Below are 57279 nucleotides of genomic sequence, written 5' to 3'. Positions count from 1 at the left end.
CTCCCGCCATTACCTTATCCATATAATGCGTTAGAACCGTATATTTCTAAAGAAATTATGATGTTACATCATGATAAACATCATCGGAGTTACGTGGAAGGATTAAATAAAGCAGAGAAGATGATGGAAGAAGCGAGAAAAACAAATAAATTTGATTTAATTAAGCATTGGGAAAGGGAAGCGGCTTTTCATGGGTCAGGTCATTACTTACACACGATATTTTGGAATAACATGAAAAAAGACGGTGGTGGAAGTCCAAGAGGAACTTTTTCACAACAAATTGAACAAGATTTTGGGAGCTTTTTACGTTTCCAAAAACATTTTACAGAAGCAGCCTCTAAAGTAGAAGGTTCAGGCTGGGCAATTCTCGTTTGGGTACCCCGGTCTGGAAGGTTAGAAATTTTGCAAAGTACACTTCATCAATTATTTACACAATGGGATACGATACCGCTCCTTGTACTAGATGTCTGGGAACATGCGTATTATTTACAATACCAAAATCGAAAAGATGAATATATTAAAAACTGGTGGAATGTTGTAAATTGGCCTGATGTAGAAAAAAGGTTTGAAACTGCGAAACAAATTGAATGGACACCATATTAGACGCAAATTCTCTGCGTCTTTTTTAATGGAAGTAGAAGGAAGATTTCGTTCATATTTTAAAAGGCCAAGCATACACTTGTACAAAAAGTGCCAAAAGGACGTGGGGGGAAATATGAGACGAATTTGTGTAATCATTACGCTTCTTATGATGTATGCAAGCGTTATGCCGATTCCTACATATGCAAAGATGAACAGCAATGTTAGTGCTCGAAATGCTGTATTAATGGAGCAACAGTCTGGTCGTGTATTATACGGAAAGGCAGAACATGAGCCTCAAAAAATTGCTAGTATAACAAAAATTATGACCGCCTTATTAGCTGCTGAATCAGGGAAGATGAAAGAAATGGTATCAGTTAGTAATGAAGCGGTGAGGGTGGAAGGATCGGCAATCTATTTAAAGCCTGGACAAAAAGTGAAGTTAGAAGATTTAGTATACGGACTCATGCTTAGATCTGGTAATGACGCAGCGCAAGTAATTGCTGAAAGTGTGGGTGGGAGTATAGATGGATTCGTATATTTAATGAATCAAAAAGCGAAAGAAATTGGAATGAAAGATACGCACTTCTCAAACCCTCATGGCTTAGATGGAGATGGATCACATTATTCGTCGGCTTACGATATGGCATTATTAACGAAATATGCAATGGGAAACGAGACATTTAAGAAAATCTTTGGAACCAAAACATATAAATCAGATTCTTGGGATTACCCGTGGAAAAATAAACATAAGCTGGTAACGTCTTATTATGAATTTGCAACAGGGGGAAAAACAGGCTTTACGAAGAAAGCTGGGCGAACGCTTGTTACAACGGCATCAAAAGGTGGACTAGATTTAATTGTCGTAACTTTGAGTGCCTCTAGTGATTGGGATGATCATATGAATTTGTTTGATAAAGGTTTTGACCGTTTCAAACAAACGAAAGTTTTAGGACAAGGAGCAATTGCTGAAATAAATGAAAAGAAGTATGCCAACCATGTTTATACGAAAAATAGTTTTTCGGTACCGTTAACTGAAGAAGAAAAAAAGAACGTAGTATTAAAAGTTGAACTCGATAAAAGTACAAAACTTACGGATGGAGTAAAGGTTGGGAAGACAGACATTTATGTTGGTAATGAAAAAGTTGGAGAACGGAATTTATTTTATAGTAAACGAAAGTTAGTAGCTACAACGGGACTTTACTGGAATAATGTGAAAGAAATTTTTTCTTACATGATAGGTGTTGGGAACGATGGTTAATCTCGTATGGGTAGCGATGGCTGTCATTGGGATTGTATACGCCATGATAAATGGAACGATGGAAGAAGTGAATAAAGCTGTATTTGACGGAGCAAAAGATGCGGTAACGATTTGTATAGGACTTATTAGTGTTTTAGTATTTTGGCTCGGTTTAATGAAAATTGCAGAGGAAGCCGGATTGTTAAAAAAATTAGTTACACTTTTTATGCCGATAGTAAAAAGGTTGTTTCCAGAAATACCAAAGGATCATCCGTCTATGGGATTTATTCTATCAAATATGATGGCAAACTTTTTTGGTCTAGGTAATGCAGCGACCCCTCTTGGTATTAAAGCGATGGAACAACTGAAAGAGTTAAATGGAGGAAAGGATTCGGCGAGCCGTTCTATGGTGACGTTTCTAGCATTAAATACATCAGCTATTACATTAATTCCTACGACAGTCATTTCCATTCGAATGACGTATGAATCAGCGAATCCTACTGAAATTGTTGGGGTAACATTTATTGCACAAGTACTTTCTATGATTGGGGCAATTTGGATTGACCGCTATTTTTACCGAAGAAGGAGTAGAAAGGGGCGGAAAAAATGAGCATTGTAAATACAATTTCCTTATGGGTAATCCCTTGTGTAATTGGTTTTATCCTTTTATATGGCACAATAAAGAAAGTGCCGACGTATGAATCGTTCGTTGAGGGAGGAAAAGAAGGGATTCAAATTGCAATTTCCATCTTACCGTTTATGGTTGGAATGCTTGTGTCTATTTCTATATTCCGGTCTTCAGGTGCGTTAGATGCAATGATATCGGTAATGAAGCCAATGTTAGATTTGATCCATGTTCCAGCGGAAATTGTACCCTTAGCACTTATACGCCCTATTTCAGGCTCTGCTGGTTTAAGTATTACGACCGATTTAATTGCAACATATGGGCCAGATTCGTTTATTGGGAGATTGGCTTCTACGATGCAAGGGAGCACAGATACGACTTTCTATATTTTAACTGTATATTTTGGAGCGGTTGGGATTAGAAAAATGGGGGATGCACTAAAAGTAGGACTTTTTGCAGATTTAATCGGGATTATATGCTCAATTGTGTTCGTTTCTTTATTGTTTCAGTAATACTATTCATTTTTTACGCTATTTCGCTTATAATACGTATACGACCACTATTAAGGTGTAGCTTAATAGTGGTTTTTTTATGTGGTATTTTTGACAAAATGATGAACTTTTATTGTGAGAAATATGAAAAATATGGACAATAATAAAGGGTAAAAACATGATTTGACCTTTATATGTTTATTATCATCGCTATGTTGTTTAAGTAAGATGAAGCGAATAGCCGTAAAGCGTATGCGGTTGCCAAGTCTTTCTAATGTAAGGTAAGATAAATTCGAGGTGAAAAAAAGAAATGGAACGATTACAAAAAGTGATTGCGCAAGCAGGTATTGCATCGAGAAGAAAGGCTGAGGAATTAATTCAGCAAGGAAAAGTGAAAGTTAATGGAAAAATAGTGAAAGAGTTAGGGACAAAAGTAACTCCTCAAGATAAAGTAGAAGTAAACAATATCCCTCTTGAAAAAGAAGAACCTGTTTATTTTTTACTATATAAACCAACTGGCGTAATTTCAAGTGTATCAGACGATAAAGGAAGAAGTGTTGTAACGGACTTTTTCCCGGAAATTACACAACGTTTATTCCCAATCGGACGCTTAGATTATGATACGTCTGGCGTATTATTAATGACAAACGATGGGGACTTCGCAAACGTATTAATGCATCCTAGATATAAAGTTGAAAAAACATATGTTGCAAAAATAAAAGGGCCATTAACAGGTGAGAAAATTCGCATGTTAGAACGCGGTGTTACGTTAGAAGACGGTAAAACAGCACCAGCACGTGTGAAAATTATTTCTTGGGACAAGCGTAAAGAGATGGCTATTGTACAATTAACAATTCATGAAGGACGTAATCGTCAAGTACGTCGTATGTTTGAAGCGTTAGACTGTAAAGTAGTGAAATTAAAACGTGAACGTTATGCTTTCTTAGAAGTAGGAAGCCTGCGACCTGGTGATGCGAGAGAATTGACACCACATGAGGTGAAACAATTACGCGCGCTTGCTTCTACAAAGCCAAGATAAGCTATAGAGTTAAAAATTCACCAGTGGAGTGCTCTGCTGGTGATTTATTCAATACAACATTTACAGAAGATAATACATAACATTTACCGAGGAGAGGAGAGGTAATATGAAGAAAAATCGCTTATTATTTCGCGTTATTATTCTACTCATTTTATGTGGTGCTGTAGGATTTACCCTTTATCAAGGATTCTTTGCTAATAAAGAGAAAATGCAAATCGGAAAAGAAGCACCTAACTTTATTGTGACGGATTTAGAAGGAAAGAAAATTGAACTAAAAGATTTAAAGGGAAAAGGTGTATTTTTAAACTTTTGGGGCACGTGGTGTAAACCTTGTGAAAAAGAAATGCCTTATATGAATGAATTATATCCAAAGTATAAAGAAAAAGGCGTTGAAATCATAGCGTTAGATGCAGATGAAACGGATATTGCAGTAAAGAACTTTGTGAACCAATATGGTTTGAAATTCCCAGTTGCCATTGATAAAGGACAAAAGATTATAGGAACATATGGAGTAGGTCCTTTACCGACAAGCTTTTTGATTGATAAAGATGGAAAAGTAGTGGAGCAAATTATAGGGGAACAAACGAAAGAACAGTTAGAAGGGTATTTAAAGAAAATTACTCCGTAATAAAGAAAGCCTTTACATAAGGGGTGCGTGTTTATAGTGCCTCTGGTTTAAAAATTCTGAGTATTGCGGTAACTTGAGGTTAGAATATACAATAGTACATATAGATACAGGGGCGGTGAGAGTGTTGAAAGAAATTAAATGTGAATGTGGACATGTTAATCCGATAGGAACCGTTTTTTGTGAAGCTTGCGGGAAACCATTTGAAAGCAATGAAAATGCAAAACTATTGGATATGCGCTATGAGGGGAGTGCACGGAGATCTCTCACGCAGACAAAAACGATAGTCGATAAAATTTGGAGCTTTTTCTCTTCTGTAAAAGTAGGTGTATGGCTAATCGTAATAACTTTAGCTGCATCAGCGATAGGAACTATATTTCCGCAAGAAATGTACATAACTCCAGGTATTGCACCAGCTGAATATTATAAACAAGAATATGGATTTTTAGGACAATTATACTATCAATTAGGGTTTAATAATTTATACGGTTCATGGTGGTATATGATTTTGATTGCTTCTATCGGTATTTCACTTGTGATATGTAGTTTAGACCGCGTTATTCCACTTTATAAAGCTTTAAAAAAGCAAGGCGTAAAAAGACATCCTAGTTTTTTAAAGAGACAGAGATTATATGGGACTGGTACACCGCAAGAAGGTGACCTGGAAAGAGTGCAAGAGAATTTAAAGAAAAGAAACTATAACGTGAAAGTGGAAGACGGAAACGTTTTAGCAGAAAAGGGACGCTTCTCGCGTTGGGGTCCATATGTAAATCATATCGGTCTTATTATCTTTTTATTCGGTGCGATGCTTCGTTTTTTACCGAGTATGTACGTAGACGAAGCACTTTGGTTACGTGACGGTGAAACGAAAGAAATACCAGGGACGGATGGACAATACTACTTAAAAAACGAGAAATTTATAAAAGAAGTTTATGATAAAAGTAAGGACAAGGAAGTTTTTGATGAAGCGATTGATCGTGTAGGCGATAAAATGATTGCGAAAAACTTCCAAACGAATGCCGTATTATATAAAGCAGTAGGAGAAAATATAGCAGGACAAAAACCGAAATTAGAAAAAGTAAAAGAAGCGGAAATTCGAGTGAATGAACCACTGAAATTTGATCAATTTGCAGTGTATCAAGTTTCTTATAAAGAAAGTGAATTTAAAAGTATGTCCTTTAACTTGCAAAATAAAGAAAATAATCAAAAGTGGGGACCAATTAAAGTAGATTTAACGAATCCTAAGGAAAAATATGATTTAGGAAATGGTTATTCTCTAGAACTATTAAGCTATTTTCCTGATTTTTATTTTGATGAGAATGGAAAACCAAATACAAAAACGAAATTACCAAACAATCCTGCATTTGTATTTAAAATGTTTACACCTGAAACACCAGATGGTGAAGTGAGTTTTGTTGGTATTCAGCAAAATATAGAACCAGATGGAAACAACAAATATAAAATGTCGTTTGCAGGTGTTGAAATGCAAAATGCCACAGCACTTACTGTAAGAAAAGATTTAACGCTTTGGATTCTCGGCATTGGAGGATTTATATTTATGGTTGGTGTCATTCAAGGTATGTATTGGAATCATCGCCGTATTTGGATACAACGTGTTAATGATGAATGGTGGATTGCAGGGCATACAAATAAAAATTGGTTCGGTTTAAAGAAAGATATTGAAAGAGTACTAGAAGGTACAGCAATTCCACAGCCAAATGATAAAGTAATTGATAAAAAAATTAGTTAAGGTGGGGAAACGATATGGTGCAAATAAGTAGTAACTTTCTCTTTACCGCATTTATTTTATATTTAATTGCCACTCTATTTTTCGGGGGAGCAATTAAAGAAAAGGGTCATAAATGGGCAAATGTAGGAATAACGATTACAATTTTAGGGTTTATTGCACAAACAGTATATTTTGTTACAAGGTGGATTGCATCAGGACATGCGCCAGTTAGTAACTTTTTTGAATTCGGTACATTTTTCGGCATGATGCTTGTAGGAGCATTTATTGTCATGTATTTTATGTACCGTGTAAGCATAATCGGACTATTTGCATTACCAGTTGCGCTTTTATTAATTGCCTATGCAAGTATGTTTCCGAGGGAAATATCTCCGCTTATTCCATCTTTAAAAAGTAATTGGTTACATATTCACGTGACGACGGCAGCAGCAGGACAAGCCATTTTAGCGATTAGTTTTATTACAGGTGTTATGTATTTATTGAAAAATGTAGATCAATCGACGAGAAGTAAACGTACATTTTGGCTAGAGACGGTAGTATTTACACTTGTTTGTACAGTTGGATTTATTGGAGTAACAACGGTATTTTCTAGTATGAAATATGAAGCGAAGTTTCAATGGATTGATAAAAATGAACAACAAGTGGAAATGAAATACAATCTTCCGGCTTTAGTTGGACCGCACGAAGGGAAGTTACTGACAGAAAATAAATTAGAACCGGCAGTTGAAGTTCCAGCGATTGTAAATGCGAAAAAATTAAATACTGTTATTTGGTCAGTGTTAGTTGGAACATTACTGTATATTGTATTAAGACTTGTTTTACGGAAGCGAGTATCGGCGGCACTTCAGCCGTTAGTAAAGAATACGAATAGTGATTTACTAGATGAAATCGGATATCGATCTATTGCAATTGGATTCCCAGTGTTCACATTAGGTGCATTAATTTTTGCGATGATTTGGGCACAAATAGCGTGGACACGTTTTTGGGGCTGGGATCCAAAAGAGGTTTGGGCACTTATCACTTGGCTCTTTTATGCGGCAGTATTACATTTACGCCTATCAAAAGGATGGCATGGAGAGAAGTCAGCTTGGCTTGCAGTAATTGGTTTTGCAATCATTATGTTTAACTTTATTGTAGTAAACTTAATTATTGCCGGTTTACATTCATATGCATAGAGAAATAAAATAGGGGAGTGCATGTCACTTTCCTATTTTATTTTTGTCAACTTTTCTTCTTTTTTGAGAAAAACATGACAAAGTAGCGGTTGATTTTGTAAAATGATGTCGAGGACATTATATGCTGTTCAAAAAAAATACATAGTTTTGGAAAAAAATTGAACAAAATTTATTATTCTTGTGAAGCATAATATGGGAAGTGAAACATTTAGAAGATTGCTTAAATAAACGAGAATAGCGCAACATAATAGTTAAAGAAGGGTAGGTGTGAACCGCTGAGGTGAGAGTGCGCAGCGGGTAGAGATGGAAAATGAATCAAGAATTTTAATTGTAGATGATGAGGATCGTATTCGTCGTTTATTGAAAATGTACTTAGAAAGAGAACAATATACGATTGAAGAAGCAGATAATGGTGATACAGCTTTAGAAATGGCGTTGCAAAATGATTACGATTTAATCTTATTAGATCTTATGATGCCTGGTAAAGATGGCATTGAAGTATGTAAAGAGGTTCGTGAGAAGAAAGCGACACCAATTATTATGCTGACAGCAAAAGGTGAAGAAGTAAATAGAGTACAAGGATTTGAAGTTGGAACAGATGATTATATTGTAAAGCCATTTAGTCCACGTGAGGTCGTACTACGTGTGAAAGCGGTATTACGTCGTGCTGTACCAACAACATTCTTTACACAAGATACAACGACAAAAGATGTTACTGTATTCCCGCACTTAACAATTGATAACGATGCACACCGTGTTACTGCAGATGGTAATGAAGTAAACTTAACGCCGAAAGAATATGAGTTACTATTATTTTTAGCGAAAGCTCCTGATAAAGTATTCGATCGTGAGCAACTGTTAAAAGAAGTATGGCAATATGAATTCTTCGGAGATTTACGTACAGTTGATACACATGTAAAGCGTTTACGTGAGAAGTTAAGCAAAAAATCACCAGATGCAGCGAAAATGATCGTTACTGTTTGGGGTGTAGGTTACAAATTTGAGGTTGTGAACGACTGATGCTTTGGAGAAGTGTAGTAGGGAAGTTATGGATGACCATATTACTTCTCGTTTCGTTTGTTCTTGGATTTGTTGCGATTTTACTTTCACAGTTTTTTAGAACGTATTATGTTGATATGAGTGAAGCTAGGCTTCAAAAAGTTGCAACAAGTGTTTCAGAGTTAATTGAAGAAGGTGCCGATGTAAAAACGATTGAGAATATCGCTTACAAATTCTCTGACCCACTTTCAAGGATTATTATTGTAGAAGATGGTAAAGAAATCTCTTCTTCACCGAAACAAGAAGGGTTAGTCACTCTTACAATGGATGACTTAAAAGAAGATAAAGAATTAGCGGCTGTGTTTACAGACAAAAAAGAAATTAAGAATAATATTAGAAAAGCGTCTAATAGTAGGAAGAATAAAAACACCGAAAATGATATTATGATCGTCGGAAAACCAGTGCAATCAAAAAATCAAAGTGCAGTGTTCGTATATGAATCTTTACAAGTACCGATACAAGGTATGGAAAGAACAACTGATTTTATTTTCTTATCGGCTGGAATTGCGATTATATTAACAACTTTCTTTGCGTTCTTCTTATCTACTCGGATTACAGCACCGCTTCGTAAAATGCGTGAGGTTGCTTTTGAAGTGTCACGTGGGAAGTTTGATGCAAAGGCTCCTATGGTATCTCAGGATGAGATTGGTGAGCTTGCAACGGCCTTAAATCAAATGGGAAAACAGTTGAAGTTTAATATGAACGCCTTGCAACAAGAAAAAGAGCAGTTAGCAAGTATTTTGAGTAGTATGGCAGATGGGGTTATTACGTTAAATCAAGAAGGTGAAGTCGTTGTAATCAATCCGCCGGCCGAACATTTCTTACAAGTTTGGCAAGAAGAAAAAGAGATAGAGCTCAGTAAAAAACTACCTTCTGAACTTGTGGAATTATTCCATCTCGTTGTAGAAAGCGAACAACAACAAGTTGTTGAAATTAATTTACAAAAAGGAAACTATGTAGTTCTTATGACGCCGCTTTACAATCAAACGAAAATTCGTGGAGCTGTAGCAGTGCTGCGAGATATGACGGAAGAACGTCGTCTTGAAAAGATGCGTCAAGATTTTATTGCGAATGTATCACATGAACTTCGTACACCAATGGTCATGCTGCAAGGGTATAGTGAAGCGATTTTAGATGATATTGTGCAAACGAAAGAGGAAATAGATGAGTTTGTTCAAATTATTTATGATGAATCTGTTCGTTTAGGTAAACTTGTAAATGAATTGTTAGATTTAGCTCGTATGGAAAGCGGTCATGTAGAGTTACATATTGGTGAAGTGGATATACATCCGTTTGTTGAAAAAATTGGTCGTAAATTCCAAGGGATTGCAAAGGATAAAGAGGTCGCGTTAACGGTTGATTTCAAAGGTCCAATTGAACAATACCCGTTTGATGCAGATCGTATGGAACAAGTATTGACGAATTTAATTGATAACGCAATACGTCATACGAATGCAGGCGGACATGTAACGCTTGTAATTGATACGAAAAATAACGGTCTTATTTTTGAAGTACAAGATTCGGGTGCAGGCATTCCAGAAGAAGATATTCCATTTTTATTTGATCGTTTCTATAAAGCTGATAAAGCAAGAACACGTGGGAAAAAGGGTGGAACAGGACTCGGGCTTGCGATTGCGAAAAATATTGTTCAAGGCCATGATGGTAAAATTTCTGTATCAAGTGTTGTTGGAGAAGGAACTACATTCTCTGTATATTTACCGAATCGTATAATTTAGATATGCGTTTTTAAAGTTGATAATGAATAAAGTTCTGCTGTTTTTTATTTTTTTGTAAACTCAATTAAATAAAGAATGGTAGAACTTTTTTCTATGTTGCTCGAATAAAGAATAACAAGAGAGGTGCTGTGAAGAAATGAAATTATATACAAAAACAGGAGATAAAGGAACGACAAGTGTAATAGGTGGCAGGGTTGATAAAGATGATATCCGTGTGGAAGCGTATGGAACAATAGACGAGGCAAATTCTCATATTGGATATGCAATGACTAAGCTTCAAGGCGGGGCTTTTATAGATATTTACAATGAGCTCGAAAATATTCAACATGAACTATTTGATTGCGGAGGAGACTTGGCAATAGTGGAACAAAAAATTCCTTATAAAGTGACAATTGTGATGGTTGAAAGTTTAGAAAGAAAGATTGATTTATATATAGAAGAAGCCCCGCCACTAGAACGCTTTATTTTGCCAGGTGGTAGCGAGGCAGCGGCTACTATTCATATTGCACGTACTGTTGTAAGGAGAGCAGAACGCTCTATAGTATCATTGCAAAAAGAAGTGAAAATAAATGAAGTTGTATTAAAGTATGTAAATAGATTATCTGATTATTTGTTTGCGATAGCTCGAGTAATAAATGCCCGATTACAAGTGAAAGATGTGGAGTATAACCGTAGTGCAGTAGTTTTTCGTGATAAGAAAGAGAAGGAAGTGGAGTAATTCACTTTCTTTTTTTGTATACTTTTTTCTGTAATATACCAAAATAGAGAAGGTATGGTGGTAATTAGAAAACGGAGGATGTATATGAAAGTTTTAAAATGCGGTGTCATGTTATTGAGTATACTGTTTGTATCTCAATTACATGTTTATGCAGAAGAAAATCGATGGACCTGGCCTGTTGAAGGTCAGATAAGTGATTATTTTGGGACAAGGCATGGAAAACACTATGGTATTGATGTAGCTGCGCCGATTGGAACGCCTGTGGCAGCTATCCAAGATGGTAAGGTAACGAGGTCTTATTATTCAAGTAGTTATGGAAATGTTGTATTTATTAAACACGGAGAATATGAGGCTGTATATGCACATTTAAATAAGAGATATGTGGATCAAGGAGATTATATTTCCAAAGGAGAAAAAATTGGAGAAGTAGGGAACACGGGAGAATCGCGAGGTGCGCACTTACATCTAGAACTTCATCAAGGAAGATGGACGATGGCGAAAAAGAATGCGATGAACCCATTGCTTGTTTTAAGTGAACAAAGAAATGAAGTTGTTTCTTCGTCATTATATGTCGTACAAAAAGGGGATACTTTAGTTAGTATTGCACGGAAATTTAGTATGACACTTAAGGAAATTAAAGAAAAAAATGGATTGCAGCAAGAGCTAATTTATCCTAATCAACAATTATATGTTAAGTAAAGGAAACGCTTCAAAAATTAAACTTTGAACAAATTTATGTTCTTCTTAAATAAGATTCAATGTAAATGAAATTATATGGGCGCTTTTGCTAGAACTATTGAGTGAATCAGAGCATCTATATCTAAAAGAAAACCGTCCCAAAATTTATTTTGGGACGGCTTCTTTTACCAAAAAATAAAGACACATATAAATCCAGAAATAGCTAAATAGCTATATAAGTAAAAAACTTTTGTTCTTGTTTTCTCTTTTGTTCGAAACAGTACGATAGTCGGTTCAATTAAACCGATTGTCAAACAAAGTAGGCCAAGAAGCATACAACCAATCGAGATAGAATACAGGGCGATTTGTGGTGCTTGAAATGGAATCATCCATTTTAATAAAAATGCAATAAGTGCAGTGTAACAAATACTACCGATGTATTTATTCAGTGGTGTATTAGAACGAAAACCAGGAAGTTTTTTTAAGAAAGAGCGGGAAACAACTTCTGTTTGTAAAGATGTATGCTCTTCAATAATTTTTTGAGCTTCTTTTCCTTTTTGAAAAAGAGATAAGATCCAATTTCGCTCACCCTGAAAAATAAATTGAGAAGTTGTCAAATAGTGATCAATCTTCACTTTATTCCAACTCTTCCACGGATGACGCTCACACAATTTTAATTTACTTTCTGTTTTTTTATCATACTGATAAATACTGATGCCATCTTCATCGAAAGTAGCATAGTATGTCTCGTTTGAGAATGTGCCTAAATCAATTGGGCAGTAGAAAAGTAATTCTTTTTTTAAGTAAAAGTATTCTTTTCTTAAGTTTTTTTTCATTGCTTCTCGAATAGAATGTCTCTTGTCTTTTTTCATGACATTTCCTCCATAACTCAGAAAATGTTCTTATCTTAACAATTCAATATCTTATCACTTTTAATTATATATGACTAGGTAATTCAAAAGAGAAATGCCGAATAATAAAAAATATGGATTGTATTGTAAAATATCTCGCAATTTATTTGTTGTTACGAAAAATAAATAACTAATTTTAAATAAGTTACAATTTTTTAGTTCACAATGTTATGAGGTTGTTGTATAATGAAGGGGAAAATAGAATATCGGTCTATCTTCGGGGCAGGGTGAAAATCCCGACCGGCGGTGATGAACTATTTATGATTTTGTTCTAAGCCCGCGAGCCGTTAAGGCAGGATTTGGTGTGATTCCAAAGCCGACAGTATAGTCTGGATGGGAGAAGATGGAGGTTCAAGCGTTCAAAAAAGATATGGATTTGAACGTCTGTTTGATGTGCCTTAAATTCTCCCTTTGTGTAAAACACAAAGGGTTTTTTCGTTCTATGAAAAAATAGGCATAGCAGAACCTTTCCACTTTCCATGAGATGATCGATGGAAAAGGAGAGAGAAAGATGAAACAAAAAAACAGTGTAGTGCAGATGGTGAGTGTAGCGATGCTAAGTAGTATTGCATATTTACTAATGATGTTGGATTTCCCGTTCCCAGGGCTTCCGCCATTTTTGAAAATTGATTTTAGTGATGTACCAGCTCTAATTGCGGCAATTATCTTTGGACCAGTAGCAGGAGTGATTGTAGAGGCGATAAAGAACATTTTACATTACGGGATTCAAGGAAGTTTAACGGGAGTACCAGTTGGAGAAATTGCAAACTTTATTGCAGGATGTTTATTTATTGGGCCAGCAGCTTTCTTATTTAGAAAGTATCGTACTGTGAAGAGTTTAACTACAGGATTAATGCTAGGGACAATTACAATGGCACTTATTATGAGTGTATTAAACTACATCATCATATTCCCGGCGTACACTTGGTTTTTAAATTCACCAGCTATGTCTAGCGAAGCTATAAAAACAACGGTTGTAACGGCAATCTTACCATTTAATTTAATTAAAGGGATTGTTGTAACAATTGTATTTGTAGCATTATTCTCACGCCTGAAAGTATGGGTGTTTGCAAAAATGAAAAATGCATAATATATACTAAAACCATTAGTAGTGTGAAACTACTAATGGTTTTTTATTAAGGAAAATAAAATTTAGATACAAAAAACGCCCCTCATCAATAGGAGGGGCGTTTTTTGAAGTTAATAAAAGACTATTCGAATTTTAAAGCGTCTCCGTCGAATGATTCGTCAGCAACTTTAATTGAGTCAGTTGGACAGCCTTCGAATGCATCCATCATATCTTCAATTAATACATCTGGAATTTCAACGATACCTTGGTTATCATCTAATGTTACAAATGCAATACCTTCATCATCATAGTCATAAATGTCTGGTGCAGCAGCGCCACAAGCACCACATGCAATACAAGTATCTTTATCAACGATTGTATATTTTGCCATCTTTTTTCCCTCCTGATAATATGTATGTGAAAAGCTCGCCATAAAAATTATAACCTTATTGTAAAACGGTTTGTAAAACTTTTCAACATAAAATTATAATGATAATGCTTATCAATTAGAGTGTCAACTTATTTTTGAATTATGTCATAAGATTTTCAAAATACGTAAATATGATTTCGTTTGATACAATAGAATATATACAAGTATATAGTTCTTATATGATAAGTTTAATGAGCGACAGTAGATAGTGTAATTGTACTGAAAAGAATGAAGTTAAGATTGGAAGGTGGAAGCGGTCATGCAAATACAATATACTTTGTTGCATTGTTTAAAACAATTGAATGGTGAAAGAACCGTTTCTTCTATTTATTATTTACTAAAGGGCAAACGTTCTTCGCAAACTTTACAAGATGGAAATATGTTCCGAATTTCTTTTTTGTTCGGAATATATAAATCATTAAATAGAAATGACTATGATGGTGAAGTTGCAAAGTTGTTGCAAGCGGATTTTATTCAAGAAATACATGAAAATACATATGTGTTAACACCTACGGGTAAAATGCAGTTACATAAATGGGAGGAAGTTTATGCTTTTCCGGCGCATTTGCATGGTTTACATTATGGTGAATTAGGTGAAACATTTTGGAAAAGATTATCATTAATTATTCAAACCATATCAAATTTACAACAGAATAATACGAGATTTATTCCAATTCAGCAAGATACAGAAATAATGATGTGGGTGAAACGTTTTCTAACAGGAAGGCCATATAAGAGAAGTGAGTTGGCGAGAAAACTATGGACGGAAGTACATAATCTTTTAGAAAAGAGTAATGCGATAGAAGCGACGATTGTAACATATCGATTAACGGGTTATGAACGCATTGGTTGTACATTGCAACAATTAGCAGAAATTACGAAACAAGATATATTCAGGGTGTATTTTTTATTTTGGGGTACAATACATTTCTTTATACAAGAAGTTCGTGATAAAGAAAATGAATTTCCACTATTAGCTGAAATTATATCTTATCCAAATGAGAGAGCTGAATTATTTAGTTTATCCACGAAAAAAACATATAATTTTTGGAGACAAGGACGTTCTTTAGAAGAAATAGCGACGATTCGGAATTTAAAGGTTGCAACGATAGAAGATCATTTTGTTGAAATTGCTTTGCGAGAAAAAGATTTTTCTATTGAAATGTTTATGGAAAAAGAAAAGATAGACAAAGTAATAAAAGTAATTGAAGCATTGCAAACGCGGAAGTTACGTGTTTTGAAACAAGCGGTTGGAGAAGATATCTCTTATTTTGAAGTTCGTCTTGTATTAGCGCGGATGGAGGGTGTAAATGAAACTTGAAGAATATTTATATAAGTGGTTTGGATATTCTGAATTTCGTCCAGGTCAAAAAGGAGTAATTACAGATTTATTAGAAGGAAAAGATGTGATAGCAATGCTTCCGACTGGAAGAGGGAAATCTATGTGCTATCAGTTTCCGGGGCTTATGCGAGAAGGAACAGTGCTTGTTGTATCACCGTTATTATCTTTAATGGAAGATCAAGTGACACAATTAAAGTATGTTGTGAAAAACCGAGTGATAGCATTTAATAGTTTTCGGACATTAAATGAAAAAAGAGAAGCGATGAAAAAATTATCTTCATATAAATTTATTTTTGTTTCACCAGAGATGTTGCAGTCGGAGTTATTAATTAGGGAATTGAAGAAAATTCATATTTCATTATTTGTTGTTGATGAGGCTCATTGTATTTCTCAATGGGGTTATGATTTTAGACCGGACTATAAAAAACTAAATGTAGTTATTGAAAATATTGGTTCTCCTACAGTATTAGCATTGACAGCCACAGCGACAAAAGGGGTACTGCAGGATATCGCAGATAGTTTAAATTTAAAGGGTGCCGCGGAACATGTATACTCTATTGATCGTCCTAATATTGCAATGGATGTGCAATTTGTAGAGACGATAGAAGAAAAGAAAGAGGCGCTTTTAGAGCAGGTGATGTATTTACAAGGGCCGGGGATTGTATATTGCTCAAGTAGAGCGTGGACAGAAAGGTTAACGGAATACTTGAGAGGGAAAGGTGTTACTGGTGTAGCTTTTTATCATGGTGGTATGGAACATGAAGAGCGTATGTTAATTCAACAGCAGTTTATGAACGATCAATTGCAACTTGTAATATGCACAAGTGCATTTGGTATGGGGGTAAATAAGGCGAATACGCGATATATTATTCATTTTCATTATCCAACTAATATAGCCTCTTACTTACAAGAAATCGGAAGAGCTGGAAGAGATGGCGAACCGAGTATAGCTATTTTATTATGTAGTCCGTTGGATCATGATTTACCAATTTCAATCATTGAGGATGAATTGCCAAGTAAGTCACAAATAAAATTTTTATTTTCTTTACTACAAGAAAGAATATTTCAAACGAAGGAATTACCAATAGAAGATGTAGAAGAAATTTGTTATAATGCAGCAAGATTTAATGAGCAATATTGGCGTTTCGTTCGTTATCATCTCGAACAGGTTGGAATTATACAACAACGAAGATTATTATTAGAAGGTTTGTCAGATGAAATCATGAACCGATTAATAGCTGAAGTAGAAATAAGGTTGCGTAATAAATATAGTGAGCTAGAAAATATGAAGTCATGGATACAAGTTAAAGGGTGTAGACGTGAATATGTGCTGCAACAGTTCGGTTATAGGAAAGAGCAAGAGTTAATTAATTGCTGCGATTATTGCGGTATTACCAAAGAAGATTATAAAAAAAGACGAGCGCAACAATCGGATTTCGACTATAATTGGGAAACAGAGTTACAAAAGCTTTTCGGCCTAGAAAAGATGGAGGAATGATGAACATTCAAAGGCATAATGTTGAAGATATGAGTCCGCAGGAAATAAGGCTGAATCTATATATAACACAGTTAATTATTATCGGTATTGGCTGTTTACTGGCATATATATTATTTCAAGATGTAAAAGAAGTCTTTAATTTATGGAAATGGGAACCAGTATCTATACTTATTATAGGTGGTTTGTTAGCGATTGGTATTGTGTTATTAGATTATGTTGCAATGCGAGTGTTTCCGGAGTCATGGTTTGATGATGGTGGTATTAACGATAAGATGTTTCGAGGAATGTCCGTTCTACACTTACTCGTTATTACGTTCTTGATTGGTTTTGCAGAAGAATTTTTATTTAGAGGTGTAGTACAGACTCATTTTGGAATTGTAATTGCGAGCTTCGTATTTGCAGTGTTACATATTCGTTATATAACAAAGCCATTTTTATTTTGTTTCGTCTGTTTTATTAGTTTTGTCTTTGGTTATGTATTTGAATGGACAGGAAATTTGTTTATAACAATCTTTGCACACTTTCTTGTTGATTTTATAATGGGACTCCAATTAAGAAAATAAATGGAAGGTGGTGGTGAACAACATGAGGAAACGAATTCCTGATTTTGAAGAGGAATTAGAAGTTGAGCGAGTGGAAGAAAAAGAAAGTTTACCGCCGCGTAGTGAAATTCATAGAAATAAAGAGAAAAAACAAAAGTTTAAAATAAATCACATTTTCGTCCGGGTTTTAACATTTCTATTCATTCTTCTGCCGATTAGTATTTTGTGGTACACGGATAAATATATTCAGGTGAAGGGTGATAGTAATAATGCTGGAAAAAGTGCGTTTGAAGTAATCTTCTTTGATTCAGCTAAATCTGAGTCGCAGAAACATTCTGAAAAAGTAATAACGCATACTGTGAAAGAGGGAGAAACTTTAGAAAGTATAGCGAAGCAATATTTTTCAGATGGAAATGGAATTGAAGTAATTAAAAAGTATAATAACTTGCAGGAAGATGAAGTGAGTGCAGGTCAAGAATTAAAAATTCCGATAAAAGATAAGTCCACAAAGCAAGAAAGCTAGCGAGTTAAGCGATCACAGTTTGTTATAAAAGCCTAGGATTATCTTTATGAGGAGGGAGTCAAAAATATGATATGGATTATATTATTCAGTACTCTCATAGGCATGGGGATTTTATTACTTTTTGTGATGTATAAAGAAGCGATGCGTAATACGGTGTTGGAACATACTTTAGTATTTAAAGAATTTCCGAAAAGTTTTCAAAAAGTAAATGTGTTTTTTATTTCTGATATTCATAGAAGGGTCATTTCGAATTTGTTAATTGAACAAGTAAAAGGAAAAGTAGATCTCGTAATTATCGGAGGAGATTTAGCAGAGAAAGGTGTCTCTTTATCAAAAATCTCTGCGAATATTCAAAAGTTAAGAGAGATAGGTCCTGTATATTTTGTGTGGGGAAACAATGATTATGAGATAGAATATCATGAATTAGATGCGTTATTATTAGAAAATAACGTAAAAGTTTTAGATAATACAAGAGTGGTATTTGAGTCTGAATTAGGAGAGAAAATTTGTTTGCTCGGTATAGATGATGTTAGATTGCACCGTGATCGTCTAGATTTGGCATTGGCGGATTGTAAAGAAGATGGTTTTCGTATCCTAGTTAGTCACAACCCTGATATAATAAAAAAAATGTCTGGAAATGAACAGATTTCACTTGTGTTAAGTGGACATACGCATGGAGGACAAATCCGATTATTCCCATCTAAAAAATATTTAAAAGGTGGCGTATATAACCATTTGAATACGATTCTCTTTGTTAGTAATGGGTATGGAACAACATTGATACCACTTCGTTTCCGAGCACCTGCTCAAACACATATCATTACATTGTGCGGAGGGAAATGATGCCAACTCTTAGTGGGAAATATAATATAAAAGCCGTTTCGAATATAATTGGAGTTCAGCCGAGTACGCTTCGTGCATGGGAAAGACGATATCAAATTATTGCCCCAAAGCGGAATCAAGCTGGGCATCGCTTATATACAGAAGAGCATATTCAAATTTTAAAATGGTTAATGGAAAAAGTTTCTTCCGGTATGATGATTGGACAAGCAGTTCAGTTATTAGAAGAGAATCGTTTGCAGAGTACAGTTCAAAAAGAGATACATTTCGATAAAGAAGTTGTTTTAGTGGACGATTTGCTACAAGCTTTGTTAAAATTTGATGAAATTACAATTGCTGCATTATTAAACGAAGCTTTTAGTATATATTCAACAGAAAAGGTTGTTGCCAGTATCGTTCTTCGAGTGACAGACAAATTATTAACGTCAAAAAATAATAATGAGATTTCAATGGTGCAATTTCAATATGCACTATCATTTTTACAAACGCGTCTAGGGATGGTGTATCACAATGCCTCAATGTTTTCCTCTTTACACAAAGTTATTGTGTTAGAAAAGGATGCATTGAAAGGATTTATTTTTTCAACTTATTTACGCTTAAAAGGATATGAGGCGATATATATTAGGACAAGCTTAGCTGAAGATGGTATGTTATCAGCGGTAGAGGAAATACAGCCGAAATATGTATTTATATCTTTTGCTGACGAACAAGAAATGAAAAAGACGATGAACTTTATAAATTTATTACAAGAAAAAAGGGAATCTCTTTCTGTTGGATTTATCGGAAAGCTAGGCGTTCTAAACCAGTTGGACATTGAAACAATCTTAATTGGTGATACGAAAGAAGAATGGGATGGATGGTTAAAAATGTCGGAATAGTTGTTCGAAAAGAACCATCTATTTTCTATTTCATATAATAAAAATTAGATGCATTGGTTACGTAGGGAGGGTATGAGATGAGGCTGGAACGATTAAATTACAATAAGATAAAAATTTTTCTAACATTTGATGATTTATCTGAACGAGGATTAACGAAAGAAGATTTATGGAGAAATGCACCGAAAGTACAGCAATTATTTCGTGATATGATGCAAGAAGCAAATAAGGAATTAGGGTTTGAAGCAGATGGTCCGATTGCAGTTGAAGTGTTTTCTCTACAAGCACAAGGGATGGTTGTAATTGTAACGAAAGAAAATCAAGAAATGGATACAGATGATGAGTTCCGTGACGAGTTTATTGAAATGCAAGTGACTCTAGATGAAAGTGAGCATATATTATATGAGTTTGCTACGCTAGATGACGTAATTAACCTGTCGAATCGCTTATATAACCTTGGTGTAACTGGCGGAAAGCTATATACTTGGGATGAGCGCTTCTATCTTTGGGTGGAAGAAGAGGAACAAATTCAATTGTTAAAGGCGGATTTTATAGCTATTTTAGCGGAATACGGTAATCCGTCTACAGCAACCATTTATCGCATCATGGAGTACGGTAAAGAATTAATGGATGTTAACGCGATAGAACAAATACACAATTACTTTGTGAAAAAACAAAACCTCAGCTAATACAACATAGCTGAGGTTTTGTTTTTATTTGGAGAAGGGAAGGGATGATTGTAAATACTCGAACATACTTTTTGAAAATAAAATATGCAGTTTTATGGGAGGGTGGTTGATGAAAATAAAAAATATTTAAATATTTAAGTATTTTACTTTTCTAAAAGTAATAAAAGGACTATAATAATAGTGAAAACGCTTGCAACAGAAAATAGTTTGTATATATTTGTTAGCGTTTTCTATTGCATTCCAAATTTAAGGGTGTATACTAGGCAATGAAGGTTTACTAAACAAGTGAAATTACAGGGGGTTTACTTACTATGGTAGCCGAAAAGGGAACTCAAACAAAAACACAACAACAAAGGGAACAACATTTTGAACTATTGAATTCAACACAAATTGTTATTAGTGAAGCGTTAGAAAAATTGGGTTATCCAAACGAAGTATATGAATTATTAAAAGAACCAATTCGTATGATGACAGTGAAAATACCAGTTCGTATGGATGACGGGACTGTTAAAATATTTACAGGATATCGTGCGCAACATAATGATGCTGTTGGTCCAACGAAAGGTGGAATTCGCTTCCATCCGAATGTAACAGAAAATGAAGTGAAAGCACTTTCAATCTGGATGAGTTTAAAATGTGGTATTGTTGATTTACCATATGGTGGAGGTAAGGGTGGAATTATCTGTGATCCACGTGAAATGTCATTCCGTGAGTTAGAAAGATTAAGCCGCGGTTATGTACGAGCAATTAGCCAAATCGTAGGTCCGACGAAAGATATTCCAGCTCCAGATGTATTCACAAACTCTCAAATTATGGCGTGGATGATGGATGAGTATAGCCGTATTGATGAATTTAATTCACCAGGATTTATTACAGGTAAACCGCTTGTATTAGGTGGATCACATGGACGTGAAACAGCAACAGCGAAAGGTGTAACAATTTGTATTCGCGAAGCTGCTAAAAAACGTGGCATTGATATTAAGGGTGCACGCGTTGTTGTTCAAGGATTCGGTAATGCTGGTAGCTTCTTAGCTAAATTTATGCATGATGCAGGTGCGAAAGTTATTGCAATCTCAGATGCTTACGGCGCGTTACATGATCCAAACGGATTAGATATTGATTATTTATTAGACCGTCGTGATAGCTTCGGTACAGTAACAAAGCTATTTAACAATACAATTTCAAACAAAGAATTGTTAGAACTTGATTGCGATATTTTAGTACCAGCTGCAATTGAGAACCAAATTACAGAAGAAAATGCTAATGATATTAAAGCGAAAATCGTTGTTGAAGCTGCAAATGGTCCAACAACATTAGAAGCGACTAAAATTTTAACAGATCGCGGAATTTTGCTTGTTCCAGACGTGTTAGCAAGTGCTGGTGGTGTAACAGTATCTTACTTTGAGTGGGTACAAAACAACCAAGGTTACTACTGGACTGAAGAAGAAGTAGAACAACGTTTAGAAAAAGTAATGGTAAGATCATTTGATTCTATTTATGAAACAGCACAAGTTCGTAAAGTGAACATGCGCTTAGCGGCGTACATGGTTGGTGTTCGTAAAATGGCTGAAGCAAGCCGCTTCAGAGGTTGGGTATAAAATATTATATCTTGAGAAAACGTGATTTCCTTTCGAGGGAATCACGTTTTTTTGTTGAAGTATTAAATGAGGTGTTGTATATGGAGAATGAAATGCTGGAACGAGTAGAACAATTAGAAGAGAAGGTTAAGAGGTTAGAGGGAGAACTTGCAAGAACGATGAAAGCTCGAAAAATAAGTACCGTTCGGATGTTCGGGGAAGGGTTACTGTTTTTGGTATTTGGTGTGGTTGTAGTAGGGCCGATTATTGCCGTTGTAATCTCGATTTTTACTTGGCTTGCTGAAAAATAAAAATAAAATAAAATAAAATAAAAATAAAAAGAACGCTTGTTCTATACGAACAAACGTGCTATACTCTCCTTAGATAAACAAAACGGAAATGATTTTAAGGAGAGATAAATGATGAAAATGACAGTAGACCAAAGATTTATGATGCCAGCAGATGTTGTAGAGCGAGTGGAAGTATTACGAAACAAACAAAGCAAGCGTGGCACATTATTACAATCGGTAAATAATTTTTTCGGTTTAGATACGAAAGAAGATTGTGTTTGGTTTTACGGTTTTTATGGAGTGGCTGTAAGTATCTTGTTGTTTATGGTGTTCACTTCAAATATTTTCGATTTTCTCTTCGCGTAAGAAATATGCGATAAGGACATTGCTACCGAATACATATATAAGGAAGTAAGGTAATCTTCTAGAGCGGGAGTTGGTAGCAATGGCGATGTTTCCTATAGAGCGCAACTATATTGGATATGGAAGTTCACGACCGGGGATTCCTCTGACTAAAGTGAGATTTATTGTAAGCCATGATACGGGGAATCCTGGAAGCAATGCGATAGGGAATCGAGATTACTTTAATGAATTACAACCGAAAGCTTCGGCGCATACATTTATAGATGATAAAACAATATTGGAGATTATTCCTATAAATGAAGTTGCGTATCATGTTCGATATGGTGTGCCGACGGATAATGACTTATATGGCTATGACGCGAATAAGGCGGCCATTGGAGTGGAACTTTGTTATGGTGGTGATGTTAACTTTTGGGAAGCATATAATCGTTTTACATGGTATCATGCGTATTTATGCCAAAACTTTGGCTTAAATCCGAAAAAAGATATCGTGTCACATAAAACGCTTGATCCAGCTAGAAAGATTGATCCTGAGAATGTATTAGGGAAACAAGGTATTAAATTTCAGCAGTTTTTAGCAGATGTCTATCGGATGTACGTTTCGTTTAGATGACAAATATATGAAAAATGAATACAATAAAGATAGGTGCCTACTGCTGTAAGTAGGTTTTTTCTTGTTTTTATAAATAGTGTATTGGTAGAAGACTAGGAGTGGACGAGTATGCAGAAAGAAACAGTTATTATAATCGGAGGCGGTCCGTGCGGATTAGCGGCTGCAATTTCGTTGCAAAAGGTAGGGATAAATCCGTTAGTAATTGAAAAAGGAAACATTGTAAATGCCATTTATAATTATCCAACTCATCAAACATTTTTCTCTTCTAGTGAAAAATTAGAAATTGGTGATGTAGCTTTTATTACAGAAAATCGTAAGCCAGTTCGAAATCAAGCGCTTGCGTATTATCGTGAAGTAGTAAGACGTAAATCTGTACGTGTAAATGCTTTTGAGCGAGTGGAGAAAGTTCAAAAAGATGGAGAAGCTTTTCAGGTTGAGACGACAAAGCGTGACGGAAGTAAGGAAATATATATAGCGAAATATATTGTTGTAGCAACTGGATATTATGATAATCCAAATTATATGAATGTTCCAGGTGAGGAATTGAAGAAAGTAGCTCACTATTTTAAAGAGGGGCATCCTTATTTTGATCGAGATGTAGTAGTTATAGGTGGGAAAAACTCGAGTGTAGATGCCGCGTTAGAACTTGTTAAATCGGGTGCACGTGTAACGGTACTGTATCGTGGAAGTGAGTATTCACCAAGCATAAAGCCTTGGATTTTGCCGGAATTTGAGGCGTTAGTACGAAATGGTACAATTCAAATGCATTTTGGGGCTCATGTGAAAGAAATTACTGAGCATACATTAACGTTTACAGTTGATGGTGAAGCTCTTACAATCAAAAACGATTTTGTATTTGCGATGACTGGTTATCATCCTGATCATAGCTTCTTAACGAAGATGGGTGTTCAGATTGATGAAGAAACAGGACGTCCAATTTATACAGAGGATAGAATGGAAACGAATGCTGAAAATATTTTCATTGCAGGTGTCATTGCTGCTGGAAATAATGCAAATGAAATATTTATCGAGAACGGAAGATTTCATGGAGATGCGATTGCGCAAACCATTGCATCAAGAGAAAAATAAAAAGGAGCTGTCGGGAAAACCTCGACAGCTCCTTTTTATTCGTGCATAAACATATTTTGAATGGATTCATGAGAATTTGTATTCTCTAATGCAACAAGTAATTTAATGCGTGCTTTTTGTGCATTTAAGCCGTATGTGAATACAATGCCCATATCTTTTAAGTGTTTACCGCCACCTTCATACGAATATACGTCTTGAACGATACCGTTGAAACAGCGAGAAACTAATACGACAGGAATACCTCTATTTAATAATCTTTCTAGACTAGGTAGTGTTCTTGGAGGGAGATTACCTTGTCCAAGAGCTTCGATAACAATGCCGTCTACAGGAAGATTTTCGATTGCTGCTAATAATGTATCATCCATGCCAGCATATGCTTTTAGAACAACTACATTTTTAGACACTTTGTTTATCGTATATGTTTCGTGATGTACTAAAGCGTGATGGAAGACAACGCCGCGTTTTGTTACCATTCCAATTGGTCCGTATTGTGGGCTTTGGAATGTTGCAACATTACTTGTATGTGTTTTCGTTACATTTGTAGCGCAATGAATTTCGTCGTTTAATACGACTAAAACACCTTTTTCTGCAGCTTCATCACAACTAGCAACTTTTACAGCTGATAAGAAGTTATATAGACCATCAGCACCTAACTCATTGCTAGAGCGCATTGCACCTGTCACTACGATCGGAATAGTTGCTTGTACTGTTAAATCTAAGAAATAAGCTGTTTCTTCTAATGTATCCGTGCCATGCGTAATGACTACGCCATGAATGTTGTCTTGTTTTACTCTTTCATCAATGATGACTTGTAATTGTAACATTTCGCTCGGTGTCATATGAGGAGATGGTAGGTGGAACACATCTTCAACGATTAAATCAACATCGCCTTCTAAATCAGGAATGAATTTTAAAAGAGGATTTTTTTCACCTGGTTGTACGACCCCAGTTTCTTTATCTTCCTCCATTGCAATTGTTCCACCTGTGTGTAAAACTAGGATTCTTTTCAATGCTTATACCCCTTTCAAGTAAAAAAATACATTTAGAACATAACATGTTTTGAGTAAATTCGACAATGGAAATGTATAAAAGTATGCCTCGAAAATGACAATAAAATTAACTGCTATATGTACGATGTATAAAATCATGAAACGAAATGTGCAAATATAGTATAGGAGGGAAGAATTCCGGTGAAAAAGATGGAGAGAATTTTTATTCGTATATTAATAATACAATTCATTTGTCTTTCTGTTGTGCAATTGTTATTTATACATAAGTCATCAGTGAAATATTTATCTAAAATTGTTTATTATGAGGGTGTCATGGTAAAAAACAAAGTGGAAATCTTGCAGGTGAATAGGTAGTTTTCATTTTCTTCTATGAAGGATTATGCTACAATAATTGAGGATTTAATGACGTGAAGCAAATGAGAAGAAGCAGGGTGAACACCTGCTTTTCGTTTTGTTTTATAAGTGAAAAAATGAGGTGTTACAATGGATAAACGAATTTCAATTGCTATAGATGGTCCAGCAGCTGCTGGGAAAAGTACAGTGGCAAAAGTTGTTGCGAAGGAACTTTCTTACGTTTATATTGATACAGGCGCAATGTACCGTACGCTTACATATGCAGCCCTTGAACAAAAAGTAGACATTGAAAATGAAGAGCAGTTAATGGAAGTTGTAAAGAATGTAAATATTGAGTTTCAGCAAGGAGAAAATACACAGCTTGTATTTTTAAATGGACAAGATGTTTCTGAAGTAATTCGTACACCTGATGTGACGAATCGAGTATCTATTGTAGCGAAACATCGCCTTGTTCGTGAAGAAATGGTACGTCGTCAGCAAGAGTTAGCGAAAAAAGGCGGCGTTGTAATGGACGGCCGTGATATTGGTACACATGTATTACCGGATGCTGAAGTGAAAATCTTTATGCTTGCTTCTGTTGAAGAAAGAGCGGAAAGAAGACATTTAGAAAATTTAAATAAAGGTTTCGATTCTAATTTAGAGCAGCTAAAAGAAGAAATTGCTCAGCGTGATAAATTAGATTCAGAACGCGAAGTTTCTCCACTAAAAAAGGCTGATGATGCATTGGAATTAGATACGACTTCTTTATCAATTGAAGAAGTTGTCCAAAAAATTATGAGCATTGTTTCTGGAGTGTTTGCGAAATAAAGAAAGGGGATAGTCCTCTTTCTTTTTTTGTTTAAATAGAAATGTAAAGGATACGTGAATTGTGAGTCTCTTTCCTTGACAAATGAGCTGATTTGTAAGAAGTTAGTTAAAGAGGAATAAAACTGTCAGAATATATTCGCTATTATATTTCAAAACATACTTTTTTCAAGCTGGTTTTGCTGTATACTATTTATATAGGTTTAATATATTTTCTTGTGAATGTTATTGAAAAAGAGTATGTGATGAGAAATTCTTAAACATGCAAATGAAAACTTTGTTTTCATTTCGTATATACATAAAAAATGCTTTGTCAATTCTGTAGGGAGGTATTTCCATGGTAGAGAAAATGAATGAAGAAGTTATGGATTCAAAAGAATTACAAGTTGGTGACGTTGTTACAGGTTCTGTAACGAAGGTTGAAGAGAAACAAGTGCTTGTAAATGTTGGATACAAAACAGATGGCGTAATTCCAATTAGTGAATTAGCTAACGTTCATATTGAAAAAGCAAGCGATGTTGTAGAATTAGATCAAACACTAGAGTTGAAAATTATTAAATTAGAAGAAGATGATCTTGTCTTATCTAAACGTGCTGTTGATGCAGAAAAAGCATGGGTAGAACTACAAGAGAAATTTACTTCTGGTCATGTATTTGATGTTACTGTAAAAGATATTGTGAATGGCGGATTAGTTGTGGACCTTGGTGTTCGCGGTTTTATTCCAGCTTCACTTGTAGAAGTACATTATGTAGAAGACTTTACTGACTATAAAGGTAAAACATTAGCGGTGAAAATTGTTGAATTAGACCGTGAAAAAAATCGTGTAATCCTTTCGCATAAAGCGGTAGTAGAATTAGAACTAGATTCTAAGAAAAAAGAAGCAATTTCTTCATTAAAAGAAGGGGACGTTGTTGAAGGAACAGTACAACGATTAACTGACTTTGGCGCATTCGTTAACGTTGGTGGAGTGGACGGTTTAGTTCACATTTCACAAATTTCACACGAACGTGTAGAGCAACCTTCTGAAGTGTTAGAGCAAGGTCAAAAGGTTAAGGTAAAGGTGTTATCTGTTGATGCTGATACACAACGTATTTCTTTATCAATTAAAGCAGCTCAACCAGGACCTTGGGAAAACGTTGCTGGCGAAATAAAAGCTGGAGATATTCGTGAGGGAGTAGTAAAACGCCTTGTTACATTTGGTGCATTCGTTGAGATTTTACCGGGCGTTGAAGGGCTTGTACACGTATCTCAAATTGCAAATCGTCACGTGAAAAATCCGAATGAAGTATTGGAAATGGGACAAGAAGTAAAAGTGAAAGTACTTGAAGTTCACGTAGCAGAGAAACGTATTTCTTTAAGTATAAAAGAAGCGCTTGAGGAAAATAATGTAACTGAAGATTATAGTCAGTATGAGCCAAATGCTGATTCTGCTACTTTCCAATTAAGTGATATTATTGGTGAACAACTGAAAAAATTAAAGAAATAATGAGGGGTACAAGTGGTAAGGGCAAAACGTAAATTAGATCATATTGAATACGCTCTTTCTACTGGTCAGTCTCGTACGCATGGCTTTCATGATATTGATTTTGTGCATCAAAGCTTGCCAAATTCAAATTATGACACAATAACATGTGAAACAAAAATCGGCGAACTTTCACTAAGTTCGCCGATTTTTATCAATGCGATGACTGGTGGTGGAGGAGAGAAAACGTTACATATTAATGAGCAATTAGCATATGTAGCGAAACATCATAACCTTGCTATGGCTGTAGGTTCGCAAATGGCGGCGTTAAAAGATGAAAGTGAAGCTGCTTCTTATAAGGTGATTAGAAAGGTAAACCCAAATGGTATTTTCTTTGCTAATTTAGGTAGTGAGGCAACTATCGAGCAGGCAGAGCGCGCCGTTGATATGATTGAAGCGAATGCATTACAAATTCATTTAAATGTCATACAAGAGTTAACGATGCCAGAAGGAGACCGTGATTTTACTGGAGTACTTCAGCGCATTGAGAAAATTGTTTTAAATAGTAAAGTTCCTATCATTGTAAAAGAAGTTGGATTTGGGATGAGTAAGGAAACAATGCAACAGTTAGTGAACGTAGGTGTAACAGCAATTGATATTGGTGGGCAAGGTGGTACGAATTTTGCTGCTGTTGAAAACGAAAGAAGACAGCGAATGCTTTCTTATTTTAATAACTGGGGCATACAAACAGCAACCTCGATTATTGAAGCAACCTCTACAAATAATAACCTCTCTTTTATTGCATCTGGGGGTATACAAACAGCGCTTGACGTAGCGAAAGCAATCGCATTAGGGGCGAATACAACTGCGTTTGCTGGTTATTTTTTACGTATTTTAATGCAAGATGGTATCGAGAAGTTAGTAGATGAAATTGAGCTTCTACATACAGATTTGAAATTTATAATGACAGCTCTTGGTGCGAAGACGATAGAAGAGTTGCAATCTGTACCTCTTGTTGTAAAGGGTGAAACATATCATTGGTTAATGCAGCGTGGTATTGATACTGCGCATTATAGTAGGAGATAAAAAATCAACCATTCGGTTGATTTTTTTTTGTTCTATTCTTTTTCGTAATATAAAGTGGAGAATGGAATTAGTATTATATAAAAATATCATTTCGTAAAAATTGTAATTGAAAAAGGGTTGAAAAATGTAGATGGTGTGTTGTCGAATTACTGGAGAGAACTTAATTTTTAATGGGAATAGGTGAAGGTAAAAAGAAGTAATGGGAGGATATAGTATGCGAAATATTATTTCGATATAAATAGAAATCATTAAACTGATTATGTAAAAGACGGTTTCGTACAATATAGAAACCGTCTTTTTGTATTAATTAGTGCTGGTTTTGTTTTCGAGCCTGTTCTGGTGTATCAAGTCCAGTTGCACCTGGATATTGTAGTGATTGATCACGATCGGATTCAACGCGGCGTGATTCTCGTAGTTTTCGTTCTTGGCGATCTTTACCCATAATGAATAACACCTCCTTGTTAAAAGTGTTGCTGTTATAAGAAAAAACTATGCGTAAATAAAGTGGATTAACTTTCATAAAAAGTTCCCATAATGGAAAACATAGGAGGTGAAGTTGATGGATGGAAGTACTTTTTATTTTGTAGCTTGGATAGGGTGGATCATTGTAACCTTTTTTATGAAAAAGGACCCTATCCGATGGAAGTTAGGCGCTTGTATACTGATTTTTATAATTTGCTCTCCGTTACATGTAACGATTGCCTCATTCGTGATATCAGTAAATGCTCTTTTACTTTGTATTATTTCTTTTATAGGGATCACGCTATATTCCGTCTGGAAAAAATTGTATAGCTTACTTTCGGCACTTATTATTGCAATGTTATATACAAGTTTTCATCTGTTAGAAATATATGATCCGATTTGGATTGTGGTGGATAGAGTGTTTCTGCTAAGTAGTGCTCTTGTGTATGCATCGGTGTTATTGCATGGGGATCGCATATTACGATTATGTTCTCTATATGTAGGGATGTTACAAGGAGAGCTGCTAGTGACATTTATTTTTAGGAAATTGAATTTTCCATATGATTACGGTAGTTTAGCATTTTTTGATATCGTCGCCATTTCTACATTATTCATGGCAATATTGTTTTGGATTGCAAAAGCATCAGTATACATGGAACGGTTTAAGAGAAAAACACGTAAAAGAAAGGCGAGGGTAATACATGACTGAATATACACCAGCCATTTTATGCGGCGTAATAGCGGGGACAGTTACAAGGGTGCTAATGCTTCGGACGGATACGCGGCAATATCCGACGAGGCTACATGGGAAAATTATTCATATTGCAATGGGGTTAATTGCAGCTGCTTTAGGAGCGATTGCAATCCCGTCTATTTTGAAAAAAGATTTTTCTGCCATTACATTTCTTACATTAGCAGCGACACAATTTCGTGATGTACGTAATATGGAAAGAAATACGCTTCAACAATTAGATGGGTATGAGCTCGTACCGCGTGGAAATACATACATTGAAGGAATTGCATTGGTTTTTGAAAGTCGCAACTATTTGGCAATGTTAACGTCGTTTGCAACGACGTTTGCGTATATAGGATTCCGTTCATGGATTGCAGGAGTAATTATGGCTATAATCGCATTTTTTATCGCGAAAAAATTAATGTCTGGTAAAAGGCTACATGATCTTGTTGAAATTGAGCACGTTCCGCTTCGTTTTGAAGGAGCAGGGCTTTATATTGACAATATTTACATTATGAATATTGGATTGCCAGCAAGACAAGAAGAAATTATGAAATATGGTATGGGTTTTATTTTAAAGCCGAAATCAATTGATGCGATGGTTACAATCTCAAATTTAGGGCAACGACAAGCTATTTTACACGATGTTTCAGTAGCGTTAGGGATTTATAGAGATTCTGGTACACCAGCGCTTGTACCGTTAGCAAAGCGTGATTTAGAGGATGGCAGGGTTGGGATTTTTGTCCTGCCGCAAGATCAAGATGCAGAGAAAGCGATAGGTGTCATAGGAAATGTACCAACGTTAGAAAGTGCTGTCCATATGTCATCGGAAGCCCCAAAAGGAAGGGGAGATAAGAGATGATGTTAGAAAGTGTTATTCTGGCAGTTATAACAACGACTCCAGAAAAATTTGCAGGTGGTGCTCCTTTATTCGTTTGCGAATCGACGGAGGAACTAGAATTTGTTGCAAATAATTTAGAAGCAATTTTAGATGGTATTGCACATCGCTTACAAGAGAATGTATATATTATTGTGAAACATTAGCAACGTGTGTTATAATGTGAGGTGTTTTGATACGTTGAGAAATATTCTGGAATGCAAATCCCTTCTTGCACAAAGAAGGGTTTTTTACATAATAAACAGAAGCAAGTTGAAAGGATGAAAGTATATGCCGAAACCAGTAATAGCGATAGTAGGTCGCCCGAACGTAGGGAAATCTACTATTTTCAATAGAATTGTTGGAGAAAGAGTTTCAATCGTAGAAGATATTCCAGGTGTAACGCGCGATCGTATTTATAGCGCTGGAGAATGGTTAAATCATGAATTTAACATTATTGATACGGGCGGAATTGATATTGGAGACGAGCCGTTTTTGACACAAATTCGTCAACAAGCTGAAGTAGCAATTGATGAAGCGGATGTTATCATTTTTATGACAAACGGTCGTGACGGTGTAACAGCAGCTGATGAAGAAGTTGCAAAAATTTTATATCGTTCAAATAAACCGGTTGTACTTGCAGTAAATAAAGTGGACAATCCGGAAATGCGCAGTGACATTTATGACTTTTATGCATTAGGATTTGGCGAACCATTCCCAATTTCAGGTACACACGGATTAGGGTTAGGTGACTTACTAGACGAAGCTGCACAACATTTTCCAAAGATTGAAGAAGACGGATATGATGAAGACACAATTCGTTTCTCTTTAATTGGACGTCCAAACGTAGGGAAATCATCACTTGTAAATGCTCTTCTTGGTCAAGAGCGTGTAATTGTTAGTAATGTAGCAGGAACAACTCGTGATGCTGTCGATACACCATATAGTAAAGATGGAAAAGATTATGTAATTATTGATACAGCTGGTATGCGTAAAAAAGGAAAAGTGTATGAAAGTACAGAAAAATATAGTGTACTTCGTGCGCTAAGAGCGATTGAACGTTCTGACGTTGTTTTAGTCGTTTTAGATGGTGAAGAAGGAATTATTGAGCAAGATAAAAAAATCGCTGGATATGCTCATGATTCAGGGCGAGCTGTTGTTATCGTTGTAAATAAATGGGATGCAGTGAAAAAAGACGAAAAAACAATGAAAGCATTTGAAGAAAATATCCGTGCTCATTTCCAATTCTTAGAATACGCACCAATTGTTTTCTTATCTGCAAAAACGAGAAAACGTACACAAACATTAATACCGGTTATCGATGAGGTAAATGAAAGTCATAGTATCCGTATTCAAACGAACGTATTAAACGATGTAATTATGGATGCGGTAGCGATGAATCCGACGCCAACTCATAATGGTAGCCGTCTGAAAATTTTCTATGCAACACAAGTTGCGGTAAAACCACCGACATTTGTTGTGTTTGTAAACGATCCAGAATTATTGCACTTCTCATATGAGCGTTTCTTAAAGAATCGCTTACGTGAATCATTTGGCTTCGTAGGAACGCCGATTCACATTATCGCTAGAGCAAGAGACTAATGGAGAGGATGTGATTTTATGACAAAAATCACAGTAGTAGGAGCAGGTAGCTGGGGAACAGCGTTAGCGATGGTATTAGCTGACAATGGACATGATGTACGTATTTGGGGAAATCGCCCAGAACTTATGGATGAAATTAATACGAAACATGAGAATAGTCGATATCTCCCAGGCATTACATTGCCAAGCACAATCGTAGCCTACTCTTCTTTAGAAGAAGCATTAGTAGATGTAAATACAGTACTGCTAGTAGTACCAACGAAAGCGTACAGAGATGTATTACAAGAGATGAAAGAAATTGTTACTGAACCAATTACTTGGATTCATGCGAGCAAAGGAATTGAACCTGGTACGTCAAAACGTATTTCGGAAGTGATTGAGGAAGAAATTCCAGAGCACTTAATTAAAGATGTTGTTGTACTGTCTGGACCGAGTCATGCTGAAGAAGTCGGTTTACGACAAGCGACAACAGTTACGTCTGCAGCAAAGCGTATGGAAGCGGCTGAGGAAGTACAAGATTTATTTATGAATAGTTATTTTCGTGTATACACAAATCCAGATATCGTTGGAGTTGAACTTGGTGGTGCGTTAAAAAATATTATCGCATTAGCTGCTGGTATAACTGATGGTCTTGGATTAGGTGATAATGCAAAGGCGGCATTGATGACACGTGGTTTAACAGAGATTGCTCGTTTAGGAAGAAAAATGGGCGGGAATCCGTTAACGTTTGCTGGTCTAACTGGTATGGGAGACTTAATTGTAACTTGTACAAGTGTTCATAGCCGAAATTGGCGCGCTGGAAATATGCTTGGAAAAGGACACTCTTTAGAAGAAGTGTTAGAAAGCATGGGTATGGTTGTGGAAGGTGTAAGAACAACGAAAGCTGCTCATGAATTGGCAGAGAAAATGGAAGTTGAAATGCCGATTACAGCTGCTTTATATGACGTGCTGTTCAATGGGAATAACGTAAAAGATGCAGTAGGCTCATTGATGGGACGTGTTCGAAAACATGAAGTGGAAGCTATACCTGATTTACTGTAAAGAAAAGCGACAGAAGTACATTTGTACTTCTGTCGCTTTTTTATTTTTTGGGTCTTTTCACCATTTTTTCATTTTTGCATAGGATGAAGAGTAACTTGAGGAGAGGGTGAAAAGAATGGATAATAATATTTTTAATAATATTGAGAAGGAAGCGAAAGTAAATAAAGAGGATATTTTTAAATTAGCATCATCCGTGCAAAATGCGAATTTACGTGATGAAACTGTACTTCGTCAATTAATTCATCAAGTGGCTCTTATGGCGGGACGTGAAGTGCCGAAAGAGCAAGAGGATCAAATTGTAAAAGCGATTATTAATAATAATATGCCAACAGATTTTGGTTCGTTAAGCAAAATGTTTAAAAAATAAATTATGAGAAACAAAGAGTTTGGAGATTGCATATGATAGCCATGAAAGAATGGGAATAGAGCTGTTTTTGGGCATATTTGGTCAACCGAAGCGAGAGATACAATCGCTTCGGTTTTATTTTTGCCTAGATTGGTGAGAAATGCTGGAAAACCTATTGATTAAAGTTACATACTCGCGATTTGTAGTAAAATGTTCTTTTTGTATTTGTTTAAAGATTTTAATTTGTTAAAATAGTATAAAAATAGATTGATAAAAAGGGGTGTGTATATGTCAGAAGGGCTTATGAAAATGTGGCTGGCTTTAGGGGCAATTGGATTTATGTTTTTTGCAGTAAGTTTTATTTTATTAAGTAGACATAGAATAAAGAATAAATTTTTGAAAGGGATTACAGCGTTAGTAGCGTACACCCTTATGATTGTGTCAGGAATTGTTATTTTTCTTGTTGTATTTAGTGGACCTGTACAGCAGTAAATGGAATGGTCTCGAAAATACTACATACGGAGCAAATTAGATTAGTATGAAAAGGTGATGCTAGTGAAAAAATTCCATATTATTTTAATATTTTGTTGTATGAGCCTTTTAACGGGGTGTCTGTATCCGAAAGAAAATATGAAGCAAAATGCGGTTCCTTATGAAGATCAGCTACAGGTTGTTCAAAAAGCTGTTGTGACATTTAAGGAGCAAAATGATGGGATATTGCCAATTAAGACGAGGGATATGAGTACACCTATTTATCAAAAGTATCCAATCGATTTTCAACAGATTGCCCCGCGTTACATACAAGAAGCGCCAGGGAATGCGTATGAAAGTGGAGGAGTATATCAATACGTATTAATAGACGTTGAAACAAATCCGACAGTAAAGTTAATTGATGTTAGGATGGCTGAACAAATTCAGGAACTATCTTTAAAGCTTAGGATGTATCGTGATGAACATCAATATCCACCTTTTAAAAAAGTAATTTCAGATGGTGTATATGAATTGGATTTCAAAAAACTAGGATATAAAGATGTGCCACAAGTGACAAGCCCATATTCTGGTAAAGGACTTCCTTTTGTAATTAATGAAAAAGGAGAAGTTTTTGTTGATTATAGAATCGACCTATATGACGCTTTGAAAAAAAATGAAGGGCAGTTTACAGAGGGAGAAGATATTCGAAATATACTTTCGAAAGGTTCCCCGTTTGTACCAGCTTATTCTTTACCGTACACAGTAAAGGACGGAGAACCAATTTTTTTAAAATGATAAGTCATGAACCTTTCTTTTAGTGAATAAGTTCTAGAAGAAAGGTTTTTTATGTTATACAACTTACGATGCAAACAAAAGATATTTTTTAATAGTCATATGAAATTGGACAAAATTATATGATATATTGTCCGAACTTCTAGAATACCATTATATTATATCAGATATTATAGGCAACGTTAGAGAAGGTATTAGTTGACTATAAACGCGGAATTATTCCCAAAAATTTTGAGGGAGGGAATCACTTGGAAAAGGTAGATATTTTTAAAGATATTGCAGAACGAACAGGCGGTGATATTTATTTTGGAGTTGTAGGAGCTGTTCGAACAGGGAAATCAACATTCATTAAAAAATTTATGGAACTTGTAGTTATTCCAAATATTGAGAATGAGTCTGACCGTCAAAGAGCGCAGGATGAATTGCCTCAAAGTGCTGCTGGTCGTACAATTATGACGACGGAACCGAAGTTTGTTCCAAACCAAGCGGTTTCTATCGAAGTAGATGAAGGACTTGAAGTGAATATTCGATTAGTAGATTGTGTTGGATATACGGTTCCTGGAGCGAAGGGCTATGAAGATGAGAATGGCCCGCGTATGATTAATACCCCTTGGTATGAAGAACCTATTCCATTCCATGAAGCTGCAGAAATCGGCACGCGTAAAGTAATTCAAGAACATTCAACAATTGGTGTTGTAATTACAACAGATGGAACAATTGGTGAAATTCCAAGAAGAGATTATATAGAGGCAGAAGAACGCGTTGTAAATGAGTTGAAAGAAGTAGGAAAACCTTTCATTATGATAATTAATACGGTACAGCCGTATCATCCAGATACAGAGCAATTACGCCAAAGTTTATCAGAAGAATATGATATCCCGGTTATTGCAATGAGTGTGGAGAGTTTAAGAGAAACAGATGTATATAATGTACTTCGTGAAGCGCTATTTGAATTCCCTGTATTAGAAGTGAATGTGAACCTTCCGAGTTGGGTAATGGTGCTAAATGAAGGGCATTGGTTGCGTCAAAGTTATCAAGAAGCAGTTCAAGAAACTGTGAAGGATATAAAACGTCTTCGTGATGTGGATCGCGTTGTTTGGCAGTTTAGTCAATATGAATTTATTGATCGAGCGAGCCTAGCTGGCATTGATATGGGGCAAGGTGTGGCGGAGATTGATTTATATGCGCCAGATGAATTATATGATCAGATTTTAAAAGAAGTAGTAGGAGTAGAAATTCGAGGGAAAGATCATTTGTTAAAGCTTATGCTCGATTTATCTCATGCGAAAATAGAGTACGATCAAGTGGCGGATGCACTGCGTATGGTTAAGCAAACAGGATATGGTGTAGCAGCACCTGCATTAGCGGATATGAGCTTAGATGAGCCAGAAATTATTCGTCACGGTTCAAGGTTTGGTGTGAAGTTAAAAGCGGTAGCGCCATCTATTCATATGATTAAAGTAGATGTAGAGTCAACGTTTGAGCCGATTATTGGTACTGAAAAGCAAAGTGAAGAATTAGTTCGTTATTTAATGCAAGATTTTGAAGATGACCCGTTATCAATTTGGAATTCTGATATATTTGGACGTTCACTTAGCTCGATTGTTCGAGAAGGAATTCAGGCGAAATTATCTTTAATGCCAGAAAATGCTAGATATAAATTAAAAGAAACGCTAGAAAGAATTATTAATGAAGGATCTGGCGGATTAATTGCGATTATACTATAAGAAAAAATCCCTCTCATTGTAGAGGGATTTTTTGTTTTTTTTGATTATAAAATAGAAAAATAAACAGTCATTATCTAATACATTGTTGTAAATTGTCAAGTTTCATCAGATTTTCACATTTTAAGAGTAACAATTTCCTTAAAAATATTGAATTATAAAGGAGAATCGTATAATATAGGCGTTGATAATGATTTATCTACATCTTTGTAGTATAGAATTTGCAAAAATTGCCTACAAATGAAAGTAAGACTCATTTTATGATCATTATACAGTCTTATCTTTGGGAGGAGGTGAATGGCATGAACAAGACAGATTTAATCAATGCTGTTGCAGAAGCAAGTTCCCTTTCTAAAAAGGACGCAACAAAAGCAGTAGACGCTGTTTTTGATTCTATCTTAGAAGCTTTAAAACAAGGTGATAAAGTACAACTGATCGGATTCGGTAACTTCGAAGTTCGTGAGCGTGCGGCTCGTAAAGGTCGTAACCCACAAACAGGTGAGGAGATTGAAATCGCTGCAAGTAAAGTACCTGCATTCAAACCTGGTAAAGCGTTAAAAGATGCGGTTAAATAATCCTTACATATTAACAGGGAAGAAGAGTTTCCTTTTTGGGAACTCTTCTTTTTGCTTTTAAAAACATAAATATGCTAGAATGTGTTCGTATCACTTTTAGGTTTTCGGGAGGGCTAGCGGATGGCAAAAGTTAATTTAGAACAAATTGAACATGCAGTACGCCTTATTTTAGAGGCGATTGGGGATGACCCAAATCGTGAGGGAGTACTTGATACACCAAAGCGTGTTGCAAAAATGTACGCAGAAGTGTTCTCAGGTATGCATGAAGATCCGAAAGAGCATTTGCATAAAGTATTCGGAGAAGATCACGAAGAGCTTGTACTAGTAAAAGATATACCATTTTATTCGATGTGTGAGCATCATTTAGTACCATTCTATGGAGTTGCTCACGTTGCATATATTCCGCAAGGTGGAAAGGTAACAGGGTTAAGTAAATTAGCTCGTACCGTAGATACAATTGCACGTCGCCCACAACTGCAAGAACGTATTACATCAACAGTAGCGAACTCTATTATGGAAGTACTAGAGCCTCATGGTGTAATGGTAGTAGTAGAAGCAGAACATATGTGTATGACGATGCGTGGTGTGAAAAAACCAGGTGCGAAAACAGTAACGACAGCAGTGCGTGGTGTGCTTGAAAATGATGCTGCAGCGCGCAGTGAAATTTTATCGTTTATTAAAACGAAGTAAAGAAAAGCGGGAAACTGCTTTTCTTTTTTTTTTTAGTAAATAAATGATATAGTTTTAACTAGACAGAGTGAGATTAGAAAGATTGCTTACATGAATGGTAGGTGTAGCCAAGTTTTGGTTATAGAAAATAGAGTGTATGTGTTATAATAAGTTTTATGAATTAGAAAACAAGGGTGATTTTTTGTGTGTGACATCTACGGAGGGTATGCGGGTATAAAAGAAAAATTGATGGAGAAATTACGCCATCCTTATTTTATAAACTATATTGAAGAACCATTTATTGATGAAGAAAAGATAGCATTGTTATATGGTGCTTTAAAGAGTGCAAACTTACATATAGAACAAATTGAGCATTACGTAGTAACAATTATGCTTGTACAAATTGCGCTTGATACGCATGAAAGGGTATCAAATAAAGCAGGCGAGGAAGAGATTGAATTCCATAAATGTCGTCAATTAACAGTACTTGCAGGCGATTACTATAGTGGACTATATTATTATTTATTGTCTATGAATCGTGATATTGTTTTAATTCGTGCACTTGCTGAAGGAATTAAAGAGATAAATGAACACAAAATTATGTTATACCAAAAAGCGCATGAAACGACGGATGACATAATGAAAAGCATAGTAACGATTGAGTCTGCGCTCCTTCAAAAAACATGTGATCATTTTCAGTTATCACATTGGAAGCCATTTATCACATACGTATTAGGTGGAAATCGCCTTCAAAAAGAAATTCAATTGTATGCTGATAAGCAACATTCACCTGTTTTTCAAGCTATGCAAGATGCTTTAGGGGATAAAGCAGAAGTAGTGATTAATGGTTGGATGAAGGAATTGAGAAAGAAAGAAAAACAATTTTTAGAAAATCACACAGACATAAATGAAATAAATTCTGTGTTAAGGAATAAATAGAAGACATAAGCAATTTTACATTGGAAGAAGGTACGAGCATGCAACAATCAAAAGAAGAAAGAGTACATGACGTATTTGAAAAGATTTCTGATAAATACGATGTGATGAATTCTGTAATTAGTTTTCAAAGACATAAAGCGTGGCGGAAAGAAACGATGCGAATTATGGATGTACAACCAGGCAGTCAAGCGCTTGATGTATGCTGTGGAACCGCAGATTGGACAATTGCGCTAGCTGGAGCCGTAGGTGAGCAAGGAAAGGTTGTTGGCTTAGACTTCAGTGAAAATATGTTATCTGTTGGTAAGCAAAAGGTAGAGGCGTTACAATTAAAACAAGTAGAACTTCTACATGGGAATGCAATGGAACTTCCGTTTGAAGATAATACGTTTGATTATGTGACGATTGGGTTTGGTTTACGTAACGTACCGGATTATATGCACGTATTAAAAGAAATGACGCGTGTAGTAAAACCAGGTGGAAAAGTAATCTGTTTAGAAACATCTCAACCAACAATGATTGGTTTTCGACAAGGGTATATTTTATACTTTAAATATATCATGCCGTTATTTGGAAAGATGTTTGCGAAAAGTTATAAAGAATATTCATGGCTTCAAGAATCTGCTAGTACGTTCCCAGGGATGAAAGAATTGGCTCAAATGTTTGAGCAAGCTGGACTTGAACGTGTGCAAGTGAAACCATTTACTTTTGGGGTAGCAGCAATGCATTTAGGAATTAAACCAGAATCAAAATAGAAAAAAGAAGTTTTAGGTTAAGGTGAACAATATGAAGTTACAACTTATGTACTCTTTTTTACGATCGGATATTAATGTGATAGAAAAAGAATTAAAAAAGACAGTCGCTTCTGAACAGCCATTAGTAGAAGAGGCAGCATTACAGCTTATTGAAGCTGGTGGGAAACGAATTCGTCCTGTATTTGTGTTGCTTGCAGGGAAATTTGGAGATTATAAGTTAGATGCGATTAAGCATGTTGCTGTTGCGTTAGAACTTATTCATATGGCTTCTCTTGTTCACGATGATGTTATTGATGCTGCATTTTTACGACGCGGCAGTGCGACTGTGAATGCGAAATGGGGAGATCGTATTGCGATGTATACAGGGGACTATCTGTTCGCTAAGTCTCTTGAATGTATAACCAATATCGAAATTCCAGAGGCACATCAAGCGTTATCACATACTATTTTAGAAGTCTGTAAAGGTGAAATTGAACAAATTAAAGATAAATACAATTATGACCAAAATTTAAGAACGTATTTAAGAAGAATAAAGCGAAAAACAGCATTATTAATTGCCGCGAGTTGTCAATTGGGAGCGATTGCTGCTGGTGCTAATCGTGATACGGTAAATCGTCTATTTTGGTATGGGTATTTTGTAGGAATGTCTTATCAAATTATTGATGACATTTTAGACTTCGTTTCTACAGAAGAGAAACTTGGAAAACCTGCTGGTGGGGATTTACTACAAGGGAATATTACACTTCCTGCTTTATATGCGATGGAAGATCCCGTACTTCGTCAGAAAATCACATCTGTACATGAAAATTCAACAGCAAGTGAAATGCAAGAAATTATTGATGCTGTAAAAAATAGTACAGCAATTGATCAAGCATTTGCGTTTAGTGAACGTTATTTACATAAAGCTTTAGAAATAATAAAACCACTCCCACGTGGAAAAGCAAAGTACGCATTACAAAATGTTGCAAAGTATATTGGAAAACGAAAATTTTAAGGTTTATTCTAAAAAATAAAATAATCTCTCTATTTCAAAACTATTGCACAATTGTGATAAGGGTGATAATATGTGTGTGGGGATATACAATTACATACATAATTCAGAAGTGGAGAGATTTTTTATGGAAAAAACATTTCTAATGGTAAAACCAGACGGTGTACAACGTGCCTTCATTGGGGAAATTGTAGCTCGTTTTGAGAAAAAAGGCTTTCAATTAGTTGGTGCAAAATTAATGCAAGTCACTCCAGAAATTGCTGGACAACACTACGCTGAGCATAAGGAAAAACCTTTCTTTGGTGAGTTAGTAGACTTTATTACATCTGGACCTGTATTCGCAATGGTATGGCAAGGTGAAGGTGTAGTAGATACAGCTCGTAACATGATGGGGAAAACAAGACCACATGAAGCAGCTCCTGGAACAATTCGTGGAGATTTCGGTGTAACTGTTGCGAAAAACATTATCCATGGTTCTGATTCTTTAGAAAGCGCAGAGCGCGAGATTGCTATTTTCTTTAAAGAAGAAGAATTAGTTGACTACTCAAAATTAATGAATGAATGGATTTACTAATTATTTTGAAATAATTTGTAAACGCTTTAATCACTGTGATAATAGTAAAAAGTGCAAGGAGAATAGGGGTATTCTTCTTGCACTTTTTTTATTTTCAGTTAGTTACGAAGTTTGAACTGTTATGATATGTTGATATTTAAATTAGGACTATCGGAAATATAGAATAAGAAAATGGTCGGTTTATGATATAATTTCTTTAATATTTTTAGAATGATAAAAGTTAATATAGTGAGATAAATACATATACGAAAAGAGGAATAACGTATGCGATATATTACAGCTGGTGAATCTCATGGTCCACAACTTACAACGATTATAGAAGGTGTTCCGGCAGGATTGTCTTTAGTAGCAGATGATATAAACGAAGAGTTAGCTAGAAGGCAAAAGGGATATGGGCGCGGTAGACGCATGCAAATTGAAACGGATCAAGTGCAAATTTTAAGTGGTGTTAGACATGGAGAAACATTAGGTTCCCCTATTGCACTTGTTGTTGAAAATCGTGATTTTGCACACTGGACAAAAATTATGGGGGCGGAGCCTTTAACTGAGCAAGAAGAAAAAGAGATGAAAAGGAAAGTGACAAAACCAAGGCCTGGGCATGCTGATTTAAATGGTGCGATTAAATATGGTCATAGAGATATGAGGAATGTACTGGAACGTTCGTCAGCGCGCGAAACGACGGTGCGTGTTGCTGCTGGTGCGGTTGCTAAAAAGGTGTTAGCAGAACTTGGTATTAAAGTAGCGGGCCATGTAATTGAAATTGGCGGTGTACAAGCTAAGGAGATTACGTATAGTTCAATTGAAGAATTAAAGAGTATTACCGAAGCATCTCCTGTACGTTGCTTAGATGACGAAGCTGGTAACCAAATGATGAAAGCGATTGATGATGCGAAAGCAAATGGTGATTCAATTGGTGGAATCGTTGAAGTAATTGTGGAAGGGATGCCAATTGGAGTAGGTAGCTACGTGCATTATGATCGAAAACTGGATGCGAAATTAGCAGCTGCAATTATGAGTATTAATGCTTTTAAAGGTGTCGAGATTGGAATTGGTTTTGAAGCAGCGCATAGACCAGGAAGTGAAGTTCATGATGAAATTCTGTGGAATGAGGAGCATGGATATACACGAAGAACAAATAATGCAGGTGGATTAGAAGGCGGTATGACGACTGGAATGCCAATTGTTGTGCGCGGTGTGATGAAACCGATACCTACACTTTATAAACCTCTTCAAAGTGTAGATATTGATACGAAAGAGCCTTTTACAGCGAGCATTGAACGTTCAGATAGTTGTGCAGTGCCAGCAGCTAGTGTCGTTGCAGAAGCGGTTGTGGCTTGGGAATTAGCGACAGCTTTAATAGAACAATTCGGATTAGATCGTATGGAACTAATTCGTGAAAATATTGAGAAACATAATGAATATGCGAGGGGATTTTAATGGGAAACATACATATTCAAACGAAATCAAAAGAATATGATGTACATGTTGGTAAAGAAGTGTTGTCAAACTTAACAACGATCGTTCAGAATATGCAGCCAGCGGTATCTAACGTAATGATTATTTCAGATGAAGCTGTTGCATCACTACATTTACAGACAGTTATCGATGCATTACAAGTAGAGCAGCACGTGTTTTCGTTTGTTGTACCAAGTGGCGAAAAAGAGAAGTCTTTCGAAAATTTCTATGCGGCTCATACGTCAGCTCTTGAAAATAAATTAGATAGAAATTCTTTAATTCTTGCACTTGGAGGCGGAATGATTGGAGATTTAGCTGGTTTTGTTGCTGCATCGTTTATGCGTGGTATTCGCTTTGTGCAGGTTCCGACAACTTTATTAGCGCACGATAGCGCAGTGGGTGGGAAAGTAGCGATTAACCATCCGTTAGGTAAAAATATGATTGGTGCATTCCATCAGCCAGAAGCAGTTGTATATCATACACCGTTTTTACAGTCTCTTCCTGAAAAAGAGTGGCGTTCAGGTTATGCAGAGGTGATAAAGCATGCTCTTATCGGTGATGTGGAGCTATACCATTGGTTAAAAGAAGAAGTGCAAACATTAGCGGATCTTCATGATGAGAAGTTAATCCATATATTAACGAAGGCGATTCCTGTAAAGGCAAATGTTGTGTCACAAGATGAAACAGAGAAGGGTGTACGTGCTCATTTGAATTTTGGACATACGTTAGGACATGCTCTTGAAAAAGAGCTAGGGTATGGAAATATTACTCACGGTGACGGTGTAGCGGTTGGAATGTTATTCGCCATATTTTTAAGTGAGCAAGTGTACAAGGTTGATCTTGCTTATGAAGATATGAAGCAGTGGTTCTTGAAATACGGCTATCCAAAAATGCCAGGAGATTTGAATGTAGAGCGCCTCGTTCAATTGATGAAACAAGATAAGAAAGCAAATGCAGGAGCAATTCATATGGTGCTTATGCAGGAATATGGGGTAGTGAATGTCGTATCTATTTCAGATGAGACTGTTCATATTGCGTTAGAGGCATTTCAAAAAGATATGGTTTAAAATGATAGCGAAGTGCTGTGAAGTGCTCATTTAGAGGTATTCTCGTAATAGTGACGGTTATGACAAAAGATTACAGTAAGGGGCTATAACCGTATTGTAATCAAATTGAATGAAATGACTGGGGGAAGAAAAATGAGAGTGAAAGAGCAATTGTTAACTTTGAGAGCGTATGTGCCTGGGAAAAACATTGAAGAAGTAAAACGAGAATATGGTTTATCAAAAATTGTGAAATTAGCATCCAACGAAAATCCATTCGGTTGCTCAGCACGTGTGACAGAAGCATTAACTTCTTTAGCGAGCCAATATGCCCTTTATCCAGATGGATATGCCTTTGAACTTCGGACAAAAATAGCGGAACATTTAGGTGTAAAAGCAGAACAACTACTATTTGGTAGTGGATTAGATGAAGTCATTCAAATGATTAGCCGAGCGTTACTACATGAAGGAACAAACGTTGTAATGGCGAATCCTACGTTTTCACAATATCATCACCATGCTGTTATTGAAGGAGCAGAAGTTCGTGAAGTATCACTTAAAGATGGTATTCACGATTTAGATGCAATGCTAGAGCAAGTAGATGAGAAAACGAAAATTGTATGGATTTGTAATCCGAATAATCCAACAGGTACATATGTTGAGAAACAAAAATTACTTTCATTTTTAGAATCAGTTCCTAAGTCGGCTCTCGTTATTATGGACGAAGCATATTATGAATACGCGGAAGCAGAAGACTATCCGCAAACATTACCACTTCTTGAAAAGTATGAAAATCTTATGGTTTTACGCACGTTTTCAAAAGCATATGGTTTAGCTGCTTTTCGTATCGGATATGCGATTGGGGATGCGAAGTTAATTGGACAGCTAGAAGTAGCTAGGTTACCATTCAATACATCAACTGTAGCCCAATCTGTAGCACTCGCTGCATTAGAAGATCAAGCTTTTTTACAAGATTGTGTGCAAAAGAATGCTGAAGGTTTAAATCAGTATTATGCATTTTGTAAAGAATATAACGTATTCTATTATCCATCTCAAACAAATTTCATTTTCTTAAAACTCGGTATACCAGGTAATGAAGCTTTCGAACGATTAATGAAAAAAGGATATATCGTTCGTTCTGGTGCTGCATTTGGTATCGATGATGGTATTCGTATTACTGTCGGTTTGAAGGAAGAAAATGATGAAATTATAGAGTTACTGAAAGAGCTTGTAAATGAGCAAGTACAGAAAGAAGAAACATATTCTTAAGAGATTGTGAAGGCTCCTATTATAGGAGCCTTTTTTATCGCATTCAAAATAAAGGTTGAAGACTGCTAATTAAGTTATTCTGTAAACCACGGTTTGTATGGCTTGATAATTAGTGAGAGAAGTTATTTGCACGGTCATAAAAGAAAGCGGTACAATAGAAGATGATGATAAGGTATCGGTGTCATATCCGAACCTTTTGAACAATTAACTACTCTGTAGGAAGAAGTATAAGAAGAAGCATGCTCATTCTAAAGGTTGCGTTCTAACAGTGAGTTGCTTATGATAAATGAACAGAAGAGAATATTTTTTAGAATTAAAGGAGACGTTTATGCAAAAGTTTGAACAAGCTGTTTCATATATTGAAAATGGTGAAGCAGAAAAAGGATTACAATTATTAAAAGAACAATTAAAAATTGCGAATGATGAAGAGAAGTATGATATCGCTCGTTACTATCATACACTTGGATTTACAGATGAGGCATTAGCAATTACTGAAGACTTACGTTTACTGTATCCAGAAGAAAGTGAATTCACTGTATTTTTAGCAGAATTATATATTGATCTAGATAAAGAAGATGAAGCGATTGAAGTGCTTCATGATATTCCAGAAAATGACGATTTATATGTTCAATCGTTATTACTTGTTGCAGATTTATTCCAAATGCAAGGTTTTGATGATGTAGCAGAGCAAAAACTATTAAAGGCGAAAGAAATGATGCCTGATGAACCTGTTATTACGTTTGGGTTAGCAGAATTATATAGTAGTAAAGGTGAAGAACAAAAGGCAATTACTTATTATGAATCGCTATTAGCGGAACATAAAGTAATGGGTGGTGTTGTGATCGCACTTCGCCTCGCAGAAACGTTAAGCGCGATCGGAAACTGGGAAGAAGCGATTTCTTATTATGAAGCAGGCCTAGAGGAACAAAAAGATATTCACTCATTATTTGGATATGCCTTCACATTATACCAAGGTGAAGAATATCAGAGAGCAATTGGTGCTTGGCAAGAATTAAAAGAATTAGACCCTGAGTACGCATCACTGTACATGTATTTAGCGAAAAGCTATGAAAAAGAAGGAATGCTTCAAGAAAGCTATGAAACGCTTCATGAAGGAATTAAAGTAGATGAGCTTTCAGTTCCATTTTATGTAGAGTTAGCGAACATTGCGGCGAAATTAGGAAAAATAGTAGAAGCAGAGGAAGTTCTTCAAAAAGCGCTTGAGTTAGATCCAGGGCATTTAGGTGCAACATTAAAATATGCATATATCTTAAAAGAACAAGAAAAGTACGAAGAGTTAATTGCAATTGTAGAGCGTGCTATTGATAGTGGAGAACCAGATACACAACTACTTTGGGATCTTGCGTATGCAAAAAAACAATTAGAAATGTATTCGGATGCATTAAAACACTATGAAAGTGCATATACTTCTTTTAAGAATCATCCAGACTTCTTAGAAGAGTACGGTTATTTCTTATTGGAAGAAGGAAAACGAAAAGAGGCGAAAGAAGTATTTACCCAGTTATTACAACTAGACCCGACACAAATTCATATTGAAGAGTTGTTATATAATTTAGAGGATTTTTCATAAGTTGGAAGGAAACTGAATGCCGCTTCTTGAATCTAAAAAGAAAAGAGAAAGACAGAGGAGGGACTTAATTGCTATGAATACCCCTGTTTCTGTAAACGAGAAGAAGGATTTTGTAAAATGGTTTTTGAATAATTACCAACTGAAACAGCGTGAATGTGTATGGATTCTGAATTATTTAATGAGTCACGACCAATTGATGCATAAAGTCCACTTCGTAGAGCATGCAAAATATTGTCCGCGTGGCTTAGTGATGTCAGCGAATTGTGTGAAAGACACACCGTTTCACTTTTTTAAACAAAATGTTATGACAACAGATGCTGAAAAATCGTTTCATGATATTCGTTTAAATCGAGATGAGGATATTTATATTCAACTCAACTTTAAATCATCGTTTCAAAATGCGAATTATGTAGCTGTATTAGAAGAAAACCCATATCTACCAAAGCATATTGAAGTAAATGAAAAAGATCGTTTACTTGCAGAAAGGTTTTTGGAAGAAAGTGTATTTTCGTTTAGGAGAGAACGCCTTTTGAAACAAATTGATGAAGCGTTAGATAAGCAAGATAAGGAAGCGTTTCATAGATTAACGGCAGAGTTAAAAACTTTATAGAATTTATTTGGATTAATAAATTTTTACAAATTTCAGACTTTCATCAAGAAAAACTACCTATATTGGGTAGTTTTTCTTTTTTTACCTCTTTTAGTATGGTTTAATATATATAAAGTGAAAGTTCTGTCATTTGTAAGTGAAGGAGGGAAGGAATTTGAAGTGGATTGTAAAAGATGTGGAACAGTTTGAGCAAGCAAGAGAGTATGTTGATACAGGAGTAATACCGCTGTTATCAATTTCGGCAGCAAAAGAAATGAAAATGGTTGTAGAACAAGGTGAATTTATCGAATTGTTGAGCACGGAATTGGAAAGAGAGTATAAGGGAAGAGTGCTTTTACTGCCTGCGTTTACGTATTTGGTAGAAAGTCAAAAGAATGAAAAAGGTCGTTTGCAAGAATGGACAAATCATTTACGAAGTGAAGGTTTTAAGCATATTGCTTATGTTACAAGTGATTTTTCATGGAAAGAGGATATGCAAGAGTTACAGGGAGATTTGTTTTGGTTTCCTTCATTAGCATTAGAACAATTTAGTGATCAAGCAAAAAGAGAAGTTATTCATGCACATATAAAAAATATAATGGTGATGTTGGAAGAGAAATGGGGAAACTCATAATAAACAGAAAGTTCCTATTATTATGAGTAGTATGATATTGACCTGTGCATGAGCGTATTATATCATGATAGTGTCCTAGTTTTTATTTTTTATATAATTTATCACGAGGGGACAATTTCTGATAGAGGGGGGAAATTTTCGTGAGCGAGAAAGAACATCGCGTGTCAAGAAGACAATTTTTAAATTACACACTCACAGGGGTAGGAGGCTTTATGGCTGCCGGTATTTTAATGCCGATGACGCGATTTGCGCTTGATCCGGTGTTAAGAAAAGAAGCGGGAACGGATATGGTTGCTGTTGCGCAAGTAAAGGATATTACAACAGAGCCGAAGCGTTTCGATTTTAAAGTGAAGCAGGTTGATGGTTGGTACAAGTCTGAAGAACCAAAATCAGCTTGGGTTCATAAAGATGAAAGCGGAGACATTGTTGCGTTCTCTCCAGTATGTAAACATTTAGGATGTACAGTTAACTGGAATTCGGACAAAGCACATCCGAATCAATTCTTTTGCCCATGTCACGGGGGTCGTTATACAAAAGATGGGATGAACATTAAAGGTACGCCACCCCTTGCTCCGCTTGATGTGTACGAGTCTAAAGTGAAAGATGGAACGCTGTATCTAGGAAAAGCGAAGCCAAGAGGGGGTGCAAAGTAGATGTTAAATAAAATTTATGATTGGGTGGATGAAAGATTAGATATTACACCAATATGGCGTGATATCGCTGATCATGAAGTACCTGAACATGTAAACCCGGCACATCACTTTTCTGCATTCGTCTATTGCTTTGGAGGACTTACCTTTTTCGTTACTGTAATTCAAATTTTATCTGGAATGTTTTTGACGATGTATTATGTGCCTGATATTAAAAATGCTTGGGAATCAGTTTACTATTTACAAAATGAAGTTGCTTATGGGCAAATTGTTCGTGGTATGCACCACTGGGGTGCTAGTCTCGTAATTGTAATGATGTTTTTACATACACTCAGAGTTTTCTTCCAAGGTGCGTATAAAAAGCCCCGTGAGTTAAACTGGATTGTTGGTGTTCTTATTTTCTTTGTTATGTTAGGTCTTGGTTTTACCGGATATTTATTACCGTGGGATATGAAAGCTTTATTTGCTACAAAAGTAGGGATTCAAATTGCAGAGCAAACACCGCTCATTGGTCCTTATATTAAAACATTACTCGCTGGTCATTCCGAAATTGTTGGCGCTCAAACATTAACTCGCTTCTTTGCTATTCACGTCTTCTTCTTACCAGCAGCACTTCTAGGTTTAATGGCCTTCCACTTCATCATGATTCGCAAACAAGGTATTTCCGGTCCACTATAAGAGATTGCTAAATTAAAGGGGAAAGAACTAAAGGAGGGAGATTATGCATCGCGGCAAAGGGATGAAGTTTGTAGGAGATTCTCGGGTACCAGTAGCTCGGAAACCAAATATTCCAAAAGACTATTCTGAATACCCAGGGAAAACAGAAGCATTTTGGCCGAACTTCTTGTTAAAAGAATGGATGGTTGGTGCAGTTTTTTTAATCGGTTATTTATGTTTAACAGTGGCGCATCCGTCGCCGCTTGAGAGAATGGCGGACCCAACAGATGCTGGATATATACCACTTCCAGATTGGTATTTCTTATTCTTGTATCAGTTATTAAAGTATTCGTATGCTTCCGGTTCATTTACTGTAATTGGAGCATTTATTATGCCAGGGATTGCGTTTGGAGCATTACTGTTAGCTCCATTTCTTGATCGAGGTCCAGAAAGACGTCCATTGAAGCGTCCTGTGGCAACTGGATTTATGCTTTTAGCAATTGCATCGATTATCTTTTTAACTTGGGAATCTGTAGCACACCACGACTGGGAAGCTGCAAAAAAACAAGGAGCAATTGTAAAAACAGCGCCAGTTGATAAAAATGATGATGGCTATAAATTAATGCAAAAAAATACTTGTTTAACATGTCATGGTGACAATTTACAAGGCGGGGCAGCAGCACCGGCACTGCAAAACTTAACTTTAAAGCCAGAAGAAATTGCTAAAATTGCGAAAGAGGGAAAAGGTTCAATGCCTAAAGGTGTATTTAAAGGTACGGATGAGGAACTGAAGAAGCTTTCGGAATTCGTTGCAAAGTATAATAAAAAATAATAAAAAAGCTGACTACAAAATTTGTAGTCAGCTTTTCTATTTAGTTGGATGAAGTTTGTTATAATAGAGTAGGATTTAGTGAATGAATTACTTTGCTTGAAAGGTGTTGGACATACGGATTGGTGTACTTGTATGCAATGTTAAGACAACGCTCGGTATTATTATTTTTATTAATTGTTAATTTATTAGGTACAATTTATGGATTTATATGGTACGGAAATCAATTGAAAGAAACGTCACCTATATTTTGGCCGTTTGTACCAGATAGTCCTATGGCGACTCTCTTTTTTGTCTTTGTTTTAATTGCTTTTTTGGCAAAGAGAAACTGGGGATTAATAGAAGCGTTAGCGATTGTAACTTTAATAAAATATGGTATTTGGGCTGTTGTTGTAAACGCGATTATGATTTACGTAAAAGGGCCTATAGGCTTTATGGGCTACATGTTAATGCTTTCGCACTTCGCGATGGCAATACAAGGATTTTTATATGCTCCATTCTATCGTATAAAAAAATGGCATTTTATAGTAGCAGCTGTGTGGACGTTGCATAACGATGCAATTGATTATTTATTTTGGCAAATGCCGCGATATGGAATTATGCATTTGTTTGTAGAGGAAATTGGTTATTTTACGTTTTGGTTAAGTATTGCTGTACTATGTATTACATATTATTGTTGCTTACGTGAGCAAAGAAAACAATTTTCTTTATGATGGTTAGAACATTTAGGGGGAGAACATGGAGAAAAATAAGAGTGGTACAAAAATATTGGATCGATTGATTACTTTAGTTGTTTCATATAGCATAGCATTTTCTATTTTTGCACTCGCAACAACGGCAGTTGTGTATGGAAAATGGTTGTATTATTTTGAAATTGATTTTTTAAATATTCCTGATTTAGCGGATATGACGAAGGATGAAATTAAAAGAAATTACGATGTGCTTATTACATATTTATCCCCGTTTTATGACGGAGCATTACATTTGCCCACATTAGATATGTCCACAAATGGCCGTATTCATTTTGTAGATGTTAAAAATATTTTAGTAAAGATTCAATATGTGATGTATGCGACAATTATGATTGCAGTGATAGGCGGAATTTATTTATTAAAAAAGAAAAATGAAAAGTTTTTACTGCACGGATCGATTTTAACAATCATTTTTCCGATAGCGCTTATGTTACCAATTGCTATTAATTTTGAAAAGAGTTTTGTATTATTCCATAAACTTTTATTTAGTAATGATTATTGGGTTTTTGATCCTGAAAAGGATCCAATTATATTAATGTTACCAGAAGAGTTCTTTATGCATGCTGCGTGTGCTATTTTATTATTCATTTTAGGTGGGAGTATACTTTGTTACAGCTTATATAGATATCTCGTAAAAAAGAAAAGGATGTCACAGAAAAAATTCTCTGCTTAAAGAGAATTTTTTTCTTTGTAAAACGATAATATATTTTTCGGTCTAGTTCTGTTCTATTCTTGTCCAAATTAACATATTTTGTACTAGTAGTTAAGGGGGGACCGGGATGAAGAGAACATTAATTGGATTGATAGCATTTCTAATTATAATGTTTCCGTTACGTATATATGCTGAAGAGTGGAATGAGCTAACAGGGTTGTTAGACGACTCGTTACAGTTAGTGAAGCGTAATGAAGATGAAAAAGCGGTACAAGTATTACAACATTTCTCGGAGCAGTTTTTAATAAAGGGGAATGAAAAGAAGCAGGAAGTAACACCAGATCAAGTTAGAGTTATTTCTTTAGCTTACGATAAGGCGCAACAATCGCTCTCTGAAGAAGGTTTAGGTAAGCAAGCTAAAATTGATAATGTGCTGGCATTACAACTTGCTGTTGATGCACAAGTATCGAAATATCAACCACTTTGGATGGAAAGAGAAAGGAAAGTAATGGATGCCTTTTCTCAAATGGAAAAAGCGATGGAAAAAGAAGATGCTGGGCAGTTTCAACAAACGTTAAATACGTTTTTAAATGAATTCAATATTATTTATCCAAGCTTAATGATTGCTTTGCCAGAAAACGAGGTCCAGCGTGTAAATGTTCATTTATCTTATTTAGATGAATTTCGTAACGTTATGTTAAAAACGAAAGGCGGCCAAATGCAATTAGGGATTATTAAAGGGGATTTGCAAAAGATATTTCACACAGTAAAAAAAGATGAAATTGCACCCTCTCTCATTTGGTTTATGACAATTACTGGGGGACTTATTTTATTCACATTAACTTATGTTGGATGGAGAAAGTATAAAGGAGAGAGAGAAAAAAGAAAAAGTAATGTACATTCTAAAAATAGATAATGCAATAAATAAAGATATGGATTGTAAGGTTTATTCATTGACAATAGTGGCAGAAGAAAATAGAATGAGAAGTACTATAATTAAAACTTCAATGGAGGTTCATGATGTTTTATTTAATTTACTTCGCGATCATAATGATCATACCGTTGTATGCACAGTCAAGAGTACGTAGTGCCTATAGCAAGTATTCACAAGTTTATTCAACATCAGGTATGACAGGAGCGGAAGTGGCTCGAAAAATTTTAGATGAAAATGGATTATACAACGTAGCTGTAGAAGAAACACCAGGTCATTTATCAGACCATTATGATCCAACCGCTAAGACGGTTCGATTATCAACAGATAACTATTATGGACATTCAGTTGCTGGTACAGCAGTTGCAGCACACGAAGTAGGACACGCAATTCAAGATGCACAAGATTATAACTTTATGCGTATTCGTCATTCGTTAGTTCCTGTGGCTAATTTTGGATCGAATATATCATGGGTATTTATTATGATTGGTATATTTGCGACAATGTCAAAACTATTGTTATTAGGTATCATTTTAATGGCAGCAGGTGTTGTGTTCCAGCTCGTTACATTGCCAGTTGAGTTTGATGCGTCAAAGCGCGCAATGCAACAAATTGAAGCGTTAGGTATTGTATCAACAGATGAATATGGGCAAGCTCGTAAAGTATTAAATGCGGCAGCATTAACATATGTAGCAGCTGCAGCTGTAGCTGTATTTGAATTATTACGTCTCGTATTAATGTATACTGGTATGCAGCGTAGCGACGACTAAAGACTATCAATTTTGATAGTCTTTTTTTGTTGTGTGGATTGAATTATATAATGTATTGCAAATAGAAATAATAGAAGTAATGCGGAAAGGTGGTGGGGGAAATGAAATATCCAGACCATTTAGTAAAACAAGTGCAAAAGCGTAGTGCTCCTTATCAACTAGAAGGTTTTTTAAGTGGACAAGGTCCTGAAAATCCCAAATTTATGTTGTTAGGAGAAGCACCTGGTGAAACAGAAATTCATAATGGGATTCCGTTTAGCGGGAGGGCGGGAAAACAATTAATGGTTTTTTTAGAGCGTATTCACGTTACAAGGGAAGAAGTATATATTACGAGCGCTGTTCGGAGTAGACCTTATAAATGGCGAGAGAAAAAAGAACGAAATGGTGAAATCATACAAAAAAAGTATAATAGAACGCCAAATCAGGGAGAAATAGTTGCCCATGCGCCTTTGTTAGATTATGAATTAGAGAAAATACATCCGAAGCTTATCGTCACGCTTGGAAATATCGGTCTTCAACGTTTAACAGGAAAAAATAAAAAAATCACAGATGTACACGGGCAATTATTAAAACAGCCCATTCAAAAATTAAAGGATATGCAAAGTGCAGAGTTTACATGGTCAGAGAAAGAATATCATGTTTTTCCGACTTTTCATCCAGCTTCCATTTTTTATAATCGGAGTTTATTGGAGCTTATTCATGAGGATTTTGAGAAGCTTAAAAGACTTGTAACAAAAAACTAGAAAAGCTAAGGCGCTTTTCTAGTTATATTTAATTATGTAAAGGGTTTTTATTTTCATCTAACGTAAACCCTTCACCAACTACATCATGTACATCACTTACAGCGACAAAAGCATGAGGATCTACAGAAGTAATGATATTCTTTAATTTCACGATTTCATTTTTAGCAACAACGCAATACAATACATTACGTTCCACTTTTGTATACGATCCAACAGCTTTTAAAAAGGTTGCTCCGCGCTCCATTTCAGATAAAATTTTAGCAGCAATTTCATCGTTTTTCTCTGAGATAATAGTCGCTCCTTTGGCAGCATAAGCTCCTTCTTGCATAAAATCAATGACTTTAGCACCGATAAAAACAGCAACTAGCGTATACATGCCCTCACGGTATGATAAATAGGTAAGAATAGAGACGACGATAACGACAGCATCAAACATAAACATTGTTTTCCCCATACTCCAGCCAACATATTTGTGCGCTAGTCGTGCGATAATATCTACACCGCCAGTAGTCCCGCCATATTTAAATATTATTCCAAGGCCGATACCGATAAATGCCCCGGCGAATAAAGCTGCGAGTGTCATATCATTTTGCAAGTTTAAATGTAAGTTGAGTACTTCGTAACGCTGGAAAATCCATAGAAATAAAGATACGCTAAAGGTTCCAATTAATGTATATAAAAATGTCGTTCTGCCAAGTAACCTCCAGCCAATAAAAAATATAGGGATATTTAAAATTAAGTTTGAGTAGGAAGGATCAAACTTAAATAAAAAATACAATAATAGTGTAATACCAGTAAACCCACCCTCTGCAAGGTGGTTTTCAATATTGATATTGACAATACCGAAAGAAAATATAGCGGAACCAATTAAAATAAAAATAATATTTCGCATCTTCAATTTTGATGTCATATAGAAATCCCCCTAATTATGTAATGATTGCATTGCTCCGCTGAAACGGTAAAACATAATAATAAGTAATTTCTAGTTGCTAGTGAAAATAGTAAGAACCTGATTGATGTGGGCTGATTTTTTGTGAAAAGTGCAAAAGAAAGTTTCACTTTATCCCGCTCTAAAGGCTGATAGGAGATGAAGCAAAGAAGAGGGGCAAACCAGCCGTAGGAACCCGATTGGTGTGGGCTGATCTTTTGCAAAAATCGCAAAAGAAGTTTCACTTTACCCCGTACCAACGGCTGGTAGGAGATAAACCTCTGAAGAAAGGCAAACCAGCCGTAGGAACCCGATTAGTTCAACTAATCTTTTGCAAAAAAATCACAAAAGAAGTTTCACTTTATTATAGTCTATCCAAAAATGGGTCGCAAATAGGTGTTTGGCGGGGAATAATATTTGTCAAATCGCGATGAATTGGCTAACATGAAAGAGGAAGGATTAGAGGTGAATAGTATGGAAGCAAAAACGATGAAAGATATGCAGAAAGAAGTAGATGCATATATTGGTCAGTTTAAAGAAGGTTATTTCAGTCCGCTTGCAATGATGGCTCGTTTAACGGAAGAAATGGGAGAGCTTGCAAGAGAGGTAAATCATTATTATGGTGAGAAACCGAAGAAAACAACTGAAAAAGAAAGAAGTATTGAAGAAGAGCTTGGAGATGTATTATTTGTTATGATTTGTATGGCAAATAGTTTAAATATTGATTTAGAGACAGCACATAACATTGTAATGAATAAATTTAATACACGTGATAAAGATCGCTGGACACGTATTGATGAGGGAGAGAAAGAATAATGAAAGAAATTAAAGTAATTATCGCCGGACCAAGAGGACGTATGGGACATGAAGCAGTCCTTCTTATGGAAAGAACGGAACATTTTAATTTAGTAGCAGCAGTGGATTATAAGCATGGTGGTGAGAAGATTTCTGATTTACCTGGCATGCCAGCATTACATGCGCCGATTTACGCTGATTTACATACTTGTTTAGATGAAGTAGAAGCAGATGTGTTGTTAGATTTAACAACACCAGAAGTGGGGAAACAACACGTTACACTTGCAGTTGAGCGTGGACTTCGTTCGGTTATTGGTACAACTGGATTTACAGAAGAAGAATTGACACGTTTAACAGAGAATGCAAAAGAAAAAGCAGTAGGAACAATTATTGCTCCAAACTTTGCAATTGGTGCAGTTCTTATGATGAAATTCTCACAAATGGCAGCGAAATATTTCCAAGATGTTGAGGTAATTGAATTACATCATGATCAAAAATTAGACGCACCATCTGGTACAGCTGTAAAAACGGTAGAGTTAATTCGCCAAAATCGTGAATCAAAGCAGCAAGGTCATCCAAATGAAGTAGAGCAACTAGCAGGTGCACGAGGTGCAAATGTAGACGGTATTCACATTCATAGTGTACGTTTGCCAGGGCTTATTGCACACCAAGAAGTAATGTTTGGTGGAGATGGACAAATGTTAACAGTTCGTCATGATTCATTCAATCGTGCATCATTTATGTCAGGTGTAAAACTATCAATTGAGACAGTAATGAACCTTGATCATCTTGTGTACGGTTTAGAAAATATTATCGACTAAAGGGGAGACAACGGATGAAAATTGCCTTAATCGCACATGACAAAAAGAAAAATGATATGGTTTCGTTTGCATACGCATATAAACCAATTTTTGAACAACATGAATTATTTGCAACAGGAACGACAGGGCTTCGCATTATGGAAGCGACTGGATTAGTTGTAACAAGATATCAATCTGGCCCTCTTGGTGGAGATCAAGAAATTGGTGCAATGATTGCAAAGAACGATTTAGATATGGTGATTTTCTTCCGCGATCCATTAACAGCACAGCCGCATGAACCGGATGTGAATGCATTACTTCGTTTATGTGATGTATATGCGATTCCACTTGCAACGAATATGGCAAGTGCTGAAATGTTAATGCACGCATTAGAGCGAGGAGATTTAGATTATCGTAAGTTAAGAAAATGAGGGGAACAATTATGAGTGGATTACATATATTAGCGTTTGGTGCTCATGCCGATGATGTTGAAATCGGCATGGCTGGTACCATCGCTAAATATACAAAGCAAGGGTATGAAGTAGGTATTTGTGATTTAACAGA

At 35.7% G+C, this 57279-nt stretch carries 67 protein-coding genes and 1 riboswitch (2 of these 68 only partly in view); of the genes, 62 read left to right on the top strand and 5 right to left on the bottom strand.

All coding sequences use genetic code 11. From position 1 onward, the window contains the following. From ACTFR3_RS09260 to ACTFR3_RS09205, 12 genes are all read left to right on the top strand, one after another. Positions 1 to 603 carry the 3' portion of a superoxide dismutase gene (locus ACTFR3_RS09260; protein ID WP_001075741.1) on the top strand. It extends 312 nt beyond the left edge of the window, so only the last 603 of its 915 coding nucleotides appear in the window; its start codon lies beyond the left edge, outside the window; it ends in the stop codon at positions 601 to 603. A gap of 112 nt (positions 604 to 715) precedes the next feature. Beyond that, positions 716 to 1840 carry a D-alanyl-D-alanine carboxypeptidase DacB gene (gene dacB, locus ACTFR3_RS09255; RefSeq protein ID WP_001252638.1) on the top strand — a complete coding sequence of 375 codons (1125 nt, stop codon included), beginning with the start codon at positions 716 to 718 and terminating at the stop codon, positions 1838 to 1840. After that, positions 1833 to 2429, top strand: a complete 597-nt coding sequence (gene spmA / locus ACTFR3_RS09250; RefSeq protein WP_000247811.1) for a spore maturation protein SpmA — start codon at positions 1833 to 1835, stop codon at positions 2427 to 2429. Before dacB ends, spmA begins: the two co-directional genes overlap by 8 nt. Beyond that, positions 2426 to 2956 (top strand): spore maturation protein SpmB, encoded by a 531-nt coding sequence (gene spmB, locus ACTFR3_RS09245; RefSeq protein ID WP_000029514.1) that lies wholly within the window; start codon positions 2426 to 2428, stop codon positions 2954 to 2956. Before spmA ends, spmB begins: the two co-directional genes overlap by 4 nt. Positions 2957 to 3245: 289 nt before the next feature. Further along, positions 3246 to 3974 (top strand): 23S rRNA pseudouridine(2605) synthase RluB, encoded by a 729-nt coding sequence (gene rluB / locus ACTFR3_RS09240; protein ID WP_000440556.1) that lies wholly within the window; start codon positions 3246 to 3248, stop codon positions 3972 to 3974. A gap of 106 nt (positions 3975 to 4080) precedes the next feature. Next, positions 4081 to 4602 carry a thiol-disulfide oxidoreductase ResA gene (gene resA, locus ACTFR3_RS09235; RefSeq protein ID WP_000742192.1) on the top strand — a complete coding sequence of 174 codons (522 nt, stop codon included), beginning with the start codon at positions 4081 to 4083 and terminating at the stop codon, positions 4600 to 4602. Positions 4603 to 4723: 121 nt separating this feature from the next. Next, a complete protein-coding gene (gene resB, locus ACTFR3_RS09230) occupies positions 4724 to 6349 on the top strand; it encodes a cytochrome c biogenesis protein ResB (protein ID WP_000910524.1) in 1626 nt (541 codons plus the stop codon). A 14-nt stretch (positions 6350 to 6363) separates the two neighbouring features. Then, complete coding sequence (gene resC / locus ACTFR3_RS09225; protein WP_000250083.1) at positions 6364 to 7521, top strand: cytochrome c biogenesis protein ResC; 1158 nt, start codon at positions 6364 to 6366, stop codon at positions 7519 to 7521. A gap of 303 nt (positions 7522 to 7824) precedes the next feature. Beyond that, positions 7825 to 8541 carry a DNA-binding response regulator ResD gene (gene resD, locus ACTFR3_RS09220; protein WP_440044369.1) on the top strand — a complete coding sequence of 239 codons (717 nt, stop codon included), beginning with the start codon at positions 7825 to 7827 and terminating at the stop codon, positions 8539 to 8541. Then, a complete protein-coding gene (resE, locus tag ACTFR3_RS09215) occupies positions 8541 to 10316 on the top strand; it encodes a sensor histidine kinase ResE (protein WP_000964677.1) in 1776 nt (591 codons plus the stop codon). The genes resD and resE overlap by 1 nt, the downstream gene beginning before the upstream one ends. A 136-nt stretch (positions 10317 to 10452) precedes the next feature. Beyond that, on the top strand, positions 10453 to 11034 hold the full coding sequence (locus ACTFR3_RS09210; RefSeq protein WP_000781269.1) for a cob(I)yrinic acid a,c-diamide adenosyltransferase: 582 nt from the start codon (positions 10453 to 10455) through the stop codon (positions 11032 to 11034). Between the two features lie 84 nt (positions 11035 to 11118). Then, positions 11119 to 11733, top strand: a complete 615-nt coding sequence (locus tag ACTFR3_RS09205; RefSeq protein ID WP_000866117.1) for a peptidoglycan DD-metalloendopeptidase family protein — start codon at positions 11119 to 11121, stop codon at positions 11731 to 11733. A gap of 164 nt (positions 11734 to 11897) precedes the next feature. Here the strand turns inward: ACTFR3_RS09205 and ACTFR3_RS09200 are convergent, their stop codons facing one another. After that, positions 11898 to 12584, bottom strand: a complete 687-nt coding sequence (locus ACTFR3_RS09200) for a hypothetical protein (protein ID WP_000710837.1) — start codon at positions 12582 to 12584, stop codon at positions 11898 to 11900. Positions 12585 to 12832: 248 nt separating this feature from the next. Continuing rightward, a riboswitch (FMN riboswitch) is annotated at positions 12833 to 12972 on the top strand. Positions 12973 to 13134: 162 nt separating this feature from the next. Here ACTFR3_RS09200 and ACTFR3_RS09195 point away from each other — a divergent pair. Continuing rightward, positions 13135 to 13713 carry an ECF transporter S component gene (locus ACTFR3_RS09195; protein ID WP_000810855.1) on the top strand — a complete coding sequence of 193 codons (579 nt, stop codon included), beginning with the start codon at positions 13135 to 13137 and terminating at the stop codon, positions 13711 to 13713. A gap of 121 nt (positions 13714 to 13834) precedes the next feature. Here the strand turns inward: ACTFR3_RS09195 and ACTFR3_RS09190 are convergent, their stop codons facing one another. Then, entirely contained in the window at positions 13835 to 14083 is a 249-nt protein-coding gene (locus ACTFR3_RS09190) for a ferredoxin (protein WP_001151993.1), read from the bottom strand. A gap of 298 nt (positions 14084 to 14381) precedes the next feature. Between ACTFR3_RS09190 and ACTFR3_RS09185 the strand changes: the two genes are divergently transcribed. The 12 genes from ACTFR3_RS09185 to ACTFR3_RS09130 all read left to right on the top strand — a co-directional run bounded on the left by ACTFR3_RS09185 (position 14382) and on the right by ACTFR3_RS09130 (position 24363). Further along, entirely contained in the window at positions 14382 to 15443 is a 1062-nt protein-coding gene (locus ACTFR3_RS09185) for a helix-turn-helix domain-containing protein (protein WP_001167004.1), read from the top strand. Then, a complete protein-coding gene (gene recQ, locus ACTFR3_RS09180; RefSeq protein WP_000762973.1) occupies positions 15433 to 16962 on the top strand; it encodes an ATP-dependent DNA helicase RecQ in 1530 nt (509 codons plus the stop codon). The genes ACTFR3_RS09185 and recQ overlap by 11 nt, the downstream gene beginning before the upstream one ends. Then, entirely contained in the window at positions 16962 to 17525 is a 564-nt protein-coding gene (locus tag ACTFR3_RS09175) for a CPBP family intramembrane glutamic endopeptidase (protein ID WP_001025780.1), read from the top strand. Before recQ ends, ACTFR3_RS09175 begins: the two co-directional genes overlap by 1 nt. Positions 17526 to 17547: 22 nt before the next feature. Further along, entirely contained in the window at positions 17548 to 18027 is a 480-nt protein-coding gene (locus tag ACTFR3_RS09170; protein ID WP_001231553.1) for a LysM peptidoglycan-binding domain-containing protein, read from the top strand. 66 nt (positions 18028 to 18093) lie between these two features. Further along, positions 18094 to 18870 carry a metallophosphoesterase gene (locus ACTFR3_RS09165; protein WP_440044368.1) on the top strand — a complete coding sequence of 259 codons (777 nt, stop codon included), beginning with the start codon at positions 18094 to 18096 and terminating at the stop codon, positions 18868 to 18870. Next, complete coding sequence (locus ACTFR3_RS09160; RefSeq protein WP_001142718.1) at positions 18870 to 19745, top strand: MerR family transcriptional regulator; 876 nt, start codon at positions 18870 to 18872, stop codon at positions 19743 to 19745. Before ACTFR3_RS09165 ends, ACTFR3_RS09160 begins: the two co-directional genes overlap by 1 nt. Before the next feature lie 77 nt (positions 19746 to 19822). Further along, complete coding sequence (locus tag ACTFR3_RS09155) at positions 19823 to 20431, top strand: genetic competence negative regulator (RefSeq protein ID WP_001235402.1); 609 nt, start codon at positions 19823 to 19825, stop codon at positions 20429 to 20431. A 311-nt stretch (positions 20432 to 20742) separates the two neighbouring features. Then, positions 20743 to 22029, top strand: a complete 1287-nt coding sequence (gene gudB, locus ACTFR3_RS09150; RefSeq protein ID WP_000225173.1) for an NAD-specific glutamate dehydrogenase — start codon at positions 20743 to 20745, stop codon at positions 22027 to 22029. Positions 22030 to 22109: 80 nt separating this feature from the next. Then, positions 22110 to 22319 (top strand): hypothetical protein, encoded by a 210-nt coding sequence (locus ACTFR3_RS09145; RefSeq protein WP_000426763.1) that lies wholly within the window; start codon positions 22110 to 22112, stop codon positions 22317 to 22319. Positions 22320 to 22427: 108 nt separating this feature from the next. Further along, on the top strand, positions 22428 to 22664 hold the full coding sequence (locus tag ACTFR3_RS09140) for a DUF3961 domain-containing protein (RefSeq protein WP_097949100.1): 237 nt from the start codon (positions 22428 to 22430) through the stop codon (positions 22662 to 22664). Positions 22665 to 22743: 79 nt separating this feature from the next. Then, the gene (locus tag ACTFR3_RS09135; protein WP_001240655.1) at positions 22744 to 23274 is read left to right on the top strand and encodes a peptidoglycan recognition protein family protein; all 531 of its coding nucleotides are present in this window, start codon (positions 22744 to 22746) and stop codon (positions 23272 to 23274) included. 108 nt (positions 23275 to 23382) lie between these two features. Beyond that, positions 23383 to 24363 (top strand): YpdA family putative bacillithiol disulfide reductase, encoded by a 981-nt coding sequence (locus ACTFR3_RS09130; protein WP_001168522.1) that lies wholly within the window; start codon positions 23383 to 23385, stop codon positions 24361 to 24363. Between the two features lie 35 nt (positions 24364 to 24398). On the opposite strand, the gene ansA is transcribed toward ACTFR3_RS09130, so the two are convergent. Then, positions 24399 to 25373 carry an asparaginase gene (ansA, locus tag ACTFR3_RS09125; RefSeq protein WP_000822010.1) on the bottom strand — a complete coding sequence of 325 codons (975 nt, stop codon included), beginning with the start codon at positions 25371 to 25373 and terminating at the stop codon, positions 24399 to 24401. Between the two features lie 180 nt (positions 25374 to 25553). Here ansA and ACTFR3_RS09120 point away from each other — a divergent pair, with 180 nt between their 5' ends. The 4 genes from ACTFR3_RS09120 to ACTFR3_RS09105 all read left to right on the top strand — a co-directional run bounded on the left by ACTFR3_RS09120 (position 25554) and on the right by ACTFR3_RS09105 (position 29079). Beyond that, on the top strand, positions 25554 to 25727 hold the full coding sequence (locus ACTFR3_RS09120; RefSeq protein ID WP_000738057.1) for a YpfB family protein: 174 nt from the start codon (positions 25554 to 25556) through the stop codon (positions 25725 to 25727). A gap of 129 nt (positions 25728 to 25856) precedes the next feature. Further along, positions 25857 to 26534 carry a (d)CMP kinase gene (gene cmk, locus ACTFR3_RS09115; protein WP_000361252.1) on the top strand — a complete coding sequence of 226 codons (678 nt, stop codon included), beginning with the start codon at positions 25857 to 25859 and terminating at the stop codon, positions 26532 to 26534. 334 nt (positions 26535 to 26868) lie between these two features. Next, positions 26869 to 28017, top strand: coding sequence for a 30S ribosomal protein S1 (gene rpsA / locus ACTFR3_RS09110; RefSeq protein WP_000229559.1), 1149 nt, complete (start codon positions 26869 to 26871; stop codon positions 28015 to 28017). 12 nt (positions 28018 to 28029) lie between these two features. Continuing rightward, positions 28030 to 29079 carry a type 2 isopentenyl-diphosphate Delta-isomerase gene (locus tag ACTFR3_RS09105; RefSeq protein ID WP_000251036.1) on the top strand — a complete coding sequence of 350 codons (1050 nt, stop codon included), beginning with the start codon at positions 28030 to 28032 and terminating at the stop codon, positions 29077 to 29079. Between the two features lie 307 nt (positions 29080 to 29386). On the opposite strand, the gene ACTFR3_RS09100 is transcribed toward ACTFR3_RS09105, so the two are convergent. Further along, on the bottom strand, positions 29387 to 29521 hold the full coding sequence (locus tag ACTFR3_RS09100; RefSeq protein WP_000513900.1) for a YpzI family protein: 135 nt from the start codon (positions 29519 to 29521) through the stop codon (positions 29387 to 29389). 117 nt (positions 29522 to 29638) lie between these two features. Here ACTFR3_RS09100 and ACTFR3_RS09095 point away from each other — a divergent pair, with 117 nt between their 5' ends. The 29 genes from ACTFR3_RS09095 (at position 29639) to ACTFR3_RS08955 (ending at position 54192) form a co-directional block, all read left to right on the top strand. Then, positions 29639 to 30250, top strand: coding sequence for a YphA family membrane protein (locus ACTFR3_RS09095; protein WP_440044367.1), 612 nt, complete (start codon positions 29639 to 29641; stop codon positions 30248 to 30250). Then, positions 30243 to 31136, top strand: coding sequence for a YIEGIA family protein (locus tag ACTFR3_RS09090; RefSeq protein ID WP_000141596.1), 894 nt, complete (start codon positions 30243 to 30245; stop codon positions 31134 to 31136). The genes ACTFR3_RS09095 and ACTFR3_RS09090 overlap by 8 nt, the downstream gene beginning before the upstream one ends. Beyond that, positions 31133 to 31318: a capping complex subunit for YIEGIA gene (locus ACTFR3_RS09085; RefSeq protein WP_000979059.1), complete on the top strand. Its 186-nt coding sequence runs from the start codon at positions 31133 to 31135 to the stop codon at positions 31316 to 31318. The genes ACTFR3_RS09090 and ACTFR3_RS09085 overlap by 4 nt, the downstream gene beginning before the upstream one ends. A gap of 124 nt (positions 31319 to 31442) precedes the next feature. Continuing rightward, complete coding sequence (gene der, locus ACTFR3_RS09080; RefSeq protein ID WP_001125893.1) at positions 31443 to 32753, top strand: ribosome biogenesis GTPase Der; 1311 nt, start codon at positions 31443 to 31445, stop codon at positions 32751 to 32753. Positions 32754 to 32771: 18 nt separating this feature from the next. After that, complete coding sequence (locus ACTFR3_RS09075; RefSeq protein ID WP_000161763.1) at positions 32772 to 33794, top strand: NAD(P)H-dependent glycerol-3-phosphate dehydrogenase; 1023 nt, start codon at positions 32772 to 32774, stop codon at positions 33792 to 33794. A 115-nt stretch (positions 33795 to 33909) separates the two neighbouring features. Further along, positions 33910 to 34161, top strand: coding sequence for a stage VI sporulation protein F (locus ACTFR3_RS09070; RefSeq protein ID WP_000369754.1), 252 nt, complete (start codon positions 33910 to 33912; stop codon positions 34159 to 34161). Between the two features lie 267 nt (positions 34162 to 34428). Further along, on the top strand, positions 34429 to 34632 hold the full coding sequence (locus ACTFR3_RS09065) for a DUF2768 domain-containing protein (RefSeq protein WP_001289008.1): 204 nt from the start codon (positions 34429 to 34431) through the stop codon (positions 34630 to 34632). 63 nt (positions 34633 to 34695) lie between these two features. Then, on the top strand, positions 34696 to 35406 hold the full coding sequence (locus ACTFR3_RS09060; protein ID WP_000713407.1) for a hypothetical protein: 711 nt from the start codon (positions 34696 to 34698) through the stop codon (positions 35404 to 35406). 245 nt (positions 35407 to 35651) lie between these two features. After that, positions 35652 to 37130, top strand: a complete 1479-nt coding sequence (gene spoIVA / locus ACTFR3_RS09055) for a stage IV sporulation protein A (RefSeq protein ID WP_000416519.1) — start codon at positions 35652 to 35654, stop codon at positions 37128 to 37130. Positions 37131 to 37429: 299 nt separating this feature from the next. Then, complete coding sequence (locus ACTFR3_RS09050) at positions 37430 to 37702, top strand: HU family DNA-binding protein (RefSeq protein WP_001043860.1); 273 nt, start codon at positions 37430 to 37432, stop codon at positions 37700 to 37702. A gap of 120 nt (positions 37703 to 37822) precedes the next feature. Next, positions 37823 to 38392 (top strand): GTP cyclohydrolase I FolE, encoded by a 570-nt coding sequence (gene folE, locus ACTFR3_RS09045; protein ID WP_001151482.1) that lies wholly within the window; start codon positions 37823 to 37825, stop codon positions 38390 to 38392. Positions 38393 to 38575: 183 nt separating this feature from the next. Beyond that, the gene (locus ACTFR3_RS09040; protein WP_000332847.1) at positions 38576 to 39310 is read left to right on the top strand and encodes a heptaprenyl diphosphate synthase component 1; all 735 of its coding nucleotides are present in this window, start codon (positions 38576 to 38578) and stop codon (positions 39308 to 39310) included. Positions 39311 to 39348: 38 nt separating this feature from the next. Continuing rightward, positions 39349 to 40062 (top strand): 2-heptaprenyl-1,4-naphthoquinone methyltransferase, encoded by a 714-nt coding sequence (gene menG / locus ACTFR3_RS09035; RefSeq protein WP_001187674.1) that lies wholly within the window; start codon positions 39349 to 39351, stop codon positions 40060 to 40062. A 31-nt stretch (positions 40063 to 40093) separates the two neighbouring features. Continuing rightward, positions 40094 to 41056 (top strand): heptaprenyl diphosphate synthase component II, encoded by a 963-nt coding sequence (hepT, locus tag ACTFR3_RS09030; protein WP_000776077.1) that lies wholly within the window; start codon positions 40094 to 40096, stop codon positions 41054 to 41056. A 124-nt stretch (positions 41057 to 41180) separates the two neighbouring features. Next, complete coding sequence (ndk, locus tag ACTFR3_RS09025) at positions 41181 to 41627, top strand: nucleoside-diphosphate kinase (protein WP_000415883.1); 447 nt, start codon at positions 41181 to 41183, stop codon at positions 41625 to 41627. 264 nt (positions 41628 to 41891) lie between these two features. Beyond that, complete coding sequence (gene aroC, locus ACTFR3_RS09020) at positions 41892 to 43064, top strand: chorismate synthase (RefSeq protein WP_001269384.1); 1173 nt, start codon at positions 41892 to 41894, stop codon at positions 43062 to 43064. Beyond that, positions 43064 to 44149 carry a 3-dehydroquinate synthase gene (gene aroB / locus ACTFR3_RS09015; RefSeq protein WP_000526819.1) on the top strand — a complete coding sequence of 362 codons (1086 nt, stop codon included), beginning with the start codon at positions 43064 to 43066 and terminating at the stop codon, positions 44147 to 44149. Before aroC ends, aroB begins: the two co-directional genes overlap by 1 nt. A gap of 132 nt (positions 44150 to 44281) precedes the next feature. Further along, the gene (gene hisC / locus ACTFR3_RS09010) at positions 44282 to 45394 is read left to right on the top strand and encodes a histidinol-phosphate transaminase (protein WP_001264019.1); all 1113 of its coding nucleotides are present in this window, start codon (positions 44282 to 44284) and stop codon (positions 45392 to 45394) included. Positions 45395 to 45722: 328 nt separating this feature from the next. After that, positions 45723 to 46985, top strand: coding sequence for a tetratricopeptide repeat protein (locus ACTFR3_RS09005; protein WP_001168671.1), 1263 nt, complete (start codon positions 45723 to 45725; stop codon positions 46983 to 46985). Positions 46986 to 47058: 73 nt separating this feature from the next. Beyond that, a complete protein-coding gene (locus ACTFR3_RS09000; RefSeq protein WP_001095925.1) occupies positions 47059 to 47595 on the top strand; it encodes a ReoY family proteolytic degradation factor in 537 nt (178 codons plus the stop codon). A gap of 154 nt (positions 47596 to 47749) precedes the next feature. After that, positions 47750 to 48208: a YpiF family protein gene (locus ACTFR3_RS08995; protein WP_000871313.1), complete on the top strand. Its 459-nt coding sequence runs from the start codon at positions 47750 to 47752 to the stop codon at positions 48206 to 48208. 140 nt (positions 48209 to 48348) lie between these two features. Further along, positions 48349 to 48861: a menaquinol-cytochrome c reductase iron-sulfur subunit gene (qcrA, locus tag ACTFR3_RS08990; protein WP_001290420.1), complete on the top strand. Its 513-nt coding sequence runs from the start codon at positions 48349 to 48351 to the stop codon at positions 48859 to 48861. Further along, positions 48862 to 49536 (top strand): menaquinol-cytochrome c reductase cytochrome b subunit, encoded by a 675-nt coding sequence (gene qcrB / locus ACTFR3_RS08985; protein WP_000932700.1) that lies wholly within the window; start codon positions 48862 to 48864, stop codon positions 49534 to 49536. A gap of 43 nt (positions 49537 to 49579) precedes the next feature. Next, positions 49580 to 50347, top strand: coding sequence for a menaquinol-cytochrome c reductase cytochrome b/c subunit (gene qcrC / locus ACTFR3_RS08980; RefSeq protein ID WP_000554603.1), 768 nt, complete (start codon positions 49580 to 49582; stop codon positions 50345 to 50347). A gap of 119 nt (positions 50348 to 50466) precedes the next feature. Further along, complete coding sequence (locus ACTFR3_RS08975; protein WP_134266030.1) at positions 50467 to 51057, top strand: DUF1405 domain-containing protein; 591 nt, start codon at positions 50467 to 50469, stop codon at positions 51055 to 51057. Between the two features lie 25 nt (positions 51058 to 51082). Next, the gene (lit, locus tag ACTFR3_RS08970) at positions 51083 to 51769 is read left to right on the top strand and encodes a lipoprotein intramolecular transacylase Lit (protein ID WP_000414378.1); all 687 of its coding nucleotides are present in this window, start codon (positions 51083 to 51085) and stop codon (positions 51767 to 51769) included. 106 nt (positions 51770 to 51875) lie between these two features. Further along, positions 51876 to 52664, top strand: coding sequence for a sporulation protein YpjB (gene ypjB, locus ACTFR3_RS08965; RefSeq protein ID WP_000831584.1), 789 nt, complete (start codon positions 51876 to 51878; stop codon positions 52662 to 52664). Between the two features lie 101 nt (positions 52665 to 52765). Beyond that, positions 52766 to 53449 carry a zinc metallopeptidase gene (locus tag ACTFR3_RS08960; RefSeq protein WP_011109966.1) on the top strand — a complete coding sequence of 228 codons (684 nt, stop codon included), beginning with the start codon at positions 52766 to 52768 and terminating at the stop codon, positions 53447 to 53449. A gap of 101 nt (positions 53450 to 53550) precedes the next feature. Further along, complete coding sequence (locus ACTFR3_RS08955; protein WP_440044365.1) at positions 53551 to 54192, top strand: uracil-DNA glycosylase; 642 nt, start codon at positions 53551 to 53553, stop codon at positions 54190 to 54192. A 28-nt stretch (positions 54193 to 54220) separates the two neighbouring features. On the opposite strand, the gene ACTFR3_RS08950 is transcribed toward ACTFR3_RS08955, so the two are convergent. Then, positions 54221 to 55102, bottom strand: coding sequence for a YitT family protein (locus tag ACTFR3_RS08950; RefSeq protein WP_000202121.1), 882 nt, complete (start codon positions 55100 to 55102; stop codon positions 54221 to 54223). 492 nt (positions 55103 to 55594) lie between these two features. Here ACTFR3_RS08950 and ACTFR3_RS08945 point away from each other — a divergent pair, with 492 nt between their 5' ends. The 4 genes in view from ACTFR3_RS08945 to bshB1 are tightly spaced (at most 14 nt apart) and all read left to right on the top strand, a layout consistent with a single transcriptional unit that may run on beyond the window. Further along, positions 55595 to 55936 (top strand): nucleotide pyrophosphohydrolase, encoded by a 342-nt coding sequence (locus ACTFR3_RS08945; protein ID WP_002108639.1) that lies wholly within the window; start codon positions 55595 to 55597, stop codon positions 55934 to 55936. After that, complete coding sequence (gene dapB, locus ACTFR3_RS08940; protein WP_000658813.1) at positions 55936 to 56736, top strand: dihydrodipicolinate reductase; 801 nt, start codon at positions 55936 to 55938, stop codon at positions 56734 to 56736. The genes ACTFR3_RS08945 and dapB overlap by 1 nt, the downstream gene beginning before the upstream one ends. 14 nt (positions 56737 to 56750) lie before the next feature. Beyond that, positions 56751 to 57146, top strand: a complete 396-nt coding sequence (gene mgsA / locus ACTFR3_RS08935) for a methylglyoxal synthase (RefSeq protein ID WP_000684765.1) — start codon at positions 56751 to 56753, stop codon at positions 57144 to 57146. Between the two features lie 11 nt (positions 57147 to 57157). Beyond that, positions 57158 to 57279, top strand: the 5' end (the start) of a protein-coding gene (gene bshB1 / locus ACTFR3_RS08930; RefSeq protein WP_000015673.1) for a bacillithiol biosynthesis deacetylase BshB1. Its footprint extends 583 nt past the window's final position; 122 of the gene's 705 nt are visible here — the first part of the coding sequence; the start codon lies at positions 57158 to 57160; its stop codon lies off the right edge, out of view.

This window comes from Bacillus cereus group sp. MYBK14-1 (genome assembly GCF_051916885.1).
Taxonomy (GTDB): domain Bacteria; phylum Bacillota; class Bacilli; order Bacillales; family Bacillaceae_G; genus Bacillus_A; species Bacillus_A cereus.
This window is presented reverse-complemented; position numbering and strand designations above follow the sequence as displayed.

Excerpts from the sequence above, each read along its gene's own strand:
- rpsA (WP_000229559.1), top strand. The coding sequence starts at position 26,869 with ATGGTAGAGAAAATGAATGAAGAAGTTATGGATTCAAAAGAATTACAA.
- ACTFR3_RS09195 (WP_000810855.1), top strand. The coding sequence starts at position 13,135 with ATGAAACAAAAAAACAGTGTAGTGCAGATGGTGAGTGTAGCGATGCTA.
- folE (WP_001151482.1), top strand. The coding sequence starts at position 37,823 with ATGGCAAAAGTTAATTTAGAACAAATTGAACATGCAGTACGCCTTATT.
- spmB (WP_000029514.1), top strand. The coding sequence starts at position 2,426 with ATGAGCATTGTAAATACAATTTCCTTATGGGTAATCCCTTGTGTAATT.
- ACTFR3_RS09185 (WP_001167004.1), top strand. The coding sequence starts at position 14,382 with ATGCAAATACAATATACTTTGTTGCATTGTTTAAAACAATTGAATGGT.
- dapB (WP_000658813.1), top strand. The coding sequence starts at position 55,936 with ATGAAAGAAATTAAAGTAATTATCGCCGGACCAAGAGGACGTATGGGA.
- ACTFR3_RS09005 (WP_001168671.1), top strand. The coding sequence starts at position 45,723 with ATGCAAAAGTTTGAACAAGCTGTTTCATATATTGAAAATGGTGAAGCA.
- qcrC (WP_000554603.1), top strand. The coding sequence starts at position 49,580 with ATGCATCGCGGCAAAGGGATGAAGTTTGTAGGAGATTCTCGGGTACCA.
- ypjB (WP_000831584.1), top strand. The coding sequence starts at position 51,876 with ATGAAGAGAACATTAATTGGATTGATAGCATTTCTAATTATAATGTTT.
- menG (WP_001187674.1), top strand. The coding sequence starts at position 39,349 with ATGCAACAATCAAAAGAAGAAAGAGTACATGACGTATTTGAAAAGATT.
- ACTFR3_RS09095 (WP_440044367.1), top strand. The coding sequence starts at position 29,639 with ATGGATGGAAGTACTTTTTATTTTGTAGCTTGGATAGGGTGGATCATT.
- ACTFR3_RS08945 (WP_002108639.1), top strand. The coding sequence starts at position 55,595 with ATGGAAGCAAAAACGATGAAAGATATGCAGAAAGAAGTAGATGCATAT.
- aroC (WP_001269384.1), top strand. The coding sequence starts at position 41,892 with ATGCGATATATTACAGCTGGTGAATCTCATGGTCCACAACTTACAACG.
- cmk (WP_000361252.1), top strand. The coding sequence starts at position 25,857 with ATGGATAAACGAATTTCAATTGCTATAGATGGTCCAGCAGCTGCTGGG.
- ACTFR3_RS09075 (WP_000161763.1), top strand. The coding sequence starts at position 32,772 with ATGACAAAAATCACAGTAGTAGGAGCAGGTAGCTGGGGAACAGCGTTA.
- resA (WP_000742192.1), top strand. The coding sequence starts at position 4,081 with ATGAAGAAAAATCGCTTATTATTTCGCGTTATTATTCTACTCATTTTA.
- ACTFR3_RS09205 (WP_000866117.1), top strand. The coding sequence starts at position 11,119 with ATGAAAGTTTTAAAATGCGGTGTCATGTTATTGAGTATACTGTTTGTA.
- ACTFR3_RS09135 (WP_001240655.1), top strand. The coding sequence starts at position 22,744 with ATGGCGATGTTTCCTATAGAGCGCAACTATATTGGATATGGAAGTTCA.
- ACTFR3_RS09065 (WP_001289008.1), top strand. The coding sequence starts at position 34,429 with ATGTCAGAAGGGCTTATGAAAATGTGGCTGGCTTTAGGGGCAATTGGA.
- gudB (WP_000225173.1), top strand. The coding sequence starts at position 20,743 with ATGGTAGCCGAAAAGGGAACTCAAACAAAAACACAACAACAAAGGGAA.
- resD (WP_440044369.1), top strand. The coding sequence starts at position 7,825 with ATGGAAAATGAATCAAGAATTTTAATTGTAGATGATGAGGATCGTATT.
- resE (WP_000964677.1), top strand. The coding sequence starts at position 8,541 with ATGCTTTGGAGAAGTGTAGTAGGGAAGTTATGGATGACCATATTACTT.
- ACTFR3_RS09145 (WP_000426763.1), top strand. The coding sequence starts at position 22,110 with ATGGAGAATGAAATGCTGGAACGAGTAGAACAATTAGAAGAGAAGGTT.
- ACTFR3_RS09130 (WP_001168522.1), top strand. The coding sequence starts at position 23,383 with ATGCAGAAAGAAACAGTTATTATAATCGGAGGCGGTCCGTGCGGATTA.
- ACTFR3_RS09190 (WP_001151993.1), bottom strand. The coding sequence starts at position 14,083 with ATGGCAAAATATACAATCGTTGATAAAGATACTTGTATTGCATGTGGT.
- ACTFR3_RS09085 (WP_000979059.1), top strand. The coding sequence starts at position 31,133 with ATGATGTTAGAAAGTGTTATTCTGGCAGTTATAACAACGACTCCAGAA.
- ACTFR3_RS09165 (WP_440044368.1), top strand. The coding sequence starts at position 18,094 with ATGATATGGATTATATTATTCAGTACTCTCATAGGCATGGGGATTTTA.
- ACTFR3_RS09175 (WP_001025780.1), top strand. The coding sequence starts at position 16,962 with ATGAACATTCAAAGGCATAATGTTGAAGATATGAGTCCGCAGGAAATA.
- rluB (WP_000440556.1), top strand. The coding sequence starts at position 3,246 with ATGGAACGATTACAAAAAGTGATTGCGCAAGCAGGTATTGCATCGAGA.
- qcrB (WP_000932700.1), top strand. The coding sequence starts at position 48,862 with ATGTTAAATAAAATTTATGATTGGGTGGATGAAAGATTAGATATTACA.
- ACTFR3_RS09100 (WP_000513900.1), bottom strand. The coding sequence starts at position 29,521 with ATGGGTAAAGATCGCCAAGAACGAAAACTACGAGAATCACGCCGCGTT.
- ACTFR3_RS09090 (WP_000141596.1), top strand. The coding sequence starts at position 30,243 with ATGACTGAATATACACCAGCCATTTTATGCGGCGTAATAGCGGGGACA.
- recQ (WP_000762973.1), top strand. The coding sequence starts at position 15,433 with ATGAAACTTGAAGAATATTTATATAAGTGGTTTGGATATTCTGAATTT.
- ACTFR3_RS09070 (WP_000369754.1), top strand. The coding sequence starts at position 33,910 with ATGGATAATAATATTTTTAATAATATTGAGAAGGAAGCGAAAGTAAAT.
- ACTFR3_RS09050 (WP_001043860.1), top strand. The coding sequence starts at position 37,430 with ATGAACAAGACAGATTTAATCAATGCTGTTGCAGAAGCAAGTTCCCTT.
- ACTFR3_RS09000 (WP_001095925.1), top strand. The coding sequence starts at position 47,059 with ATGAATACCCCTGTTTCTGTAAACGAGAAGAAGGATTTTGTAAAATGG.
- hepT (WP_000776077.1), top strand. The coding sequence starts at position 40,094 with ATGAAGTTACAACTTATGTACTCTTTTTTACGATCGGATATTAATGTG.
- dacB (WP_001252638.1), top strand. The coding sequence starts at position 716 with ATGAGACGAATTTGTGTAATCATTACGCTTCTTATGATGTATGCAAGC.
- resC (WP_000250083.1), top strand. The coding sequence starts at position 6,364 with ATGGTGCAAATAAGTAGTAACTTTCTCTTTACCGCATTTATTTTATAT.
- hisC (WP_001264019.1), top strand. The coding sequence starts at position 44,282 with ATGAGAGTGAAAGAGCAATTGTTAACTTTGAGAGCGTATGTGCCTGGG.
- mgsA (WP_000684765.1), top strand. The coding sequence starts at position 56,751 with ATGAAAATTGCCTTAATCGCACATGACAAAAAGAAAAATGATATGGTT.
- ACTFR3_RS09210 (WP_000781269.1), top strand. The coding sequence starts at position 10,453 with ATGAAATTATATACAAAAACAGGAGATAAAGGAACGACAAGTGTAATA.
- ndk (WP_000415883.1), top strand. The coding sequence starts at position 41,181 with ATGGAAAAAACATTTCTAATGGTAAAACCAGACGGTGTACAACGTGCC.
- der (WP_001125893.1), top strand. The coding sequence starts at position 31,443 with ATGCCGAAACCAGTAATAGCGATAGTAGGTCGCCCGAACGTAGGGAAA.
- spmA (WP_000247811.1), top strand. The coding sequence starts at position 1,833 with ATGGTTAATCTCGTATGGGTAGCGATGGCTGTCATTGGGATTGTATAC.
- ACTFR3_RS08950 (WP_000202121.1), bottom strand. The coding sequence starts at position 55,102 with ATGACATCAAAATTGAAGATGCGAAATATTATTTTTATTTTAATTGGT.
- ACTFR3_RS09155 (WP_001235402.1), top strand. The coding sequence starts at position 19,823 with ATGAGGCTGGAACGATTAAATTACAATAAGATAAAAATTTTTCTAACA.
- ACTFR3_RS09160 (WP_001142718.1), top strand. The coding sequence starts at position 18,870 with ATGCCAACTCTTAGTGGGAAATATAATATAAAAGCCGTTTCGAATATA.
- ACTFR3_RS08955 (WP_440044365.1), top strand. The coding sequence starts at position 53,551 with ATGAAATATCCAGACCATTTAGTAAAACAAGTGCAAAAGCGTAGTGCT.
- ACTFR3_RS09170 (WP_001231553.1), top strand. The coding sequence starts at position 17,548 with ATGAGGAAACGAATTCCTGATTTTGAAGAGGAATTAGAAGTTGAGCGA.
- lit (WP_000414378.1), top strand. The coding sequence starts at position 51,083 with ATGGAGAAAAATAAGAGTGGTACAAAAATATTGGATCGATTGATTACT.
- aroB (WP_000526819.1), top strand. The coding sequence starts at position 43,064 with ATGGGAAACATACATATTCAAACGAAATCAAAAGAATATGATGTACAT.
- ACTFR3_RS09200 (WP_000710837.1), bottom strand. The coding sequence starts at position 12,584 with ATGAAAAAAGACAAGAGACATTCTATTCGAGAAGCAATGAAAAAAAAC.
- ACTFR3_RS08960 (WP_011109966.1), top strand. The coding sequence starts at position 52,766 with ATGATGTTTTATTTAATTTACTTCGCGATCATAATGATCATACCGTTG.
- ACTFR3_RS09140 (WP_097949100.1), top strand. The coding sequence starts at position 22,428 with ATGATGAAAATGACAGTAGACCAAAGATTTATGATGCCAGCAGATGTT.